At 73.3% G+C, this 47686-nt stretch carries 50 protein-coding genes (1 of these 50 running past the window's edge); 29 read left to right on the top strand and 21 right to left on the bottom strand.

Features of this window, described 5'->3' with window-relative positions:
* The first annotated feature begins 303 nt into the window (after positions 1–303).
* From ACFZBX_RS12455 to ACFZBX_RS12430, 6 genes are all read left to right on the top strand, one after another.
* A complete protein-coding gene (locus ACFZBX_RS12455) occupies positions 304–1893 on the top strand; it encodes an acyl-CoA carboxylase subunit beta (protein WP_391533383.1) in 1590 nt (529 codons plus the stop codon).
* A 35-nt stretch (positions 1894–1928) separates the two neighbouring features.
* Positions 1929–2150, top strand: coding sequence for an acyl-CoA carboxylase epsilon subunit (locus tag ACFZBX_RS12450; protein WP_380755939.1), 222 nt, complete (start codon positions 1929–1931; stop codon positions 2148–2150).
* Positions 2151–2412: 262 nt separating this feature from the next.
* Positions 2413–2538, top strand: a complete 126-nt coding sequence (gene mmpB / locus ACFZBX_RS12445; protein ID WP_380755941.1) for a morphogenic membrane protein MmpB — start codon at positions 2413–2415, stop codon at positions 2536–2538.
* 49 nt (positions 2539–2587) lie between these two features.
* Entirely contained in the window at positions 2588–3187 is a 600-nt protein-coding gene (locus ACFZBX_RS12440; RefSeq protein ID WP_391533381.1) for a nucleoside triphosphate pyrophosphatase, read from the top strand.
* A gap of 150 nt (positions 3188–3337) precedes the next feature.
* A complete protein-coding gene (locus ACFZBX_RS12435) occupies positions 3338–4126 on the top strand; it encodes a hypothetical protein (RefSeq protein ID WP_391533380.1) in 789 nt (262 codons plus the stop codon).
* A gap of 242 nt (positions 4127–4368) precedes the next feature.
* Complete coding sequence (locus tag ACFZBX_RS12430) at positions 4369–6141, top strand: acetyl/propionyl/methylcrotonyl-CoA carboxylase subunit alpha (protein ID WP_391533379.1); 1773 nt, start codon at positions 4369–4371, stop codon at positions 6139–6141.
* Positions 6142–6290: 149 nt separating this feature from the next.
* Here the strand turns inward: ACFZBX_RS12430 and ACFZBX_RS12425 are convergent, their stop codons facing one another.
* Both ACFZBX_RS12425 and ACFZBX_RS12420 read right to left on the bottom strand, forming a co-directional pair.
* Positions 6291–7262 carry a DeoR/GlpR family DNA-binding transcription regulator gene (locus ACFZBX_RS12425; RefSeq protein ID WP_391533399.1) on the bottom strand — a complete coding sequence of 324 codons (972 nt, stop codon included), beginning with the start codon at positions 7260–7262 and terminating at the stop codon, positions 6291–6293.
* Between the two features lie 236 nt (positions 7263–7498).
* Positions 7499–8953 carry an NAD(P)H-quinone dehydrogenase gene (locus ACFZBX_RS12420; protein WP_391533378.1) on the bottom strand — a complete coding sequence of 485 codons (1455 nt, stop codon included), beginning with the start codon at positions 8951–8953 and terminating at the stop codon, positions 7499–7501.
* Positions 8954–9031: 78 nt separating this feature from the next.
* On the opposite strand from ACFZBX_RS12420, the gene ACFZBX_RS12415 reads away from it, so the two are divergent.
* The 3 genes from ACFZBX_RS12415 to ACFZBX_RS12405 all read left to right on the top strand — a co-directional run bounded on the left by ACFZBX_RS12415 (position 9032) and on the right by ACFZBX_RS12405 (position 12465).
* Entirely contained in the window at positions 9032–9469 is a 438-nt protein-coding gene (locus ACFZBX_RS12415) for a gamma-glutamylcyclotransferase (RefSeq protein ID WP_344331090.1), read from the top strand.
* A 142-nt stretch (positions 9470–9611) separates the two neighbouring features.
* Positions 9612–10433, top strand: coding sequence for a purine-nucleoside phosphorylase (locus ACFZBX_RS12410; protein ID WP_391533377.1), 822 nt, complete (start codon positions 9612–9614; stop codon positions 10431–10433).
* Positions 10434–10740: 307 nt separating this feature from the next.
* Complete coding sequence (locus ACFZBX_RS12405; protein WP_391533376.1) at positions 10741–12465, top strand: phospho-sugar mutase; 1725 nt, start codon at positions 10741–10743, stop codon at positions 12463–12465.
* Between the two features lie 292 nt (positions 12466–12757).
* Here ACFZBX_RS12405 and ACFZBX_RS12400 read toward each other — a convergent pair whose 3' ends face one another.
* The gene (locus ACFZBX_RS12400) at positions 12758–12964 is read right to left on the bottom strand and encodes a DUF397 domain-containing protein (protein WP_391533375.1); all 207 of its coding nucleotides are present in this window, start codon (positions 12962–12964) and stop codon (positions 12758–12760) included.
* A 36-nt stretch (positions 12965–13000) separates the two neighbouring features.
* A complete protein-coding gene (locus tag ACFZBX_RS12395) occupies positions 13001–13843 on the bottom strand; it encodes a helix-turn-helix domain-containing protein (RefSeq protein ID WP_391533374.1) in 843 nt (280 codons plus the stop codon).
* 283 nt (positions 13844–14126) lie between these two features.
* Between ACFZBX_RS12395 and ACFZBX_RS12390 the strand changes: the two genes are divergently transcribed.
* The 5 genes from ACFZBX_RS12390 (at position 14127) to ACFZBX_RS12370 (ending at position 18171) form a co-directional block, all read left to right on the top strand.
* Positions 14127–14621 carry an ATP-binding protein gene (locus ACFZBX_RS12390; protein WP_391533372.1) on the top strand — a complete coding sequence of 165 codons (495 nt, stop codon included), beginning with the start codon at positions 14127–14129 and terminating at the stop codon, positions 14619–14621.
* Between the two features lie 138 nt (positions 14622–14759).
* Positions 14760–15521 carry a radical SAM protein gene (locus ACFZBX_RS12385; RefSeq protein ID WP_391533370.1) on the top strand — a complete coding sequence of 254 codons (762 nt, stop codon included), beginning with the start codon at positions 14760–14762 and terminating at the stop codon, positions 15519–15521.
* A gap of 159 nt (positions 15522–15680) precedes the next feature.
* Entirely contained in the window at positions 15681–16487 is an 807-nt protein-coding gene (locus ACFZBX_RS12380; protein WP_391533397.1) for an aminoglycoside phosphotransferase, read from the top strand.
* Positions 16488–16498: 11 nt separating this feature from the next.
* Positions 16499–17416, top strand: coding sequence for an aminoglycoside phosphotransferase family protein (locus ACFZBX_RS12375; RefSeq protein WP_391533369.1), 918 nt, complete (start codon positions 16499–16501; stop codon positions 17414–17416).
* A gap of 194 nt (positions 17417–17610) precedes the next feature.
* Entirely contained in the window at positions 17611–18171 is a 561-nt protein-coding gene (locus tag ACFZBX_RS12370) for a hypothetical protein (protein WP_391533368.1), read from the top strand.
* Here the strand turns inward: ACFZBX_RS12370 and ACFZBX_RS12365 are convergent.
* Complete coding sequence (locus ACFZBX_RS12365; RefSeq protein WP_391533366.1) at positions 18158–18850, bottom strand: PH domain-containing protein; 693 nt, start codon at positions 18848–18850, stop codon at positions 18158–18160. The two genes, ACFZBX_RS12370 and ACFZBX_RS12365, sit on opposite strands and share 14 nt — an antisense overlap.
* A 130-nt stretch (positions 18851–18980) precedes the next feature.
* On the opposite strand from ACFZBX_RS12365, the gene deoC reads away from it, so the two are divergent.
* The 5 genes from deoC (at position 18981) to ACFZBX_RS12340 (ending at position 23709) form a co-directional block, all read left to right on the top strand.
* Positions 18981–19967: a deoxyribose-phosphate aldolase gene (deoC, locus tag ACFZBX_RS12360; RefSeq protein WP_391533365.1), complete on the top strand. Its 987-nt coding sequence runs from the start codon at positions 18981–18983 to the stop codon at positions 19965–19967.
* 5 nt (positions 19968–19972) lie between these two features.
* Entirely contained in the window at positions 19973–21472 is a 1500-nt protein-coding gene (locus ACFZBX_RS12355; RefSeq protein ID WP_391533364.1) for an aldehyde dehydrogenase family protein, read from the top strand.
* On the top strand, positions 21465–22367 hold the full coding sequence (locus tag ACFZBX_RS12350) for an aldehyde dehydrogenase family protein (RefSeq protein ID WP_391533363.1): 903 nt from the start codon (positions 21465–21467) through the stop codon (positions 22365–22367). The genes ACFZBX_RS12355 and ACFZBX_RS12350 overlap by 8 nt, the downstream gene beginning before the upstream one ends.
* Before the next feature lie 245 nt (positions 22368–22612).
* Positions 22613–23023 (top strand): hypothetical protein, encoded by a 411-nt coding sequence (locus ACFZBX_RS12345; protein WP_391533361.1) that lies wholly within the window; start codon positions 22613–22615, stop codon positions 23021–23023.
* Between the two features lie 47 nt (positions 23024–23070).
* Positions 23071–23709 carry an ATP-binding protein gene (locus tag ACFZBX_RS12340; protein WP_391533359.1) on the top strand — a complete coding sequence of 213 codons (639 nt, stop codon included), beginning with the start codon at positions 23071–23073 and terminating at the stop codon, positions 23707–23709.
* Between the two features lie 243 nt (positions 23710–23952).
* Here ACFZBX_RS12340 and ACFZBX_RS12335 read toward each other — a convergent pair whose 3' ends face one another.
* Positions 23953–24915, bottom strand: coding sequence for a SigE family RNA polymerase sigma factor (locus tag ACFZBX_RS12335; protein ID WP_391533358.1), 963 nt, complete (start codon positions 24913–24915; stop codon positions 23953–23955).
* Between the two features lie 284 nt (positions 24916–25199).
* On the opposite strand from ACFZBX_RS12335, the gene ACFZBX_RS12330 reads away from it, so the two are divergent.
* From ACFZBX_RS12330 to ACFZBX_RS12315, 4 genes are all read left to right on the top strand, one after another.
* Positions 25200–25877 (top strand): response regulator transcription factor, encoded by a 678-nt coding sequence (locus ACFZBX_RS12330; RefSeq protein ID WP_030300621.1) that lies wholly within the window; start codon positions 25200–25202, stop codon positions 25875–25877.
* A 114-nt stretch (positions 25878–25991) separates the two neighbouring features.
* A complete protein-coding gene (locus ACFZBX_RS12325; RefSeq protein ID WP_391533356.1) occupies positions 25992–27506 on the top strand; it encodes an ATP-binding protein in 1515 nt (504 codons plus the stop codon).
* On the top strand, positions 27503–27925 hold the full coding sequence (locus ACFZBX_RS12320; RefSeq protein ID WP_391533355.1) for a hypothetical protein: 423 nt from the start codon (positions 27503–27505) through the stop codon (positions 27923–27925). The genes ACFZBX_RS12325 and ACFZBX_RS12320 overlap by 4 nt, the downstream gene beginning before the upstream one ends.
* Before the next feature lie 148 nt (positions 27926–28073).
* Complete coding sequence (locus tag ACFZBX_RS12315; protein ID WP_391533353.1) at positions 28074–28634, top strand: VanZ family protein; 561 nt, start codon at positions 28074–28076, stop codon at positions 28632–28634.
* Positions 28635–28665: 31 nt separating this feature from the next.
* Here the strand turns inward: ACFZBX_RS12315 and ACFZBX_RS12310 are convergent, their stop codons facing one another.
* The 3 genes from ACFZBX_RS12310 to ACFZBX_RS12300 form a co-directional block, all read right to left on the bottom strand.
* Positions 28666–29007: a hypothetical protein gene (locus ACFZBX_RS12310; protein WP_391533351.1), complete on the bottom strand. Its 342-nt coding sequence runs from the start codon at positions 29005–29007 to the stop codon at positions 28666–28668.
* A gap of 6 nt (positions 29008–29013) precedes the next feature.
* A complete protein-coding gene (locus ACFZBX_RS12305) occupies positions 29014–29658 on the bottom strand; it encodes a PhzF family phenazine biosynthesis protein (protein ID WP_391533349.1) in 645 nt (214 codons plus the stop codon).
* Positions 29659–30285: 627 nt separating this feature from the next.
* Positions 30286–31947: a hypothetical protein gene (locus ACFZBX_RS12300; RefSeq protein ID WP_391533347.1), complete on the bottom strand. Its 1662-nt coding sequence runs from the start codon at positions 31945–31947 to the stop codon at positions 30286–30288.
* Positions 31948–32273: 326 nt separating this feature from the next.
* Between ACFZBX_RS12300 and ACFZBX_RS12295 the strand changes: the two genes are divergently transcribed.
* Positions 32274–32690: a hypothetical protein gene (locus tag ACFZBX_RS12295; RefSeq protein WP_391533346.1), complete on the top strand. Its 417-nt coding sequence runs from the start codon at positions 32274–32276 to the stop codon at positions 32688–32690.
* A 77-nt stretch (positions 32691–32767) separates the two neighbouring features.
* On the opposite strand, the gene aspS is transcribed toward ACFZBX_RS12295, so the two are convergent.
* Complete coding sequence (gene aspS / locus ACFZBX_RS12290; protein WP_391533345.1) at positions 32768–34057, bottom strand: aspartate--tRNA(Asn) ligase; 1290 nt, start codon at positions 34055–34057, stop codon at positions 32768–32770.
* A 327-nt stretch (positions 34058–34384) separates the two neighbouring features.
* Here aspS and ACFZBX_RS12285 point away from each other — a divergent pair, with 327 nt between their 5' ends.
* On the top strand, positions 34385–35272 hold the full coding sequence (locus ACFZBX_RS12285; RefSeq protein ID WP_391533344.1) for an FAD-dependent oxidoreductase: 888 nt from the start codon (positions 34385–34387) through the stop codon (positions 35270–35272).
* An 84-nt stretch (positions 35273–35356) separates the two neighbouring features.
* Here ACFZBX_RS12285 and ACFZBX_RS12280 read toward each other — a convergent pair whose 3' ends face one another.
* Positions 35357–35830: an Lrp/AsnC family transcriptional regulator gene (locus tag ACFZBX_RS12280; protein WP_391533343.1), complete on the bottom strand. Its 474-nt coding sequence runs from the start codon at positions 35828–35830 to the stop codon at positions 35357–35359.
* A gap of 122 nt (positions 35831–35952) precedes the next feature.
* On the opposite strand from ACFZBX_RS12280, the gene ACFZBX_RS12275 reads away from it, so the two are divergent.
* Positions 35953–36783, top strand: a complete 831-nt coding sequence (locus ACFZBX_RS12275) for a MerR family transcriptional regulator (RefSeq protein ID WP_391533341.1) — start codon at positions 35953–35955, stop codon at positions 36781–36783.
* A 3-nt stretch (positions 36784–36786) separates the two neighbouring features.
* On the opposite strand, the gene ACFZBX_RS12270 is transcribed toward ACFZBX_RS12275, so the two are convergent.
* Together ACFZBX_RS12270 and ACFZBX_RS12265 are read right to left on the bottom strand one after the other, a co-directional pair.
* Entirely contained in the window at positions 36787–36981 is a 195-nt protein-coding gene (locus ACFZBX_RS12270; protein WP_391533339.1) for a hypothetical protein, read from the bottom strand.
* A complete protein-coding gene (locus ACFZBX_RS12265; protein WP_391533338.1) occupies positions 36954–37469 on the bottom strand; it encodes a hypothetical protein in 516 nt (171 codons plus the stop codon). The genes ACFZBX_RS12270 and ACFZBX_RS12265 overlap by 28 nt, the downstream gene beginning before the upstream one ends.
* 312 nt (positions 37470–37781) lie before the next feature.
* On the opposite strand from ACFZBX_RS12265, the gene ACFZBX_RS12260 reads away from it, so the two are divergent.
* Complete coding sequence (locus ACFZBX_RS12260) at positions 37782–37964, top strand: PspC domain-containing protein (RefSeq protein WP_391533336.1); 183 nt, start codon at positions 37782–37784, stop codon at positions 37962–37964.
* A gap of 94 nt (positions 37965–38058) precedes the next feature.
* Here the strand turns inward: ACFZBX_RS12260 and ACFZBX_RS12255 are convergent, their stop codons facing one another.
* The 3 genes from ACFZBX_RS12255 to ACFZBX_RS12245 all read right to left on the bottom strand — a co-directional run bounded on the left by ACFZBX_RS12255 (position 38059) and on the right by ACFZBX_RS12245 (position 40950).
* Positions 38059–38418 carry an ATP-binding protein gene (locus ACFZBX_RS12255; protein WP_391533334.1) on the bottom strand — a complete coding sequence of 120 codons (360 nt, stop codon included), beginning with the start codon at positions 38416–38418 and terminating at the stop codon, positions 38059–38061.
* A 206-nt stretch (positions 38419–38624) separates the two neighbouring features.
* On the bottom strand, positions 38625–39773 hold the full coding sequence (locus ACFZBX_RS12250; RefSeq protein WP_391533333.1) for an adenosine deaminase: 1149 nt from the start codon (positions 39771–39773) through the stop codon (positions 38625–38627).
* A 223-nt stretch (positions 39774–39996) separates the two neighbouring features.
* The gene (locus ACFZBX_RS12245; protein WP_391533332.1) at positions 39997–40950 is read right to left on the bottom strand and encodes a LysR family transcriptional regulator; all 954 of its coding nucleotides are present in this window, start codon (positions 40948–40950) and stop codon (positions 39997–39999) included.
* Positions 40951–41056: 106 nt separating this feature from the next.
* Here ACFZBX_RS12245 and ACFZBX_RS12240 point away from each other — a divergent pair, with 106 nt between their 5' ends.
* Positions 41057–42355: an MFS transporter gene (locus ACFZBX_RS12240; protein ID WP_391533331.1), complete on the top strand. Its 1299-nt coding sequence runs from the start codon at positions 41057–41059 to the stop codon at positions 42353–42355.
* Between the two features lie 9 nt (positions 42356–42364).
* On the top strand, positions 42365–42514 hold the full coding sequence (locus ACFZBX_RS12235) for a hypothetical protein (RefSeq protein ID WP_391533329.1): 150 nt from the start codon (positions 42365–42367) through the stop codon (positions 42512–42514).
* Between the two features lie 38 nt (positions 42515–42552).
* On the opposite strand, the gene ACFZBX_RS12230 is transcribed toward ACFZBX_RS12235, so the two are convergent.
* The 5 genes from ACFZBX_RS12230 to ACFZBX_RS12210 form a co-directional block, all read right to left on the bottom strand.
* Positions 42553–43830: a thymidine phosphorylase gene (locus tag ACFZBX_RS12230; protein ID WP_391533328.1), complete on the bottom strand. Its 1278-nt coding sequence runs from the start codon at positions 43828–43830 to the stop codon at positions 42553–42555.
* Between the two features lie 105 nt (positions 43831–43935).
* Complete coding sequence (locus ACFZBX_RS12225) at positions 43936–44334, bottom strand: cytidine deaminase (protein WP_391533327.1); 399 nt, start codon at positions 44332–44334, stop codon at positions 43936–43938.
* Positions 44331–45599, bottom strand: coding sequence for an ABC transporter permease (locus ACFZBX_RS12220; RefSeq protein WP_391533325.1), 1269 nt, complete (start codon positions 45597–45599; stop codon positions 44331–44333). The genes ACFZBX_RS12225 and ACFZBX_RS12220 overlap by 4 nt, the downstream gene beginning before the upstream one ends.
* Positions 45596–46777 (bottom strand): ABC transporter permease, encoded by a 1182-nt coding sequence (locus tag ACFZBX_RS12215; protein WP_391533323.1) that lies wholly within the window; start codon positions 46775–46777, stop codon positions 45596–45598. The genes ACFZBX_RS12220 and ACFZBX_RS12215 overlap by 4 nt, the downstream gene beginning before the upstream one ends.
* A 5-nt stretch (positions 46778–46782) precedes the next feature.
* Positions 46783–47686, bottom strand: partial view of an ABC transporter ATP-binding protein gene (locus tag ACFZBX_RS12210; RefSeq protein WP_391533396.1) — the 3' portion only. 623 nt of this gene lie beyond the right edge of the window; only the last 904 of its 1527 coding nucleotides appear in the window; its start codon lies off the right edge, out of view; its stop codon occupies positions 46783–46785.

Raw genomic sequence — 47686 nt, 5'->3', positions numbered from 1 at the left:
CAATGCTCCGCAGTGGCTCCCTCCTCCGCCTTGCGATGCACGCACCCCAACGCCGCGGCCTGATCCGACAAGATCCACAAGACACGCCCTAGCCAGGCCGCCCCATCGTCCCCCACAACCGGCGTCAATCACAGTGTGTCGCTGGCCATAACGGTCGGACATTACGTCCAACCCCCGCGCTGGCTACGCTACCCAACGGTAGTTCGTTGTGCCGCCCTGCATCCCTCGTCCGCGCCGGCCTCCACCCGGCCCGCGCGCCCCCGAAAACAGGTCGCGGCCCAGGATGCAGGGAGAGCCACCGCAATGACCGAGGCGTCGTACGACCCGCACACCACCGCCGGCAAGCTCGCAGACCTCCGGCGCAGGATCGACGAGGCGGTGCACTCCGGCTCCGCCAAGGCGGTGGAGAAGCAGCACGCCAAGGGCAAGCTGACGGCCCGCGAGCGGGTCGCGGAGCTGCTGGACGAGGACTCCTTCGTCGAGTTCGACGAGTTCGCCCGGCACCGCTCGACCAACTTCGGCCAGGAGCGCAACCGGCCGTACGGCGACGGCGTGGTCACCGGCTACGGCACCGTCGACGGCCGTCAGGTCGCCGTGTTCGCCCAGGACTTCACCGTCTTCGGCGGCTCGCTGGGCGAGGTGTTCGGCGAGAAGATCGTCAAGGTGATGGACTTCGCACTGAAGACCGGCTGCCCGGTCATCGGCATCAACGACTCCGGCGGCGCCCGGATCCAGGAGGGCGTGGTCTCGCTCGGCCTGTACGGCGAGATCTTCCGCCGCAACGTGCACGCCTCCGGGGTCGTCCCGCAGATCTCGCTGATCATGGGCCCCTGCGCGGGCGGCGCGGTCTACTCCCCCGCGATCACCGACTTCGTGGTGATGGCCGACCGGACCTCGCACATGTTCATCACCGGCCCCGACGTGATCAAGACCGTCACCGGCGAGGACGTCGGCATGGAGGAGCTGGGCGGCGCGCGCACCCACAACACCAAGTCCGGCAACGCGCACTACCTGGCCACGGACGAGAAGGAGGCGGTCGAGTACGTCAAGAGCCTGCTCTCGTACCTGCCGTCGAACAACCTCTCCGACCCGCCGTCCTTCCCGGAGGAGGCGGACCTGTCCGTCACCGGCGAGGACCTCGAACTCGACACCCTGGTGCCGGACTCGGCGAACCAGCCGTACGACATGCACAAGGTCATCGAGCACGTACTCGACGACGGCGAGTTCCTGGAGACCCAGCCGCTGTACGCGGGCAACATCATCACCGGCTTCGGCCGGGTCGAGGGCCACTCGGTGGGCATCGTCGGCAACCAGCCGATGGACCTGGCGGGCTGCCTGGACATCGCCGCCAGCGAGAAGGCCGCGCGGTTCATCCGCACCTGCGACTCGTTCAACATCCCGGTGATCACCTTCGTCGACGTGCCCGGCTTCCTGCCCGGCACCGAGCAGGAGTGGGACGGCATCATCCGCCGCGGCGCCAAGCTGATCTACGCCTACGCCGAGGCGACCGTGCCGCTGATCACCGTGATCACCCGCAAGGCCTTCGGCGGCGCGTACGACGTCATGGGGTCGAAGCACCTGGGCGCCGACCTCAACCTGGCCTGGCCGACCGCGCAGATCGCCGTGATGGGCGCGCAGGGCGCGGTCAACATCCTGCACCGGCGGGAGATCGCCGAGGCCGAGGCGGCCGGGCACGCCGACGAGCGGCGCGCCGAGCTGATCGCCTCCTACGAGGACACCCTGCTCAACCCGTACCTGGCCGCCGAGCGCGGCTACGTGGACGCCGTGATCGCGCCGAGCGAGACCCGCCGGCACATCGTCCGCGGGCTGCGCGCGCTGCGCGGCAAGCGCGAGGTACTGCCGCCCAAGAAGCACGGGAACATTCCGCTGTAGTCGCTTCGAGCAGGAGCCCCGCGAGAGGATTGAGCATGGCCCCGATCCACGTGCTGCACGGGCAGCCGACCCCCGAGGAGCTGGCCACCGTCCTGGCGGTGGTCCAGGCCCGGGCCGCCGCCGCGCAGGCCGCCGCCGAGGCCGCCCGCCGGGCCGGCGCCGGCCCGGACTCCCCCTGGAACGACCGCGCGCGCCGGCTGCGCGCCGCCCCGCGCCCCGGTGTCAACACCTGGCGCACCTCCGGCTGGGCCGGCTAGCACCACCGGGGTGCTCCCCCGGATGCTCCCGCGGGTGTGCACTTTGCAAAGTCCGGACTTTGCAAAGTGCACACCCCTGGGAGCCGCTCCGCACAAGGGCGGAGCGGCTCCTCGTCAAGGGCCCGGGGGCCCGAGGAAACTTTGCAAAGTCGCCACTTTGCAAAGTTCCGGGGCGGCCGGCGCGCCGAAGAGCCCGGATTGCCCCGAAAGCTGAGTACGGATACTCAGGCGCCCCGGGCGCCCGCCGGAGCACCCTGGAGCGATGCTCTGGTCAGACCCCCGCGACGAGCCCTCCCCGGAAGCCCGCCGGATGCAGAAGAAGCTGCACCGGGCCGGCCATGTGCTCGCCGTCCTCGCCCTGCTGCTCGCCGTCCTCCTGATGATCTGACGATCACCGGACGGCGGGCCGCCCCGGGCCTCCCTCTACCCTGGTGGGCATGACCGACCGCCGCACCCTCGTCCTCGCCTCCGCCTCCCCCGCCCGCCTCGGGCTGCTGCGCCAGGCGGGCCTCGACCCGCGCGTGGTGGTCAGCGGCGTCGACGAGGACGCGCTCACCGCCGCCACCCCCGGCGAACTCGCGCTCGTCCTCGCCCGGGCCAAGGCCGAGGCCGTCGCCGCCGACCTCACCGACGGCGAACTGGTCGTCGGCTGCGACTCGGTGCTGGAGTTGGACGGCCTGGCCCTCGGCAAGCCCGCCGACGAGGCCGAGGCGCTGGCCCGCTGGCGCTCCATGCGCGGCCGGGCCGGCGTGCTGCGCACCGGCCACTGCGTGATCGACACCGCCAACGGCCGGCAGGCCTTCGCGACCGCCTCCACCACCGTGCGCTTCGGCACCCCCGACGACGCCGAGGTCGCCGCCTACATCGCCACCGGCGAGCCGCTGCACGTGGCGGGCGCGTTCACCCTGGACGGCCGCTCGGCGCCGTTCGTCGAGGGCATCGACGGCGACCCGGGCAACGTCATCGGCCTCTCCCTGCCGCTGCTGCGCACGCTGCTCGCCGAACTGGACGTCCGGATCACCGACCTCTGGGCCTGACCCCGGCACCCCCGGGGGTGACCGTCGCCGGTGCGCCAAACACCGGCGCAATTGTCGCCAACCGCCCTGTTGGTAACCTCGGTTGATGCACGCTTGAGGGGCCTCCGGACCGCATCGGCGCTCCGGGGCGACGGGGGAGGTGGCGAGCGGATGACCGACGGTCTGCTCAACGTACTGCTGGGCCTGCTGGCCAGCGCGATCAGCGCCGCACTCGGCTGGCTGGGCCAGAGCCTGCGCCGAAGACGCCGGCTGGAGCGGGCCAGGGCCTTCCTCGGCCTGCCCGCGGGCAGCGAGTGCCTGATCGTGGTCAACCGCAGCATCGGCACCGGCGCCCACCCCCGGACGGTCACCCGGCGCGACGCCTTCGCGCTGATGGAACTGGCCGCCCTGGTCAAGGAGTGCGGCGCGCACGCCGACCTGGTGGCGCACGACGCCGCGCCGCGCGGGCTCGGCGCCAGGACCGAACTCTGCCTGGGCGGCCCCGTCTCCAACGAGCGGATGGCCGCCCACGTGGCCTGGGGCCTGCCCGGGGTGAGCATCTCCAGCGGCCTCGCCAGGCCGGACAACACCATCACCGTCGGCGGCCGGTCCTACGCCGCCGACCCGGAGGCCGGCGAGTACGTGCTGCTGGCCCGGCTGGCCACCCCCGAGGACGGCCGCCCGGTCTTCCTGGTCTCCGGCCAGACCGGCATCGCCAACCACGCCGGGGTCCGCCACCTGGTGAACCACCACCGCCGGCTGGCCGGCCGGTACGGCACGGACGGCACCTTCGCCCTGCTGCTCAGGGTGGTCAGCCCGGCCGCCTACGGGCCCGACGTCGTCGAGGAGGTCGCCGACGTCACCGCCGCGGCCCTGGAGCGCGCGCCCGCCCCGCCGGGCGCCCCCGTACCGGCCGCCGCGCCGCCCGCCCGGACCCCCGCGCCCACCGCCACCGCTTGAGCCCGGCTCGCGGACGCCGGGGGTGTGGCCGGGCCCACCATCGCGCCACGCCGCCCCGTCACCGAGCGCAAGCGCCGGGCCGCCGCCACCGCACCTGCCACCACCTGCGAGGACTCCCGTCGGGCCGCCCACCACCCGTCCGGGCGCATCACCCTCCGTGTGGGATAGTTCACAACCTGGGGCTACTCGCCGGTACCGCCCAGGAATCCATAAACTCGACGAGGTTCAAGAAGGGAGCCACAGTGCGCAAGGTGCTCATCGCCAACCGCGGGGAAATCGCCGTCCGCGTCGCCCGTGCCTGCTCGGACGCCGGTATCGCCAGCGTCGCCGTCTACGCCGAGCCGGACCGGGATGCGCTGCACGTCCGCGCGGCCGACGAGGCTTACGCGCTGGGCGGCGACACCCCCGGCACCAGCTACCTGGACATCGCCAAGGTCCTCCAGGCCGCCGCCGACTCGGGTGCGGACGCCGTCCACCCCGGCTACGGCTTCCTGTCGGAGAACGCCGACTTCGCCCAGGCCGTGATCGACGCGGGCCTCACCTGGATCGGCCCGCCGCCGCAGGCCATCCGCGACCTCGGCGACAAGGTGACCGCCCGGCACGTGGCGCAGCGCGCCGGTGCCCCGCTGGTGGCCGGTACGCCGGACCCGGTCTCGGGTGCCGACGAGGTCGTCGTGTTCGCCCGCGAGCACGGTCTGCCGGTCGCCATCAAGGCGGCGTTCGGCGGCGGCGGCCGCGGCCTGAAGGTCGCCCGCACGCTGGAGGAGATCCCGGAGCTGTACGAGTCCGCGGTGCGCGAGGCGGTCGCCGCCTTCGGGCGCGGCGAGTGCTTCGTCGAGCGGTACCTGGACAACCCGCGGCACGTGGAGACCCAGTGTCTGGCCGACAAGCACGGCAACGTGGTGGTCGTGTCGACCCGTGACTGCTCGCTGCAGCGCCGGCACCAGAAGCTGGTCGAGGAGGCGCCCGCGCCGTTCCTGACCGCGGAGCAGAACGCCGAGCTGTACCGGGCGTCGAAGGCCATCCTCAAGGAGGCCGGCTACGAGGGCGCCGGGACCTGCGAGTTCCTGGTGGCGCTGGACGGCACGATCTCCTTCCTGGAGGTCAACACCCGTCTGCAGGTGGAGCACCCGGTCACCGAGGAGGTCACCGGGATCGACCTGGTCCGCGAGATGTTCCGGATCGCGGACGGCGAGGAGCTCGGCTACGGCGACCCGGAGGTGCGCGGTCACTCGTTCGAGTTCCGCATCAACGGTGAGGACCCGGGCCGCAACTTCCTGCCGGCTCCGGGCACGGTGACGCTGTTCGCGCCGCCGTCCGGCCCGGGCGTGCGCCTGGACTCGGGCGTGGAGACCGGTTCGGTGATCGGCCCGGCCTGGGACTCGCTGCTGGCCAAGCTGATCGTCTCCGGCCGGGACCGCAAGCAGGCGCTGGAGCGGGCGAAGCGCGCGCTGGCGGAGTTCAGGGTCGAGGGCATGGCCACCGCCATCCCGTTCCACCAGGCGGTCGTCACCGACCCGGCGTTCGCGCCGGAGGTGCACGGCGGTGACGGGCCGTTCAAGATCTACACCCGGTGGATCGAGACCGAGTTCGACAACACCATCCCCGCGTTCTCCGGTGCGGCCGGCGAGGGCGAGGAGGCCGAGGGCCGGGAGACCGTGGTCGTCGAGGTCGGCGGCAAGCGGATCGAGGTGTCGCTGCCGTCCTCGCTGGGCGTGTCGAGCGCTCCGGCGGCCGGTGCGGGGGCCGCGAAGGCCAAGCGCCGGGTGGGGGCGAAGAAGGCCGGTTCGGCGGTCAGCGGTGACACGCTGGCGTCGCCGATGCAGGGCACCATCGTCAAGGTCGCGGTCGAGGAGGGCCAGGTCGTCGCGGAGGGCGAGCTGATCGTCGTCCTGGAGGCGATGAAGATGGAGCAGCCGCTGAACGCGCACAAGGCGGGCACCGTCGTCGGCCTCAAGGCCGAGGTGGGGGCGAGCGTCTCCAGCGGTGCGGCGCTCTGCGAGATCAAGGACTGACGCCTCCCGCGTCGTTCCGCCGCCGGTCCGTACACCTTCGGGTGTGCGGACCGGTCGTGTTTCCGGCGGTGGAGCAGGTGGTGACGCAGGTGGTGACGCAGGTGGTGGAGCAAGGGGTCGAGCAGGCGGTGGAGCAGGCCTTGCGGGCGTCAGCGTCCGCGGTGGAGGCCGAGTTCGGCGAGCCGGGCCGGCAACGGTCCGCCCGGACCCCCCGGTCCGCCCGGGCCGTGGATGCCGGGCCGGCGCTGGCCGGGCAGCGGGGCGCCGCCGCCGGGGGGCGGCGCGACGGGTCGGCGGGCCGGCGGGCCCGGCTGGGTCTGGTGGACGGGGCCGCTGCCGGTGCCGTGCACGGGGGCGTCGCCGGACGGCGGGGCGCCGAGCGGCGCGAGGTCGATCTGCACGCCGCAGTCGGCGAGCGCGTCGAGTTCGCGGGCGGTGGTGTCGTCGGCGGTGGCGTGCTCGTCGGTGACGAGACGGGTGATGCTGTCGGTGGGGACGGTCGGGAACATGCTGTCCGCGCCGAGCTTGGTGTGGTCGGCGAGGACGATCACCTCGACGGCCGACTGCACCAGTGCCCGGTCCACGCTCGCGGAGAGCATGTTGGCGGTCGACAGGCCGCGCTCGGCGGTCAGTCCGCTGCCGGAGATGAAGGCCTTGGAGACCCGCAGTCCGTGCAGGGACTGCTCGGCGCCGCTGCCGACCAGGGCGTAGTTGGAGCCGCGCAGGGTGCCGCCGGTCATCACCACCTCCACCCGGTTGGCGTGCGCGAGCGCCTGGGCGACCAGCAGCGAGTTGGTCACCACGGTCAGTCCGGGCACCCGGGCGAGGCGGCGGGCGAGTTCCTGCGTGGTGGTGCCGGCGCCGACCACCACGGCGTCGCCCTCCTCCACCAGGCCGGCGGCGAGATCGGCGATGGCGCTCTTCTCGGCGGCGGACAGGTGGGTCTTCTGCGGGTAGCCGGGTTCGCGGCTGAAGCCGCCGGGGAGCACCGCGCCGCCGTGCCGGCGGTCGAGGAGCCCTTCTGCCTCCAGGGCCCGTACGTCGCGGCGCACGGTCACTTCGGAGGTCTGGACGACGCGGGCCAACTCCCGGAGCGAGACCGCTCCGTTGGCGCGCACCATTTCGAGGATCAACTGGCGACGTTCTGCTGCAAACACAGAACCGACGGTAACCTGCGTGACCGTCTGCTTTCAGGCGTTTGCTGCTAGTAGCGGGAATTGCTCACGCCGGAGCGGCGCGTGACCGTACAATGCGCGCCGTCGGCGATCCGGGACTGCGCCCGCCGTCCGAGTGACGGCCGGGGGCACGCGAAGGGCGGCCGCCGAACGGCGACCGCCCCCAACTGAGCGCCCTGGGCTCAGGATTCGCCCTCGGCGCGCTTGCGGATGTGGAGCTGGCGGGCGGCCTCGGCGGTGGAGCCGGAGACCGACGGGTAGACGGTGAAGGCGCTGGCCACCTGTTCGACCGTCAGATTGGCGTCCACCGCGAGCGAGATCGAGTGGATGAGCTCGCTGGCGCGCGGGGCGACCACCACGCCACCGACCACGATGCCCGTGCCGGGGCGGCAGAACAGCTTCACGAAGCCGTCGCGGATGCCCTGCATCTTGGCCCGCGGGTTGCCGCGCAGCGGGAGCTTGACCTCGACCGCGTCCATCTTGCCGCACTTCACGTCGGCGGCGGTGTAGCCGACGGTGGCGATCTCGGGGTCGGTGAAGACGTTGGAGGCCACGGTCTTGAGGTTCAGCGGCTGCACCGCGTCGCCGAGCGCGTGGTACATGGCGATCCGGCCCTGCATGGCCGCCACCGAGGCGAGCATGAAGACGCCGGTGCAGTCGCCGGCCGCGTAGACGCCGGGGGCGCTGGTGCGGGAGACCCGGTCGACCTGGATCTGGCCCCAGTCGTTGAGCTTGACCCCGGCCTCTTCCAGGCCCATCTCGGCGGTGTTCGGGATGGAGCCGACCGCCATCAGGCAGTGGCTGCCCTCGATCACCGTGCCGTCGGAGAGGGTGACCTCGACGGTGTCGCCGATCCTCTTGGCGCTCTCGGCCCGCGAGCGGCTCATCACGTTCATGCCGCGGCGGCGGAAGACCTCCTCCAGCACCTCGGCGGCGTCCGGGTCCTCGCCCGGCAGCACCCGGTCGCGCGAGGAGACCAGGGTGACCTTGGAGCCCAGCGCCTGGTAGGCGCCGGCGAACTCGGCGCCGGTGACGCCGGAGCCGACCACGATCAGCTCGCTCGGCAGCTCCTCCAGGTCGTAGACCTGGGTCCAGGTGAGGATCCGCTCGCCGTCGGGCTGGGCGTCGGGCAGCTCGCGCGGGTGGGCGCCGGTGGCGATCAGCACGGCGTCGGCGCGCAGCGACTGGACGCTGCCGTCGGGCGCGTCCACCAGCACCTCGCGGGAGCCGTCCACGGCCTGGCCGCCGGTGCCGAGCCGGCCGCGGCCGCGCAGCACGGTGACGCCGGCGCGGGTGACCGACTGGGTGATGTCGTGGGACTGCGCGATGGCCAGGCGCTTCACACGGCGGTTGACCTTGCCGAGGTCGACGCCGACCACCCGGGCGGGGCTGTCGATGTGCGGGGTGTCGTCGGCGACGATGATGCCGAGTTCCTCGTACGAGCTGTCGAAGGTCGTCATCACCTCCGCCGTCGCGATCAGCGTCTTGGACGGCACACAGTCCGTGAGCACCGCCGATCCGCCCAGGCCGTCGCGGTCGACGACGGTCACCTCCGCGCCGAGCTGAGCGGCCACCAGCGCCGCCTCGTAGCCGCCGGGTCCGCCACCGATGATCACGATCCGAGTCACGTCAACCATTGTCCCGCACGCCGGGAGCACTGCCACGCCGGGGTCGGGGCTTCTGTCGGATCGGCCGGTGAACGTAGGCTTCCCCCCATGCCCCTTTACGCCGCGTATGCCACGAACCTCGATGCCCGGCAGATGACCCGCCGCGCCCCGCACTCGCCGCTGCGCGGCACCGGGTGGCTGTCCGGCTGGCGGCTCACCTTCGGCGGCGAGCACCTCGGCTGGGAGGGCTCGCTGGCCACGGTGGTGGAGGACGAGAAGGACCAGGTCTTCGTCTCGCTGTACGACGTGGCGCCGATGGACGAGGAAGGACTGGACCGCTGGGAGGGCGTCCAGCTCGGCATCTACCGCAAGATCAAGCTGCGGGCGCAGACCCTGGACGGCGACGTGCCGGTCTGGACGTACGTGCTGAACGACTACGAGGGCGGCCTGCCCGCGGCCCGCTACCTGGGCCTGATCGCGGACGCGGCGGAGAGCGCGGGCGCCCCCGACGACTACGTCCTGGACCTGCGCCGCCGTCCCTGCTGAGGTCCGGCCCGACGAAGCGGCTCCGGCGACCCGGCCGGAACCGCCGGGCCGAACCGGCCCCGCACGCCATCCGGGTAACGATCCGGCACGTCGTACCAGGAATTTCTACGCGCGTAGCCGTTTCCCGTCTATCCTCGGACACGTGAACGCATCTCCTGAGTCGGTCGTCTCCGCCGACCCCTACGCCGCCGCCCAGGCCGCCGCCGAGCGCCTGCGCGAGCTGACCGGTGCCGAGCGCCACGACGTCGCCCTGGTGATGGGCTCCGGCTGGGTGCCGGCCGCCGACGCCCTCGGCGAGACGGTGGCGGAGTTCCCGGTCACCGACCTGCCGGGCTTCCCCGCCCCCGCCGTGGCCGGCCACGCCGGCAAGATCCGCTCGGTGAAGATCGGCGAGAAGCGCGCCCTGATCTTCCTCGGCCGCAACCACTACTACGAGGGCCACGGCGTCGCCACCGTCGTCCACGGCGTGCGCACCGCCGCCGCGGCCGGCTGCGGGACCATCGTGCTGACCAACGGCTGCGGCGGCCTGCGTCCCACCTGGACGCCCGGCCAGCCGGTCCTGATCAGCGACCACATCAACCTGACCGCCGACTCCCCGATCGTCGGCGCGAACTTCGTCGACCTCACCGACCTCTACTCCAAGCGGCTGCGCGAGCTGTGCCGCGAGGTCGACCCGAGCCTGGACGAGGCCGTCTACGTGCAGTTCCGCGGCCCGCACTACGAGACCCCGGCCGAGGTCAACATGGCCCGGGTGATCGGCGGCGAACTGGTCGGCATGTCCACCACGCTGGAGGCCATCGCGGCCCGCGAGGCCGGCGCCGAGGTGCTGGGCATCTCCCTGGTCACCAACCTGGCCGCCGGCATGACCGGCGAGCCGCTCAACCACGCCGAGGTGCTGGAGGCCGGCAAGGCCTCCGCCGAGCGCATGGGCGCGCTGCTGGCGAAGGTCCTGGAGCGGATCTGACGCCGGAGCGGATGCGGACGGCATGAGCGACGGGGCCCCGGTCGGGTGTGATCCGGTGATCACACCCGACCGCGGGCCCCGTGCGCTTGTGCCGGTCCGACACGCCCCACCCGGCCGGACACCGCGCCGCGCCGCCACCGCGCCGTACGTTTCGTCCCGACCCGACCGACCCGACCCGACCGACCCGACCGCCCCCGCACGCACGCCCGTCTCCGCACGCCCGTCTCCCCCGGCCCGTCCCACCGGGCCAGGGCCGGGGCACCCTCCCCGGCCGACCTCCGACGCACCTCCCGATGGAGCCGCAGCCATGACGCAGGCAACCACCACCGACCTCCTCGCCCGGGCCCGCACCTGGCTCGCCGAGGACCCGGACCCGCAGACCCGCGAGGAACTCGCCGCGCTGCTCGCCGCCGCCGAGGCCCCCGAGGCCGACGCCACCGCCAAGCTCGCCTGGGCCGACCTGGCCGACCGCTTCGCCGGCCGCCTCCAGTTCGGCACCGCCGGCCTGCGCGGCGAACTCGGCGCGGGCCCGATGCGGATGAACCGCGCCGTGGTGATCCGGGCCGCCGCCGGCCTGGTCTCCTACGTCAGGCAGCAGGGCCTCGGCGACCTCGTGGTCATCGGCTACGACGCCCGGCACAAGTCCTACGACTTCGCCCGCGACACCGCCGCCGTGGTGGTCGGCGCCGGCCTGCGCGCCGCGCTGTTCCCGCGCCCGCTGCCCACCCCGGTGCTCGCCTTCGCCGTCCGCCACCTCGGCGCGGCCGCCGGCGTGACCGTCACCGCCAGCCACAACCCGCCGCAGGACAACGGCTACAAGGTCTACCTGGGCGACGGCTCGCAGATCGTGCCGCCGGCCGACGCGGGCATCGCCGCCGAGATCGACGCGATCGGCTCGCTGCACGAGGTCCCGCTCGCCGCGAGCGGCTGGGAGACCGTCGACGAGTCGGTGGTCGAGGCCTACCTGGACCGCGCCGCCTCCATCGTCGACCCGCACAGCGCCCGCGACCTCGCCGTCGTCTACACCCCGATGCACGGCGTCGGCCGCGACACCTTCCTCGCCGCCCTGGACCGGGCCGGCTTCCCCGCGCCAACCGTGGTCGCCGAGCAGGCCGAGCCGGACCCGGACTTCCCGACCGTCGCCTTCCCCAACCCGGAGGAGCCGGGGGCGATGGACCTCGCCTTCCGCACCGCCGCCGCGACCGGCCCGGACATCGTGATCGCCAACGACCCGGACGCCGACCGCTGCGCGGTGGCCGTCCCCGCCGACGGCGACGCCGCCGGCGGCGGGCAGGGCGCGGGCGGCTGGCGGATGCTGCGCGGCGACGAGGTCGGCGCGCTGCTGGGCGCCGCGCTGGTCGCCAAGAAGGCCGCCGGCACCTTCGCCACCACCATCGTCTCCTCCACCCTGCTCGGCCGGATCGCCGAGGCCGCCGGGCTCGGCTACGCGGAGACCCTCACCGGCTTCAAGTGGATCTCCCGCGCCGAGGGCCTGCGCTACGGCTACGAGGAGGCGCTCGGCTACTGCGTCGACCCGCAGGGCGTGCGCGACAAGGACGGCATCACCGCCGCCCTGCTGGTCGCCGAGCTCGCCGCCACCCTCAAGCGCTCCGGCCGCACCCTGGCCGACCTGCTCGACGACCTGGCGCTGGAGCACGGCCTGCACGCCACCGACCAGCTCTCCGTCCGCGTCGAGGACCTCTCCCTCATCGCCGACGCCATGCGCACCCTGCGCGAGCAGCCGCCCACCACGCTGGCCGGCCTCACCGTGACCCGCGCCGACGACCTCACCGCCGGCTCCGCCGACCTGCCGCCCACCGACGGCCTGCGCTACCACCTGGCCGGCGACGCCGTCCGCTCGGCCCGCATCGTGGTCCGCCCCTCCGGCACCGAGCCCAAGCTCAAGTGCTACCTGGAGGTCGTCCTCCCGGTCCCCTCCGCCGCCGACCTCACCACCACCCGCACCCGCGCCACCGACCTCCTCACGGCCGTCAAGCACGACCTCGCCACGGCCGCCGGCATCACCGCCTGACGGCACCCGCCCCTCGCTACCCGACAACGCTCAGCTGCGGTCCGCCCTCCCGGAGTGCTGGAGCGGCGAAGCGGCAGGATCGGGAAGACGATCGATGGTCGGCCTGTTCGACAAGCAGTCGATCAGGCCGATCAGAAGACCGACACGGCAAGGCCCACCCCCACGCGGGTCCCGCTACCCCTCGGCCCCGCCGACCGGTTGGTCGGCGGGGCCGAGTACTGCGAGGAAGCCGGCGCGATGCGACCTCGTGGTGTCCGGGCTAGAAGGACATCATTCCCGAAGGACAGGCGCCTCAGACTTCGAAGATCTTGGCCCACTCGACGAAGGCGGCCCACGACGCGGTCGGCACGGTGAGCGTGGGGCCGCCAGGGTCCTTGGAATCGCGGACCTCCACCTCCTCGCCTGCGGGCAGGCCCGGTGGAGTGCGCCATTGGACGCACTGGCCGCTGTTGCCGGTGTAGGAGCTGCTGGTCCAGTCGACCGGAGCGGAGCGTGGCACGGTTGTCCTTACCTTCCTAGGTGGTGCGTTTGGGACCTATGCCGTGTGGGCGGCGCGTTCAAGGAATGCCTTGGACTGTTTCTCGTCCAGCGCAAGATCACGGATCTGGTCGAAGGCCGCGTTGTAGGTCCGCAGGGAGTCCTCGTCCTCCAGGTAGAAGCTGTTGAGGAGGGCTTCGAGACCGACGAGCTGTCCGCCGTCCGGGAACGTGAAGATCGTGAAAGCGCCGTCGAGTCCGAGGTGAGGTCCGCAGCTGAGCGGCAGGATGCGGAGCTTGATGTCATCACGGTCGCTCTGCTCGCGAAGGTGAGTGATCTGGCGCTTCATCGCTCCCGCGTCACCGATGCGGCCGAGCACCGCCGCCTCGCTGAGGACGATCTCGTGCGGGCGGTTGAGCTTGCGCTGACGTTCCATCCGGACGGCGACTCGGGACTCCAGGTGCTCTCGCGTCGAGTGCACGATGCCCTGACCTGCCGCAAGCAGGAGCCTCGTGTACTCCTCGGTCTGCAGCCGGCCGGGCACGAGGGTTTCCCATGAACGCATCAGCTCCGCGTCGCCCTCAAGACCGAGAAAGTCCTGAAACGTGAGAGTCAGGAAACTGGCGTAGCTGTGCCACCACCCGCGCTCGGAGATGTTGCGGGTCATCTCCTCCAAGGTCTGACGCAGGCCTTGGTCCCTGACGCCGTATTCGTCGAGGAGGACCCGCAGCAACGGGACGTCGATCTTGGTGCGGCCGAGCTCGGCACGGCTGATGCGGTCGATATTGACGCCCACTGCATCGGCGACGGCCTGCTGGGTCAGCTTCTTGGCCTCGCGGAGGCGGCGCAGGGCTGTTCCAAGGCGGCGCCGCCGGAAGGTCGGCGGACTCGTGGGTGCCACGCTGCGCTCTCCCCGGGGTGATGGTGGCTCACAGTCTGCCCGCTTCACCGGGATTCGCCAATCGAAGATTCGCGAATTCGCAGAGGAAGGACTTGACGCTCTGCGAACTTGGGAGGACAGTGAAGCCGTGCTTGCGGAACGTCGCCACTCGATCACCTTCCGCGATCATCACACCAGTGCGCCCACGTGCAGACGAGCCCTCCGTTACGCCCGTCACCAGGGCCTTCCGATAGCCGACGCACACCTCGGGCACAGACCAGCCAGCACGAACGGAGTGTCTGCTGTGAAGAGCACCGTCACCCGCAGAACACCGGCATCGCCCGCTACTCCGATGAACGACCTCGCTCACGAGGGCTCCGCGCCCGACTGCGGGGTCTGGGCCTTCAAGTACGAGGCCGTCACCCCCGAAACCGTCAGGGCAATCCGGCGGGCCGTCACCACATGGTGTCTCTCGGACATCGCCCACCTCCGCCATCAAAAGGGGTGGGAGGCGGTCGACGCGCTCGCCCTGGTCCTGGACGAACTCGTTGCCAACGTCGCACGGCACGCCCCTGGCCCTGCCAGCGTGGTCGTCCTCCCCGAGACCGACCACTGGGCGGTTCTCGTCTTCGACTCCAGTCCTTGTCCACCCGCCGTGGACACGGCCGAGCCGGGCGGCAAGCCGTCCGGACTCGGACTTCACCTCGTCGACACGCTCACCGAGCAGCGATGGGGATGGTTTCGCACCCACGCCGGGAAAGGCGTCTGGGCCCATTGCTCCAAGCCCACAGCTGCCTGACCGACCTTCAGCCGCGTTCCGGCGGTGTCCGACGTTCGACTGCGCCGATGCGGCCGTACCGGGATCCGAGCCACCGACCTCCGCGCACCCGTCCCGCTGCCTGCTCTCTCATCTCGCCCGCTGTTCAAGGGAGTGTCCATGCACGACTTGATCGCTTCTCCGTTCCTGGAGGGCCACGTGGCCGTTCGGCCCGGCCGACGCGAGGGCTTGCGGATCGGCGCAGGCCGGTACCGGGAGCTCCTGGACGCGCCACCGCAGGCCATGGTGCCTGGATGGCTGGCGAAGGCGGCCCGCAACGCCTGGGGCGTGGCCATGGACGGGCGGCGGCTCGACGGGGCGGTCCTGGTCCGGCAGCCCGCCGCGCTCCGCTACGGCCGCGCGTCATGGGAGATCAACAAGGGCTGCGACTACGACTGCGAGCACTGCTACCTGGGCCTGAAAAACTTCGAGGGCCTGGCCTGGGACGACAAGGTCAAGATGCTGAACGTCGTCCGGGACTCCGGCGCCCTGTGGTTCCAGATCACCGGCGGCGAGCCGCTGATCGACCGCGACTTCCCTGCCGCCTACCAGTACGCGAACGAGCTGGGGCTGATGGTCTCGATCGCCAGCAACGGCAGCCAGCTGTCCAAGCCGCGCATCCAGGAGGTCTTCGCCCGCCACCGCCCCTACCTGATCGCGGTCAGCGTCTACGGCGCCACCGCCGCCTCCTACGACGGCATGACCCGCAACCGGGGCGCGTTCGACCGGTTCATCAAAGGTCTGGAAGCCTCTCGAGACGCGAGCCTGCCCCTGAAGCTGAACATCGTGGTCTCGGGGCGCAATGCGGGAGAGATCCCCCAGATGCGGGCGCTGGCCGACCGGTACGGCTTCCCTCACTACGCTCACCGAGCGGCCCCTTGAGGACGAGGAGGTCGTGTTCGTCGGCGACCTGGACGACGTCCTGGAGGTCGTCATGTGCTCCTGCTCGTCGAGTGAATCCCAGCCGTACTAGCCCGTCCGGTGGTGCCCCGGCCAAGGCCGGGGCACCACCGGCCGCCTCTCTGGAGTTCATCAGTGTCGATGACCCGCCTCGCCTGGCACCGTCTTCCGTCCTCAGCCCGCGCGGCGGTGCAGGAGCACACCGGCCCCTTCCTGACCGCCGCCGATGCTTCCACCGGGGCGAACTCCGGCGTCGCCGTGAAAGCTTTGACCGCCTCGGGTGAGGTGTTCATCAAGGGCATCCCGGTCGACCACCGGCAGGCCAAGACGCAACTGCGCGAAGCCGCCGTCAATCCGCACCTGCCGAAGTCATCCCCCCGACTGCTCTGGCACTTGCAGGCCGGGGGCTGGGACCTGCTCGGCTTCGAGGCGATCGAGGGGCACCTCGCCGACTACGCTCCCGGCAGCCCCGACCTGCCCCTGGTCGTCGACGCGCTGACGGAACTCGCCCGCACTCCCTGCCCGGACATCCCACTGCTGAGCTTCACTCAGCGGTTCGCGGGCTACAGCGACACCCCGGAGCTGTTCGCCGGGGACGCGCTCCTGCACACCGACATGGCCCCGCACAACGTCCTGGTCGACCGCACCGCCCACCTCATCGACTGGGCCTGGCCGACCCGGGGCCCGGCCTGGGCCGACCCGGCCGTCTGGGCCGTGCGCCTGATCGACGCCGGGCACATCCCTGAACAGGCCGAGCAGTGGGCGTCCCGGTTGCCGGCGTTCGAAGCCGCGGACCCCCAAGTCCTCCTCGCCTTCACCGAGGCCAACGCCCGCTATTGGCAGGAGGTCCACGCCCAGGCGCCGGCGGCGTCGTGGACACGGTCCATGGCCATCTCCGCGATCGCCTGGCGCGACCACCGACGCGACCGCTCGTCGGCCGGGAAATGACCGTCCCGTCCATGGACCCGGACCTGATCAGCGGCCTCCTGCACGAGATCGCCGACACCGGCCGCGGGACGCCGACCCGGCTTCCCATACGGGTCTGGTCCATGTCAGGGGTCGAACGACTGGCCTTCCCCGACGGCACCACCGCCGTCCTGAAGTACGCATGTGATCCGTTCACCGTCGAGAGCCGGACCCTGCGGGCAGCTGCACGGGCCGGCATCCCGGTGCCCCGCGTGTTGGGCTCGGCCCAGCGCGGTGGCCTGCTGGCGATGGTGCTCGAAGACCTCGGCGACCCACGGCGCGAGGCCACCGACGGCGAAGCCGCGACAGCCGCCGCGTCCCTGCACGCCGCCGTCCCGCCGCCGTCACTGTCAGTGCTGGAGGAGAACGCCCTGGCGGCCCTGCCCGGCAAAGCCCTGGGCCACCTACGACGACTGCGGGCCGCCGACCGATGGACGGAAGGGACCGAAGACCTCGCCGGCATCCTGGACGCCCTCGCGCACGCCGCAGAGAGGAAGGCTGCCGGGGCGATGAGCCCCCCCTTCGGCTGGGTACACTCCGAGTTCCACCCGTCCAGCCTGCACATCGGCCCCCGAGGCTGGCATCTGCTGGACCTCGCCCGTTCCTTCACCGGGCCGGGCCTTCTGGACCTCGCGTCCTGGCAGGGCCTCAGTATCAGGCAGTCCCCTGACCCGGCCCGCCTGCGCGGACTCATCGACGGCTACATCGCCGCGGGAGGGCCTCGCGACGCGCTCACCCGCCGCGGCGGGTTGCCCCCGGAGGCGTGGGCGCTGGGCTGGCACCGGGTCTGGGCGGTCGAGTGGTTCCTCGACCAGGCACACCGATGGATCAACGACCCGGCCAAGGACCTCGGATCCATCAAAGTCGTCCGCCACCACCTGACAGCAGCAGCAGATCTCCTCGAGGTGTGATGCCGACCCGCCTCCTGTCGGCTACTCGGTCCAGGGGCCGGTCGCAGGCAGTGCAGCCACCCGGCCGTTGTTCCGGCCGGTCAACCTCGGCGATCGAGCGCCTCCCGGCCCGTCCGGGAGGCGCTCGACCCTTCTGCGCAGAGGGCCCTGCCCCCCCTTCACCGGCAGTGGCCGCCGGTGAAGGGGGGGCCACGATGATCGGAGCCCGACGGCTCGCGGCCGGTCCGGCGGCGCTGTGCGCGGCGCTCGCCGCGGTGGCGGCCGGCTGGACGGTGGACCGGGGGGCGCGGACGACCGGCCTGCGCGAGACCGACACCGACCGCGCGCAGCGGCCGGCCTCCACCACCGCCGGCACCCCGGCAAGGGCCGGTACCACGTGCCCACGGCGGCCGTCCTGGCCGGGGCCCCGGGTGGCCCACCTGCACTACCGGATCGCCGGCGGAGCGGACGGCAACCTCGACGACTCCATCCGCGTCCACGACCTGCCGGGCCCCGGCGCCCCCGCGCCGCTGCCGCCGGACCTGGCGGCGGCCCTGCCCGGCGAGGAGCCGGCGCAGGGCGCCCCGGTGCCCGAGCCCCCGGGCGGGCGGGAGCGACGGGCCTTCGCCCTGGACGCGGACACCGGGTCCTGCGGCGCCGCCGACGTCTGCGTCCGCGCCGTCGGCCGACCCCGGGCGCCGCCCGGAGACGCGAAAGGGGCCCGCCGACGACCGGCGGGCCCCTTTCGCGTGGTCGGGGGGGTCAGGCTGCGATGACGGCGATCAGTGCCACCAGGCCGGCCAGGGTCGGGGCGATGATCCACCAGCACCAGCGGACCTGGATCGGGCCCGCGGCCTCGGGGCGGGAGGCGTTGCGCTCGGCCATCTCCTGGAGGACGGTGACCACCTGGTCGGACCAGGCCCTGGTGGGGTCCGTCGAGCCCTGCACGCCGGGGCCGGACGGGGCGGCGGCGCCACCCTGGCCGAAGACCATGCCGAGCCGGGAGGTGTGCTGCGGCCGGTCGCCGCGATCCCGGGCGCGGGCCGCGCGCTTGCGCTGGCGCAGCGACACCGGCACCGCCCACACCTGGTACTTCTTCCCCTCGGCGAGCAGCTCCACGGAGTACCCGGCGCGCAGCGCGTCGACGGCGGCCCAGGGGGCGGTGATGGTGCGCAGCGGGTTGCGCACCACCAGGCGCCGGTCGTTGGCGCGGACGGCGGGGCGCAGCGTGTAGGCGATCACGGGGAAGGCGAAGACCGGGACGGCGGCCAGCGACACCCACGGCGTCTTGCCGGTGCCGTTCAGCGCCGCGTCCCCGATCAGCCAGGCAGCGACGGCCAGCAACAGCACCCCGGAGATGATGCCGGGAACGGAGCGGTACACGCGGTCGGCGTACACGGGCTCCCCATCGGAGCCGGCCGGGCCCTGGTGGGGCCGGCCGTCGGAATCGGTCATGCCGACGATTCTGCCCCATGGCCCCCGGGATCCACAGGGGCGGCGATCACACCTCCAGATCTCGGTCCGGCATCGATGCGCCCCGGGCCTAGCGGTTGACTACGCGCGTAGATATGCTGGTGTGGTGACTATGTCCACTCTTGCAGCCAACGCCCAAGGCGTCGCGGGCAGCGGTCTCGAGGACGTCGCGGCGTCCGAGGCCTCGCTCCGCCGCTTCCTGCACGGCCTGCCCGGTGTCGACCAGGTCGGCCTGGAGGCGCGTGCCGCCATGCTCGGTACCCGCTCGATCAAGACCACGGCCAAGGCGAACGCCATCGACCTGGCCATCTCGATGATCGACCTGACCACGCTGGAGGGCGCGGACACGGTCGGCAAGGTGCGCGCGCTGTGCACCAAGGGCAGGAACCCCGATCCGACCGACCCGACCACCCCGCGCGTCGCCGCGATCTGCGTCTACCCGGACATGGTCGCCACCGCGAAGGCCGCGCTGCGGGGCACCGACATCCAGGTCGCCTCCGTCGCCACCGCCTTCCCAGCCGGCCGCGCCGCGCTGCCGGTCAAGCTCGCCGACACCGCCGACGCGGTCGCCGCGGGCGCCGACGAGATCGACATGGTCATCGACCGGGGTGCCTTCCTCTCCGGCCGCTACCTCGACGTCTTCAACGAGATCGTCGCCGTCAAGGAGGCCTGCCGCCGGGCCGACGGCAGCTACGCCCACCTGAAGGTGATCTTCGAGACCGGCGAGCTGCAGACGTACGACAACGTGCGCCGGGTCTCCTGGCTGGCGATGCTGGCGGGCGCCGACTTCATCAAGACCTCCACCGGCAAGGTCGCCGTCAACGCGACCCCGCCGGTCACCCTGCTGATGCTGGAGGCGGTCCGCGACTTCCGCGCGGCCACCGGCGTCCAGGTCGGCGTGAAGCCCGCCGGCGGGATCCGCACCACCAAGGACGCGATGAAGTACCTGGTGATGGTCAACGAGACCCTCGGCGACGACTGGCTGAGCCCGCACTGGTTCCGCTTCGGCGCCTCCAGCCTGCTCAACGACCTGCTGATGCAGCGCCAGAAGCTGACCACCGGACGGTACTCCGGCCCCGACTACGTGACGGTGGACTGATCACCATGGCCAAGAAGAAGAACACCGAGGAGCCCGTGGCCCAGAAGCCGGCGGGCGGCCTCTTCACGTACGCCCCGGCGCCCGAGTCGCCCGCCGCGGCCGGCGACATCGCCAGCTCCTACGGCCACTTCATCGGCGGCGAGTTCGTCGACTCCTCCGGCAGCGAGGCGCTGAAGACGGTCAACCCGGCCACCGAGCAGGTGCTCGCCGAGTTCGCCCAGGGCACCGAGGAGGACGTCGACCGCGCGGTCGCCGCCGCCCGCAAGGCCTTCGCCGACTGGTCGGCGCTGCCCGGCAGCGAGCGCGCCAAGTACCTGTTCCGGATCGCCCGGATCATCCAGGAGCGCAGCCGCGAACTGGCGGTGCTGGAGTCGATCGACAACGGCAAGCCGATCCGCGAGACCCGTGACGTCGACCTGCCGCTGGTCGCCGCGCACTTCTTCTACTACGCGGGCTGGGCCGACAAGCTGGACTACGCCGGCTTCGGTCCGAACCCGCGCCCGCTGGGCGTGGCCGGCCAGGTCATCCCGTGGAACTTCCCGCTGCTGATGCTGGCGTGGAAGATCGCCCCGGCGCTGGCCACCGGCAACACGGTGGTGCTGAAGCCCGCCGAGACCACCCCGCTGACCGCGCTGCGCTTCGCCGAGATCTGCCGCCAGGCCGGTCTGCCGAAGGGCGTCGTCAACATCGTCACCGGCGACGGCCGCACCGGCGCCGCGCTCACCGCGCACCCGGACGTCAACAAGATCGCCTTCACCGGCTCCACCCCGGTCGGCCGGGCGATCGCCAGGCAGGTGGCCGGCACCCGCAAGAAGCTGTCGCTGGAGCTGGGCGGCAAGGCCGCCAACATCGTCTTCGACGACGCGCCGATCGACCAGGCCGTCGAGGGCATCGTCGACGGCATCTTCTTCAACCAGGGCCACGTCTGCTGCGCGGGCTCGCGCCTGCTGGTCCAGGAGTCGGTCCAGGACGAGCTGCTGGCGGCGCTGAAGCGCCGGATGGGCACCCTGCGGGTCGGCGACCCGCTGGACAAGAACACCGACATCGGCGCGATCAACTCCGCCGAGCAGCTGGCCCGGATCACCGCGCTGACCGAGGCCGGCGAGGCCGAGGGCGCCGAGCGCTGGTCGCCCGCCTGCGAGCTGCCGGGCACCGGCTTCTGGTTCCGGCCGACCGTCTTCACCGGCGTCAGCCAGGCCCACCGGATCGCCCAGGAGGAGATCTTCGGCCCGGTGCTGTCGGTGCTGACCTTCCGCACCCCCGCCGAGGCGGTCGAGAAGGCCAACAACACCCCCTTCGGCCTCTCCGCCGGCATCTGGACGGAGAAGGGCTCGCGCATCCTGTGGATGGCGAACCGGCTCAAGGCCGGCGTGGTCTGGGCCAACACCTTCAACAAGTTCGACCCGACCTCGCCGTTCGGCGGCTACAAGGAGTCGGGCTACGGCCGCGAGGGTGGCCGGCACGGTCTGGAGCCCTACCTGAATGTCGAGGCCCGAGATGTCTGATGTCGTGAGCCGTCTTGATGTCCTCAAGACCTACAAGCTGTACGTCGGCGGGAAGTTCCCGCGCTCCGAGAGCGGGCGGGTGTACGAGGTGACGGACGCGAAGGGCGAGTGGCTGGCCAACGCGCCGCTCGGGACCCGCAAGGACGCCCGCGACGCGGTCCTGGCCGCCCGCGCGGCGGTCAAGGGCTGGGCCGGCACCACCGCGTACAACCGCGGCCAGGTGCTGTACCGGGTCGCCGAGATGCTCCAGGGGCGGCGCGGGCAGTTCGCCGCCGAGGTGGCGCTCTCCGAGGGCGTCGGCCCGAAGAAGGCCGCCGCCCTGGTGGACGCGGCGATCGACCGCTGGGTCTGGTACGCGGGCTGGACCGACAAGGTGGCCCAGATCGCCGGCGGCGCCAACCCGGTCGCCGGCCCGTACTTCAACCTCTCCACCCCGGAGCCGACCGGCGTGGTCGGGATCGTCGCCCCGCAGGCCGGGTACGGGCACTCGCTGCTCGGCCTGGTGTCGGTGATCGCCCCGGCGATCGCCACCGGCAACACCGTGGTGGTGGCGGCCGCGGCCGACGCGCCGCTGCCCGCGCTGTCGCTGGGCGAGGTGCTGGCCACCTCGGACGTCCCGGGCGGCGTGGTCAACGTGCTGTCCGGCCGGACCGCCGACATCGCGCCGACCCTGGCCTCGCACCAGGACGTCAACGCCCTGGACCTCACCGGCGCAATCGCCGCCGACGGTCCCGGCGCGGCGGGCGCGCTGGAGGCGCTGGCCGCGGATACCCTGAAGAGGGTGATCCGCCCGGAGCTGGACCCGTTCGCCCAGGACTGGACCAATGCTCCCGGAACGGACCGGCTACTCTCGTTCCTGGAGACCAAGACGGTCTGGCACCCGATGGGTATCTGACCTCCAGGTCCCCGCAGCGGCCACGCTCCGTGACCGCGAGTTGGCAGACAACTCCACAGACTGGCCGTCCCCAGTGCCCTCTCCCCCCCAGGGCCCGGACGGTCACAGGACGGACCCGCGCCTCTCCCCCCCTGGCGCGGGTCCGTCGACTTTCGTCGCCCCGCCGCCCGCCTTTCGGCGCTGCCGCCCGCCCCCGGCACCCGGCCAGACTGGGCCGACACCGCGCACCGAGGGGGACGACGCTCATGGGAGAGCTGGCGGGCGAGCTGATGGCACTGTTCGCGGACGGGTTCTGGCGCACCTTCCGGGTGTCCCGCGCCCGGCGCCGGCTGGCCGCCGGGCGGCCGGTGCGGATCCCCTGCTCGGCGCGCGCCGACGGGCCGGGCCCGCGGGGCGAGTACGCCGACGGGCGGCTGTGGATCGCCCCCGGCGCCCCGTCCGCCGCCTTCACGGCGCGCGGCCGCGCCCGGATCGAGCTGCCCGCGGGCGGCACCTTCCACGCCCCTGAGCCGGACACCTGGCACGACCAGGACTGGGCCGCCACCGCCTACCTGGCACCCGGCGCCGGGCACCCCGTGTACCTCCAGGTCGACAGCCGGTACCTGCCGATGCTGCACGCCGCGCTGACCGACCCCAAGGCGTTGCAGGACGTGTGATCCGACCGGTTTCGGCAACGGGCCCCGATACGTCAGACTGGTGTCCCGTGAGTGACTCCCCGCTGAACCCTGTGCCGATAGCCCGTGCCCGGGTGGTCCTGCTCTCCGGGCCCTCCGGATCGGGGAAGTCATCGCTGGCCGAGCGCAGCGGCCTGCCGGTGCTCCAGCTCGACGACTTCTACAAGGACGGCGACGACCCGAGCCTGCCGCGGCTGCCCGACGGCTCGGTGGACTGGGACTCCCCGCTGTCCTGGCACCGCGAGCAGGCCGTCGCGGCCATCCGCGCCCTGTGCACCACCGGCCGGGCCGAGGTGCCGGTGTACTCGATCCCGGACAACGGCCGGGTCTCCACCCGGGTGCTGGAGCTCGCCGGGGCCGGCGCGTTCGTCGCCGAGGGCATCTTCGCCGCCGAGATCACCGCCGACTGCGCGGCCGGGGACCTGCTCGGCGACGCCCTGTGCCTGCGCAACGGCGCGCTGACGACCGCCTGGTGGCGGCTGCGCCGGGACGTCCACGAGGGCCGCAAGTCGCTGCCGGTGCTGCTGCGGCGCGGCTGGCGGCTGATGCGGGCCGAGCGCGGCATCGTCGCGCGGCAGGTCGCGCTGGGCGCACACCCGTGCCCGGGGCCGGAGGCAGGGCGGCGGATCCGCGCGGCGGCCGCCGCCGGGGAGCTGTCCACCGTCTGACGCGCGCGTGCGGCGCCCAGGGAACGCGGAACGGAAACGCGGAACGGCGGGCCCGGTGCGTCTCCCCTGCACCGGGCCCGCCGCCTTCCCCGGACGTCCGCGGTCCCCTCCCGGTGCCGCCGCTCCCCCGAGCCGGCGCTACCCGTACCGCGTCCGTCCTGTCACCCGTCCCCCGACGGGATCCCCCGTCCGGTCCCACCCCCACGGCGGACCGGAACGTCTTGATGGCGTTGCGCCGTCGTGTTACGCGACCAGCTCGCCGAACGCCCGCAGGGTGTCGCCCGAGGTGTTCAGCTGCTCGTCGTCGCGCAGCCGGCGCAGCGCGCGCCAGATGCTGCTCTTGACCGTGCCGACGCTGATGCCGAGCACGTCGGCGATCTCCGGGTCGGTCTTGCCCTCGTAGTAGCGCAGCACCAGCATGGTGCGCTGGTTCTCCGGCAGCTTGGCCAGCGCCTGCCAGAGCACGGCGCGCAGCTCGGTGCCGCCCATCGCGTCGGTGTCGCCGACCGTCTCCGGCAGTTCCTCGGTCGGGTACTCGTTGACCTTGCGGCGCCGCCAGGCGGAGATGTGCAGGTTGGTCATGGTGCGGCGCAGGTAGCCACCGACCGCGGCCTTGTCGGTGATCCGGCCCCAGGCGCGGTAGGTGCTGAAGAGCGCGCTCTGCAGCAGGTCCTCGGCCTCGTAGCGGTCACCGGTGAGGTGGTAGGCGGTGGCGTACAGCGAGGCGCGGCGCTCGCGGACGTACGCGGTGAACTCGGTGATGTGGTCCTCGGCGACGGCGGGTCGCTCCGGCTCGGCGGTGGGCGCCGCCGCGGGGCTCAGCCGCAGCAGCGTCGCACCGGCGGCCTCGCGGCCGGCCGACTCCCCCGAGTCGGCCTTCCGCAGGCCGGTCCCCCCGATGCCCCGGTTCCCCCCCAGGGCGTCCTTGCCCTCGACGCGGACGGGGAGGATCCCCCGCAGCGTCAAGGTGCCGGCGGAGTCGGCCGCGTTCCCCCGGCGGCCGATCCCGTACAGCTCCCCCGTCCTGCCGCCGCCGCTCACCCGGCGGGCGACAGTGTTTCCACCGGTGCTGTGCGCGCACCCCCGTACGGTCACGGCACCGGAGCCCTCGTCGGTCCCGGCCGCCGGCCGGGCCTTGAACGCGGTGGCCGATGAACGCGCGGTGCGGACAGCCGGGTTGGTCCGGGTCTGAAGCGTGGCGTTCATCGTGCGCCCCCTTGGTCGGTTCGAGCGGTTGCGTGTGCCGCCGCCCCGGCCGGCCGATTGGCCCGCTGTCCTGCGGCGACATCGAAAATCCTGCCCGCCGGTTGTGATGGCGCTGTCCGTCGACTGTCACAGGGCTGTCACAGGCCCGGGTCCTTGGTCCCCGTGCGCCTCCCGCCGTTGACGGACGCCGGTCACGGGCGTCGCGGTTCCCCCGCGGGCGGTGACCGGACCCGGGCGGGCGGTGGGGGGGTGATTACCCGCTCCGGGTGAGCCAGAATGAGGCCGTGCCTTTCCTCCTTCTGATCGAGGACGACGACGCCATCCGCACCGGCCTCGAACTCGCCCTCACCCGCCAGGGCCACCGCGTGGCCACCGCCGCCTCCGGCGAGGACGGTCTGAGGCTCTTCAAGGAGCAGCGTCCCGACCTCATCGTGCTGGACGTCATGCTGCCCGGCATCGACGGCTTCGAGGTGTGCCGCCGGATCCGCCGCACCGACCAGCTGCCGATCATCCTGCTGACGGCCCGCTCCGACGACATCGACGTGGTGGTGGGCCTGGAGTCGGGCGCGGACGACTACGTGGTCAAGCCGGTGCAGCCGCGCGTGCTGGACGCCCGGATCAGGGCGGTGCTGCGGCGCGGCGAGCGGGAGAACTCGGACTCCTCGGTCTACGGCAGCGTGGTGATCGACCGGGCGGCGATGACCGTCACCAAGGACGGCGCGGACCTCCAGCTGACCCCGACCGAGCTGCGGCTGCTGCTGGAGCTCAGCCGCCGGCCCGGGCAGGCGCTGTCGCGCCAGCAGCTGCTGCGGCTGGTCTGGGAGCACGACTACCTGGGCGACTCCCGGCTGGTGGACGCCTGCGTCCAGCGGCTGCGGGCCAAGGTCGAGGACGTGCCCTCGGCCCCGACGCTGATCCGCACGGTGCGCGGCGTCGGCTACCGGCTGGACCCTCCGGCGTGACCGCCGCGCCCACCGGCCCGGCCGTCCCCGCCGCCCCGGCCGCCTCGGCCGCCCCTCGTCCGGCGCCGGCGATATCCCGCCGCGCGCGCTGACCTCCCGCAACGACAGGTTCCCGTGACCAACCATCAGACGACGGCCCGGTTCTCCTCCGGCCCGTGGCGACGGCTGCGCTCGCTGCGCGTGCGGCTGATCGCGGTGTTCGCCGCGGTCGCGCTGCTCACCGCCGTCTCGGCCTCCGGCATCGCGTACTGGCTGAACCGCGACGCGGTGCTCAAGCGCGCCCAGGACACCGCGCTCAACGACTTCCGGGTCTCGCTCAGCCGCAATGTGTCGGGCCTGCCGCTGAGCGCGACCTGCGAGGACCTGAACGCGCTGGCGGGCACCGTCGCCAGCTCCGGGCTCAGCTACGACGTGGTGGTGGCGGACCCGGCGCTGCCGGACTGCATCGCCTCCTCCAGCCCCACCCAGTACACGCTCGCCAATGTGCCGGCCCCGCTGCAGACCGCGGTCAACAGGCCGCGCGAGATCACCGAGTCCAATCCGTACACCTACCACCTGTACTGGCAGCGGCAGAACCTCGACGGCCGGCCGTTCGTGATCGGCGGCACCAAGGTGGTGCCGACCGGCCCGACCGCGTACATGTTCAAGTCGCTGGAGAACGAGCGGGCCGACCTGAACACGCTCGGCTGGTCGCTGGCGATCGCCACGCTGCTGGCGCTGATCGGCTCGGCGCTGCTCGCGCAGGCGGCCTCGGCGACGGTGCTGCGCCCGGTGCGGCGGCTCGGGGACGCGGCGCGCCGGCTCGGCGAGGGGCATCTGGACACCCGCCTCGAGGTCGAGGGCTCGGACGAACTCGCCGACCTGGCACGGACCTTCAACCGGACCGCGGAGTCGCTGCACGAGCAGGTCGAGGAGCTGAGCGCGCGCGAGGCGCAGAGCCGGCGGTTCGTCGCCGACATGTCGCACGAGCTGCGCACGCCGCTGACCGCGATGACCGCCGTGACGGACATCCTGGAGGACGAGGCGGAGTCGCTGGACCCGATGATCGAGCCGGCGGTGCGGCTGGTGGTCAGCGAGACCCGCCGGCTGTCCGACCTGGTGGAGAACCTGATGGAGGTGACCCGCTTCGACGCCGGCACGGCCAAGCTGGTCGCCGACGAGGTGGACATCGCGGACCTGATCATGTCCTGCATCGATGGCCGGGCCTGGTACGACGCGGTGGAGGTGGACGCGCCGCGCGGGGTGCGGGCGGTGGTCGACCCGCGCCGGCTGGACGTCGTCTTCGCCAACCTCATCGGCAACGCGCTCAAGCACGGCGGCTCGCCGGTGCGGGTGCGGGTGCACGAGGAGGGGGACAGCGTGGTCGTCGAGGTGTCGGACAGCGGCCCCGGCATCCCGGAGGACGTGCTGCCGCACGTCTTCGACCGGTTCTACAAGGCCGACAAGGGGCGGGCCCGCTCGGAGGGCAGCGGCCTGGGCCTGTCCATCGCGATGGCCAACGCGCAGATCCACGGGGGGACCATCACCGCCGCGAACGGCGAGACCGGTGCGGTGTTCACGCTGACCCTGCCGCGGACGCCACCGCCTCCGCCGCCGGCCGACACCGCCTCCGAGGAGCGTGCCCAGTGAGCCGTGTTCGCCTGAACCGTAGGGGCGGCCGGCGCCCGCTGGCCGCCGCCGCGCTGCTGGGGCTGGCCGCGCTGGCCGCCGGCTGCGGCATCCGCCCGACCGCCGTCCCGGTGGACGCGGGCGCGCCGGCCAGCCGGACCGCCTGCCCGACGGTGGCGCGGATACCCACCGCGCCGAGCATGCCGTCCCCGGGCGCCGGGGCGGGCGCGGGCGCGAGCCCGCAGGCCCCGGCGCACGCCGCGGCGGCGGCGCGGCCCGGGTCGGCGGCGGGTTCGCCGACCGGTTCGCCGTCCGGGGCCGCGTCGGTGTCGCCGTCGGCATCGCCGTCGCCCGTCGTGGTGTCGCCGACGCCGCCGGCGGACAACGTGTTCGGCGCGCTGCCGTCGCCCACCGCGTCCACCACGGCGCCCTGCCGGTAGGAGCACCGTCGGCGGGGGCCACGGCCCCCGCCCGGCACCCGGCGCGCGGCGCCGGGTTCACACCGGGCATGGAACCGTCACGCCGCCGGTGCACGTCCTACCCCCCGTGCAGCGAGATGGCACCAGGCCACGCGAGGAGCGGGCCGGCGTGCGGACCGAGACCGGACGGGCGACGGCCGTCCAGCGTTCCCAACGTCCACTACGGGTGGTGGGCCTGCTCGGCCTCACCGTCCACCTGGTGCTGGTGTGCTGGATGGTGCTGAGACCACTGCCGGTGGCCTGGGTCTACGACGCCAACCTGACGCCGCTGGCCTCGCTCCGCTCCTCCAGCGCGGGCCAACTGCTCAGCGAACTGCTGCTGCTCACCCCGCTCGGTGTCTTCCTCCCGCTCGCCGGAGGCCGCCTGACCACCCGGTGGCTCCCGTCCTTCCTCCGCACCACCGGCGCCTCGGCGCTGCTGGCCACGGCGCTGGAGTTCCTCTCCTCCTGGGCCCCGGGCCATGTGCTCAACGTGGACCACATCCTGCTCGCCGTCGCCGGCGTCGCGGCCGTCCATCTCGCCCTGGTCCCCGCCGGCCGCACCTTCCTCCTCCACCGCGCCACCACCCCCCGGACACCGGCACCCGCGCCCGCGGCGGCTCCGGCGGCTCCGGCCGCCGCGCCCAAGTCCGCCGTCTTCGCCGAACCGGTCTCCTCGCACGGGCGTTGAGCGCACCCCTCGCGACCGCCCGGGCGCCGGTCTACGGGTACCACACCATGGACGGCGGCCGGTCGCTGCTCGCCGGGCAGTAGGGCCAGCGGGCTGCGGCGCACGGTCCGGCGTCGATCAACTCGCCCTCCTCGGGGGCGGGCCGGCCGCATTCGAGGCACGACAGCGCGACCTCGGCCCCGGCCTCGCGCAGCCGCTCCGTCCTGCGGCGGAGGTCGGACAGGTAGTGCTCGTCGACGCGGACCGGGGCCTGGTCCAACAGGCACTTGACCTGCCAGAGGCTCAACTCTCCCCTCGCGCGGAGCACCTGGTAGACGGCGAGCCTGCGCTCTCCGACCCGGGTCACGACGGCCTCGAACTGCGGTTCCTCCACGGCCCCTCAGCCCTCTCGGCGGACCCTGCCGCCGACCTCGATCCTTCCCTCGGCCGCGATCCCCGTGACCAACTGCGAGCCCAGTCCCTGGGTGATCGTCAGGCCGCGGCCCAGTTCGGCGGTCAGCAGGATCGCCGCCGCGCCGGTGGCCTCGTCCTCGTCGATGCCGTCGTCCCGGCCGGGGAAGGCCCGGGCGCGGACGGTGCCCGCCGCCTCGTCCTGCCAGGCCCAGGCGTAGATCCACTCCCCCGGCGGCGGCACCGCCAGGGCGTCCACCTCGGCGGGCGTCGCGTGCCGGCGCAGCGTGCGCGGCGGGGCCCAGGCGGCGGGCGCCGCGATCCGGGTGAACGCCCCCTCGCGCCGGACGCCGACCACGCCGGCCGCCGTGACCAGCCGGTCCACCCCGAGCAGCCAGGCGGCGCCGACGCACGGGTGCCCGGCGAACGGCAGGCGCAGGCCGGGCGTGTAGATGTCGATGACGCCGCCCTCCGGGTCGTCGACGAACACCGTCTCGCTGAAGCCGAGTTCCCGCGCGATCGCCTGCCGGCCACGCCGGCCGGGCACGGCGGCACCGTCCCGGACAACGCCCAGCGCGTTCCCGTGCCCACCGTCCGGGCCGCAGAACACGCGCAGCACCTCGTGACCGGTCACCCGTCACTCACCCCCCGCCCGTCGGACCCACCACCGAACCACAAGAAGGCATGCGGCACCAGGTGACCGCTCGGGCCTCCTGTCACCGGGACGCCCCGGCCGCGAGAGATACGCAGCAGCACGCGCTCGGCCGGGCCGGACGGGCCTCGCGCCGCTGAGACACTCCGGCCACGGAAGTCACGCAACGCCACGTGGCCGCTCACAACCGCCCGGCAACCCGGCCATCGCCCGCCACCGGCCGCAGCACGGGTCCGCCGCCGGGCGTCGTGCCGAGGACACGCGGCACCACGCGCCCGCTCACCGCCGCCCCCGGCCCAGGGCCTCCGGCCGGGCGGGGAGCCCGGGTGGCCAGGACCGGACGGGCCTTCTGCCGACGGCGGGCCACCACCAACGTCCCCATACCCATCGCAATCGAGGCGGCACCGGGCCTCGCGCCGAGAACACCCAGCACCACGCGCCCGCTCACCGCCGCCCCCGGCCCAGGGCCTCCGGCCGGGCGGGGAGCCCGGGTCGCCAGGACCGGACGGGCCTTCTGCCGACGATGGGCCACCACCAACGTCCCCATACCCATCGCAATCGAGGCGGCGCCGGGCCTCGTGCCGAGAACACGCGGCACCACGCGACCGCTCACCCCCGACCGGCAGCCCCGCCAGGGCCTGCCACCGGGCCCCGAACGGGCCTCGGGCCCGGGCTCGCCACCGGACCCGCCACCGCCCCCGGCCCAGGGCCTCCGGCCGGGCGGGGAGCCCGGGTGGCCAGGACCGGGCGGGCCTTCTGCCGACGGTGGGCCACCACCAGCGTGCCGATACCCATCGCGATCGAGGTGGCACCGGTGATCGCCATCGGGGTGTTGGTCGACGAGCCGCCGGTGGAGGCGAGGTCGACGGGGGGCGCCGGGGCCGCCACGGTCACGGTGACGGCCGGTGCCGGGGCTGCGGCGGGCTCGCCGGTCGGCGTCGGCGTGGTCTGCGCCGCCGGGACGGCCGCGACCGTGCCCGCCGCGTCCGGCGTCGGGGTGACGGCCGCGAGGCCGACCGCCGGGCCGCCGCCGTTGCCGGACGCGCTCGGTGCGGTGGCCGGCGGCTCGGCGGGGGCGGTCGGGGCGCCGCCGTCCGTGGCGGAGGTGGTGGGCTCGGTGCTCGGCGTGGCGGGCGCGGCGGCCGCCACGGTGACGTCGACCGACGAACTGTTCGCCGGCACCCCGGCGCCGCCGCCGAGGCCGCCCCCGGCGAGCGGCAGGCTGCTTCCGGCGAACTGCACCGACACGACGCCCGCCGGGACGTCCGGCCCGAACGCCAGCCGCACGTTGAGCGTCCGGGACTCGCCGTCCCGCAGCCGGACCACGGAGGCGTCCCGGTCCGGCGCGCGGAGCACCAGCGTGACCGTCCCCGGCGCGCTGCGGCCGTCGTCGGCGGTGGCCGTCAGCCACTGGCCGTCGGAGGTCTGGAAGTCCAGCCCGGCCGCCCCGGCGGCGGGCAGGGCCGCGCCGCGCAGGGTGAGTTCGGGCAGGAAGGCGACGTCCTTGCCGCTGCGGTTGGTGAGCGTCAGCCGGAACGGCCTGGCCTCGCCGCCGGCCGTGAAGGAGCCGGGCACCGCGTCCAGGCCGAGGTACGGCACGCCGGGCGCGGAGGCGGTCGTCGGCGCGGCGGTGGGGCCGGCCGCGACGGTGGTGAACTCCTGGTGCGGGGTGTTCGCCTCGGACGTCCGGTGCTCCGGCGGCAGGGTCGGGTCGGAGACCACCGCCCGGAACCCGCCGGTGGCCCGGCCGGCGGGCGCGTCGGCGGTGGCGGCGAGCCGCAGCCGGTACGTCACGGAGGCACCGGCGGGCAGGCTCAGCCGGGTGGCGAAGGTGTCGAGGTTCCAGGCGGCACCGGTGCCGGCGCCCGGGCTGAGCGCGGCGGGCTTCCAGGCGCCGCCGCCGGGGGCCTGGTAGTCCAGCTTGAGCTGGGTCTCGCGGACGCCGGAGTCGAGGTTGGCGACGGTGAAGCCGGTGGTGACGTCGACCGCGTGGTCGGCGGTGTTGCGCAGGGTGGCGGTGAACTCGGCGGCCGGACCGCCGGCGGTCAGCGCGGCGGGGAAGCCCACGAGGACGGCCGTCACCGGGCCGTGCTGCTCCTGCGGGCCACCGGGCGCCGGCGTGCCCTGGCCCGCGGCCTGCCGCACCGTCCCGGTGGCGCCGCCGGAACGCGGCAGCGCGGCAGCGCCCGGGGCGGCCGCGGTCAGGGCCACGCCCGAGACCAGGGTGGCGGCGGCGGCGAGGGCGAGGGATCTGCGGTGCTGAGTACGCAAGGGAGACCTCACGGAAGGAAGGCGGGCGAACCCGACGAACCGGCAGCAGGCGGTTCGCCGAGGTGGAGGGCCGCTCCGGGACTTTCATCCGGGTCGCTGCTTCGCCCCCCAACCACCAGCGACGGGCGCATCATATCCGAACGCACGGACGCTTCCTGAGCGGTTTTCAAGGGGTGGAAGGGAGGTTCGCCGGACGGATTCGGCGATGACACCGTGACGAAATGGTGAGGACGACTGTCGGCGGGCTCCAGTACTGTGCGCACTCGTCCCCGGCGGGTCCGCCCCGGCGCACCCGCCCGTCCCCCCTGGAACAACAGGAACACCTCGTGAATCTCGACTTCGACGTCGACCCGCTCTTCTCCTGGTACGTCGTGCTGCTCGCGATCAGCGGCATCGCGCTGCTGGTCATCGGCGCCGTCAACCTCGGCGGCCTGAAGATCGGCTGGCGCATCCTCAACGTGCTGGTCGGCCTGGGCTTCACCGGCTACGCGTACTACCTGGCGTTCGTCTTCGAGAGCGGCAAGTACACGCTGTTCTTCAAGGCGTTCATCCTCCCGGTGGCGCTGATAGCCAACGCGGTGAAGGCCCTGCTCACGCGCTCCGAGACACCGGCCGTCCCGTCGGCCCCGGCGCCCTCGCCGTACCAGCCCAACGCCCCGTACCCGCAGGCGTCGCCGTACCAGCCGCAGGCGGCTCAGGCTCCGCAGGGCCCCCAGGCCCCCCAGGCGCCGTACCAGGGCTGAGCCCTGCTGCCCGCCTCCGGGGGCGATCGGACCGGTTGGGTCGCCGGTCGCCCCCGGAGGCGCCTCCGTGCCTCACCTCACGGCGTCAGCCGGTGCACGTCGCGCGGGAAGAGCGCGGTGCGGCGGACGTTGTCCTCCCCCGTCAGCCGCGCCGTCCACCGTTCCAGGCCGAGCGCGAACCCGCCGTGCGGCGGCATGCCGTGGGCGAAGGCGCGCAGGTACCCCTCGTACGGCCCGGCCGGCTCGCCGCGGGCGGCGAGGGCCGCGAGGTAGTCCTCGTACCGGTGCAGCCGCTGGCCGCCGGTGACCAGCTCCAGCCCGCGGAAGAGCAGGTCGAAGCTGTTCGAGTACTCCGGCCGGCCCGGCTCGGGGTGGGTGTAGAACGGCCGCTTGCGCATCGGGTAGCCGGTCACGAACAGGAACGGGCTGCCGTGCTCGCGCCGCGCCCACGCGCCGAGCCACCGCTCGTGCGCGGGCGCGAGGTCCGGTTCGTCGGCGCCCAGCATCCGCATCGCCTCGGCGAAGTGCAGCTGCGGGATCTCGGCCGGGACGGCGGGCGGCTCGACGCCGAGGGTCGCGAGCGCGTCCCCGGCCCGTTCGGCGACCGCCGCGACCATCCCGGCGAGGACGGCGCGCACGACGGCCATCACGTCCCGGTGGTCGGTGACGAAGCCGAGCTCGGCGTCCAGGCTGGTGTACTGGGCCAGGTGGCGGGCGGTGTCGTGGGGCTCGGCCCGGAACACCGGCCCGGTCTCGTAGACCCGCTCGAAAACCCCGACCATCGCCTGCTTGAAGAACTGCGGGGACTGCGCCAGGTACGCCTCCCGTCCGAACCAGTCCAGCGCGAAGACGTTCGCGCCGGACTCGGTCGCCGAGGAGACCACCTTCGGCGTGTGGATCTCGGTGAAGCCGAGTCCGTCGAGCGCCGCCCGGAAGCCGTGCACGGAGGCCGCCGACACGCGGTGCAGCGCCGCCAGCCGGGGGTGGCGCAGGGTGACGGGCGCGCCGTCGAGGATCACCGGCAGCGAGGCGGGGACGGCGGGGCGGAAGAGGTCGAACGGCGGGGCGGCGGCGGGGCGGGAGAGCACCTCGACCTCCGGCCCGGTCAGCTCGACGCCGTTCGGCGCCTGGGGGTTGGCCGTGACGGTGCCGCGAACGCGCAGCACCGTCTCCTCGGGCAGGGCGGCCGTCCCGGCGGGGGCCACCACCTGGGCGAGGCCCGAGCGGTCGCGCAGGACGAGGAAGGTCACCGACTTCAGGGCGCGGCGGCGGTGCAGCCAGCCGGCGAGTTCGACGGTTCCGCCGACGTGGCCCGGCAGTTCGGCGGCCAGGACACGGGCGGTGTGAGTGGTGCTGGAGTGGATCATCGCGGCCCTCCGGGGGCGTCGTGGTGATCCCTTGGGAGTGCGGGCGAGAAGGGGACTCGCGGTGCCACCGCACTTTCGCCGCCGTCGCCGTGGCGGGCGGCGGCCTCGTTCGGCCCGGTGACGGGGGCCGGCCGGCGGGGCATTTCCTCCCCGCACTCGGGAGTGTCTTCCCTCCCGGACGCGAGGCCGCCTTCACAGCAGCCGGCGGCTCTCTCGGCTCGCGGGGCCCGGAGGTACTCGTCTCCGTCGACGTGTTGCGGCGAGGCTAGGACGCCACCGGCCCTCCCGGCAACCGGAATTCCGCCCGGCGGCCACTACCCTGCTGTGGTGACCCGACCGTCCAGCACGCCCTACGACCTGGTGATCATCGGCGGCGGCCCGGCCGGCTGCGCGGCGGCGGTGATGGCGGCGAGCGTCGGACTGCGCTCGGCGCTCGTCGAGCGGCGCGAACCGGGCGCCACCCTGCGGCGCGTCCCGGCGGTGACCAACGTCCTCGGCTTCACCACCGGCACCGCCTTCGCCGACGCCGTCGCGGCCGACGTGCGGCGGGTCGCCGACTCCTGCGACCTCCTGCTCGGCACCTTGGCGACGGAACTGCGCGCCGACGACGAGGGCGTCACCGTCCGCCTCGCTACGGGAGCCGCCGTCCGAGGCCGCTACGCGATCGCCGCCACCGGCGTCCGGGCGGCCCTCCCGCACGAGGCCGGCTGGCTCACCTCCACCGTGGACGCCCCGCCGCCGATCTGGGAGGCCGACCCCGCCTGCCTGACCGGCCGCCGCACCCTCGTCCTCGGCGCCGACCGCCCTCTCGGCACCCTGCTGCGCGCCCACCCCGGCACCCCGCTCGACCTGGTCGTCCCCCACCCGCCCGCCGACGCCTACAAGGCCGACGAGGTGCGGTCCGACCCGCGCGCCACCCTCCTGGAACTCGACACGCTCTCCCTCCGCCCCACCCCCGAAGGCCACATCGCCGCAGGCCGGTTGGGCACCTTCACCCCCAACGCCGTCTTCGTCAACCTCGGCGTCCGCCCGGCCACCCTCCCGGGCGACCTCACCCCGGCCCTCGACGGCTATTGCCCACCCGACCGCCAGCACCCCCGCATCCTCCCCGCCGGCGACCTCCGCTCCCCCCGCGCCCAACGCATCATGACCGCCACCGGCTCCGGCGCCGAGGCCGCCCTCCACGCCTACTACGCCCTCCGCCTGGGTCGTTGACGGCGGGAGTGGAAAGTCGGCCGGACCGACTCCCCACTCCCGCCGGCGCGCTGCCACCTGGACGGGCGGAGGCCGCGGACACCGCTACTGCTCGGGCGCCCCTACGCGGGGCACTGCCGGGCCCCGGGGCGGGAGCGGGCGGCTCAGCACCAGGTTCGTCGTCGTGGTGCCGTACTGGGCCAGCTCGTCGACGATCTCCTCCAGGTGCCCCATCGACGTCGTCGCGACCCTCAGCACATAGCCGTCGTCCCCGATCATCCGCAGGCACTCCAGGATCTCCGACCGCTCCTCCAGCAACCGCCGCAGCGGCTCGTGCCGCGCCGCCGGCCCCGGGTACGTCAACCGGACCACCGCCGCCACCGGGTATCCCGTGCGCTCCAGGTCCACCTCGGCGCGGTAGCCGGTGATCACGCCCGCCGCCTCCAGCCGCCGCACCCGCTCCGTCGTCGCAGACGCGCTCAGGTTCACCCGGCGCGCCAACTCCGTGAACGCGATTCGCCCGTCCTCCTGGAGCTCGGCCAGGATCGCCCAGTCCGTCGCATCAAGAATCTCGGTCATGAGCCCAGATTGCCGCTGATTCCACGGCTGAACAACCCCCTGACCGGTAGATGTCACATCCGGCAATCCGCCCGACACCGGCGCTTGCCCCTGCCCCAGGGGCAGGGCGCACAGTGGGCTCCGTGCACGAGGACTTGATCACCGTCGGAGAGCTCGCCACCCTCACCAGGCTCAGCCCCAAGGCGCTGCGCCTCTACGGGGAGCGCGGGCTGCTGACGCCCGCCCATGTCGACCCGCACACCGGGATCCGCCGCTACGGCCTCGCCCAGGTGGAACGGGCGCGCCGGATCGCGCTGCTGCGCGCCGTCGGCATGCCGCTGGCGCGGATCGCGGCCGTGCTCGACGCCGGTGGAAACGAGTCCGCACGCCTGCTCGACGCCTATTGGGACGAGCAGGAGGCCGCGCACCGGGCCCGCCGACAGGCGGTGGGCTACGCCCGGACAGTAGTCATCGGAGGGAAATCGACCATGTACCGGATCGCCGAACGCGACGTCCCCGAACAGAAGGTGCTCTGCATCCAGCGGACCGTCAACGGCGCCGCTCTCGTCCGCTTCCTCAACGAGGCGGGCGAGCAGCTCGTCGTCCACCTGGAGTCGAGTGGCGCCCGCCTCTCCGGGCCGATCTTCAGCATCTTCCACGGGTACGTGAGCGAGGAGTCGGACGGCCTCGTCGAGGTGTGCGCCCCGACGGTGGACGCCGTCGAGCCGACCGGCCGGATCGCCGTACGGATCCACCCCGCCCACCGCGAGGCATACACCGAACTCACGAAGGAGCACAAGGACTTCGGGACGGTGGCGGCCATCCACCACGCCGTCGGCGCATGGGTCGAGGAGCAGGGGTACGAGCGCAGTGGCGGCAACCGGGAGGTGTACTACCCGAACTTCGAAACCGCCGAGCCGCACGAGCACACCTCGGACGTCACCGTCCCGTTCCGTCCCCGCACGGACGCGTAGCGCCTACGCCTCCACCTGGCGCAGCCGCCCCGGCAGGGCCATCAACTGCCGCTGCTCGTCGGGATTGAGCGGCGCCGGCAGCTCCGCGTTGGCGGGCTCCGCCGGCTCCGCGCAGCGGGCGAGCACGGCGACGCCCGGGTCGCCGACCTCGGCGAGGTGGTCCTGGTGCCCTAACCCCTGGGCGGTTCCTGGAGGCACGGGGTGATGACGACGAAGGCCAGCGCGTCGCCGCCTTCCCCGCTCTTCACGGACACCCGGTGGCGGCTCTCGGGGTGGCGGGCGTCGACCAGCGCGTGCGGCGTCCCGTCGGTCGTCACACGGAAGTCGGTGACCTCGAACCCGTCGCCCAGCAACCGATCGCGGGCCCTGCGCACCACCTCGGCGTGCCGGGCGTTCGGGGTGTCCGACCTCACGCCGTAGATCAACTCGTAGCGGTCTTCGAAGAAGGGCTCACCCTTCTTCCCCAAGCACCGGCTGAAGTTGGTGCCGGCCGGTTTGTCGTTCAGCCGGACCTCAAGGACCAGCGCCAGTTGCTCCACCACGTCACGCGCCCACGCCACCGCGTCCGCACGGGACTTGACGGGCAGCGGGACGTCCTTGCCGCCGCCGGGTCCCGAGGACGTGCACGCTCCGAGGGTCGCGGCCAGCAGTGCGGCGCCCAGCAGTCGGTGCCGATGGTCCGCCATTGCGGTCTCCCCCCAGAGACGACGGGCGCGCGTCCGCGCTCAGAATAGAACCGCCCGGAGCCCATGGGAATCCCGGGCAATCGAACGGCCGTGCGCGGGAAGTCGGGCGGGCCGACTTCCCGCTCCACGCGCCCGGCAATCTCCGGGCCGACCCTGAGGGGAACCCTGAGAGGGGGTCGTGCGCGGTCAGTACGCAGGTCGGGGGTGGGATCGGCTTGCGGGGGGACGTTCCCGGCGGGGCGGCGGCGGAGTATGGAAGTACGCCAGCCGGAGAGCCCGGAAGACGGCATCACCAGAGCAACGGAGTTCGCCATGAGCCGCCTCGCCCGCCCCCGCCACAACCGCGTCATCGCCGGCGTCTGCGCCGGGCTCGCCGAGCGTTTCGGGCTCACGCCGTGGACGATGCGCGCGATCTTCCTGGCCTCCTGCCTGCTGCCCGGCCCGCAGTTCCTGATCTACCTGGCGCTCTGGCTGCTGCTCCCGCAGGAGCCGTGACGCCGGGCACCGACGACGCGGGGGGCCGCCCACTCCCCCCGACGGGAGCGGGCGACCCCCCGGCCGTGCCGTGCGGTGGCGCGGGCGGGCCGGGTCAGCCGGTGAGGCCCGGCAGCGGAAGGGTCTGGGCGAGCGAGCCGAGCGGGGTCTTGTCGAGGCCCGGCACGGTCGGCAGGGCGGACCGGTTGCCGGTGGCGCCGGCCGGGGCGCCGGTGGCCTGGCCCACGCTCGGGGCGAGGCTGCCGAGGGCGCTGCTGACCTTGTCGGCGATCGGCAGCTTGCCGGCGGCGTCGGTGAGGGCGCCGGTGGCGGCCGGGTTGGTCAGCAGGTTGGTCGGGAGCCCGAGACCACCGGTGGCGGTGGCCGGGGCGGCGGACGCGCCGCCGGCGCCGACCGCGGCGATCGCGATGCCGAGCGCGGCGGTGCCGGCGGCCTTGAGAGTGGCCTGCTTCATGTGGTTCCCCTTGGGTCCTCGTCCGGTGGCCGACACGCGCGGCCGGCGCGACGGGGCCCGCCGCCACCGCCTGTCAGCAATGACGCGCACACCGTAGTGAGGCGATCGCGCGGGGTTCAACGCGATTCACCCGCCCGAGCGAGAAGTCGGATGAACGCCAACCCCCTTGGTGGGCAGTGGCGTTCATCCGACCACAGCGACCCCGCTCAGCTTCCGGCGCTGAACAGCCACTCGGCCTTGAGCTCGGCGTAACCCGGCTTGATCACGTCGTTGATCATCGCGAGCCGCTCGTCGAACGGCAGGAAGGCCGACTTCATCGCGTTCACGGTGAACCACTCCAGGTCCCCCAGCGTGTAGCCGAAGGCCTCGACCAGGTGCGCGAACTCGCGGCTCATGCTGGTGCCGCTCATCAGCCGGTTGTCGGTGTTCACGGTGACCCGGAACTTCAGCCGGCTGAGCAGCCCGATCGGGTGCTCGGCGTACGAAGTGGCCGCGCCGGTCTGCAGGTTGGAGGTCGGGCACATCTCCAGCGGGATGCGCTTGTCGCGCACGTACGCGGCGAGCCGGCCCAGCTTGACGGTGCCGTCCTCCTCGACCGTGATGTCGTCGACGATCCGCACGCCGTGGCCGAGGCGGTCGGCGCCGCAGCACTGCAGGGCCTCCCAGATCGACGGCAGGCCGAAGGCCTCGCCCGCGTGGATGGTGAAGTGGTTGTTCTCGCCCTTGAGGTAGTCGAAGGCGGCCTGGTGGCGGGTGGGCGGGAAGCCCGCCTCGGCGCCGGCGATGTCGAAGCCGACCACGCCGGCGTCGCGGTGGCGGTTGGCCAGTTCGGCGATCTCCGACGAGCGCGCGGCGTGCCGCATCGCGGTGATCAGGGTGCCGATCCGGATGCGGTGGCCGGCGGCGCGGGCGTTGGCCTCGCCGAGCCGGAAGCCCTCCTGGACGGCCTCGACGACCTCGTCCAGGGTCAGGCCGCGCTCCAGGTGCTGCTCGGGGGCGTAGCGGACCTCGGCGTAGACGACGCCGTCGGCGGCGAGGTCCTCGGCGCAGTCGGCGGCGACCTTGATCAGGGCCTCGCGGGTCTGCATGACGGCGCAGGTGTGGGCGAAGGTCTCCAGGTAGCGGACCAGCGAGCCGGAGTCGGCGGCCTCGCGGAACCAGGTGCCGAGGTCCTTGGGGTCGGTGGCCGGGAGGCCCTCGTAGCCGACGGCGGCGGCCAGCTCGACCACGGTCTCGGGGCGCAGGCCGCCGTCGAGGTGGTCGTGCAGGAGCACCTTCGGCGCGCGGGCGATCTGGTCGGGGGTGGGAATCCGGGGGCCGGTGCCCGCGGTGGTGACGGGGATCTGCTTCTCCATTGCGGGAGTGTAGCTCCTACGCGCGTAGACAGGCCACCGTCCAGGGGCCCGAATCACCCAATGTCCACCGGGAATTCCACCAAAGGGACGATCCGGGCAACCTACCCGCCGGTCCGCGCCCCGGAACGCCGCCGCGAGCCCGGTCGCGCGCCTCCGTCACGCGCCCCTCGGCGGCACACCCTCGACGGCGCGCGCGCAAGGGCGCGCCCGCAACGGCGCGCCCTCAGTCGTGCGCCAGCAACCGCCCCCGCCGCGACAGCACGAAGTCCCGGAACGCCGCCGCCGGCGGCGTCAGCGGCCGCCCCGCCGCCCACGCCAGCCCGATCGCCCGCCGGGTGCGCGGCGCCGTCACCTCCAGTTCCACCACCCCCGGCCGCGGCACCAGCGCGGGCGGCAGCAGCGCCACTCCCAGCCCGGCCGCCACCAGCCCGCGCAGCGTCTCCGCCTCCTCCCCCTCGAACGCGATCCGCGGCGCGAACCCGGCCTCCGCGCAGAAGCCGTCCGTGATCGCCCGCAGCCCGTAGCCCGGCTCCAGCCCGACGAACGGCTCCTCGGCCACCTCCGCCAGCCGGATCCGGCGGCGCCCGGCCAGCCGGTGGTCCGCCGGGACCACCAGGTGCAGCCGCTGCTCGTCCAGTCGGCGGGCGGCCAGCGCCGGGTCGTCGTCCGGGACCGGCGCGACCAGGCACAGGTCCAGCTCCCCCGCGCGCAGCCGCTCCAGCATCGCGCCCACGTAGTCCTGCACCAGCTGGAACCGCACCAGCGGGTACGCCGCCCGGAAGTCCCGCAGCAGGGCGGGCACCGCGTCCGTCCCCATGGTGTGCAGGAAGCCGAACGCCACCCGGCCGGTCGCCGGATCGGCCTCCGCCCGCGCCGCCTCGGCGCCGCGCTCGACCTCGGCCAGCGCCCGCTCCACCGAGGCCAGCAGCAGCCGGCCCGCCCGGGTCAGCCGGACCGTCCGGCCCTGCCGGGCCAGCAGGTCGACGCCCAACTCCGCCTCCAGCCGGGCCACCGCCCGGGACAGCGTCGGCTGCGGCATCGCCAGCAGCGCCGCCGCCTGCGTCACGTGCTCCAGCCGGGCGACCGCCGCGAACTGGGCGAGCAGCGGGGCGAATTGCACCGCGGGCAGCTCCGGTCCCAGCTCCGCGAGCCGGGTCGGCTCCGCACCAGTGGCCATCATGCCCTCCTGTCGTCACCACATGCTCTGCTGATACGCCTGCGCATGGATTATGGACGTTTCATGCATTGGACGCATCAACCTGGCCGGTTCTAACGTCGACGTCATGCAGCCCTCCAGTACCGGGGCGTCCGCGGCCACGCCGGACGCCCTCACCCTGCCGATGCCCCGCGCCGACGAACGCCACCGTCCCGGCCAGCGCTCCTTCCGCCGCGCCAACCTCGCCCTGTTCGCGGCCGGTATCGCGACCTTCGTCCTCCTCTACTCCACCCAGGGCCTGCTGCCGGTCCTCTCGGACGACCTCGCCCTCACCCCCGGCCAGGCCAGCTGGACGGCCTCCGCCGCCACCCTCGGCCTGGCCCTCGCCCTGCTCCCCGCGAGCGCGCTCTCCGACCGGTACGGCCGCACCACCGTGATGACGGCCTCCACCCTCGCCGCCTCCACCCTCGCGCTCGCCCTGCCGTTCGCGCCGGACCTCACCACACTCGTCGTGCTCCGGGTGCTCCAGGGCGCCGCGCTCGCCGGACTGCCCGCCACCGCGATGGCCTACCTCGCCGAGGAGGTCCACCCCTCCGCGCTGGCCTCCGCGATGGGCCTGTACGTGGCGGGCAACAGCATCGGCGGCATGGGCGGACGGCTGCTCTCCGGCTGGGTCGCGGCCGGCTTCGGCTGGCGCTGGGGGCTCGCCGCCTCCGCCGCCCTCGCCCTGCTCGCCGCCCTGGCGTTCCGGCTGCTCATCCCCGCCGCCCGGCACTTCACCCCGGCCCCGGTGGACGCCCGCGCCCTCGCCCGCACCGTCGGCCGGCACCTGCGCAACCCGCTGCTGCTGCGGCTGTACGCGCTGGGGCTGCTGTTCATGGCCGTGTTCGGCGCGGTCTACAACACCGTCGGCTACCGGCTGATCGGCGCGCCCTTCCACCTGCCGGAGTCGATCGCCGCCTCGATCTTCGTGGTGTACCTGGTCGGCACCGGCACCTCCGCCGCCGCGGGCCGCCTGGCCGCCCGGCTCGGCCGCCGCGGCGCGCTGTACGTCGCGATCGGCACCACCGCCCTCGGGCTACTGCTCTCCCTCGCCGACTCCCTGGTCCTCACCCTGCTCGGCCTGGTGCTGATCACCGCCGGCTTCTTCGCCGGCCACGCCACCGCCTCCGCGGCCGTCGGCCGCACCGCCACCGAGGGCCGCGCCCAGGCCTCCGCGCTCTACCTGATCGCCTACTACCTGGGCAACAGCCTCGGCGGCACCATCGGCGCCGACGCCTACCACGCCACCGGCTGGCCCGGCGCCGCCGCCATCGGCCTCACCGCCATGACCCTCGCCGCCGCCATCACCCTCTACGCCACCCACCAGGCCCACACCGCCACCCGCAGGGGCGAAGGACTGCCGGGTGGACTCCCCGCCCGGTAGCGCCGCTGCGTGGAAGACCAGAGGCACCGCCGTCAGCCCCGCTCGCCGAGCACGCCGGACCAGGACCAGGAATGGTTCTGGAGTCCGGCCTGGCAGGGCAAGGAAGCCGAGGCCGACCAGGCCCTTGGCCCACCCGGCGGTCTGCTCACGTACGCCTGATCCGGCGCACCCGAGCAGACCGCCGGCCGGACGTCACGTCAGGCGATGCGGTCCAGGACGATCGGGGTCGGGGTGAACGGGGTGCCGGCGGGGGCGACGTCGATGCCGCCGGTGAGAGCCTCAAGGGCGTAGTCGAAGCGCTCGGGGGTGTCGGTGTGCAGGGTCAGCAGGGGCTGGCCGGCCACCACGGTGTCGCCGGGCTTGGCGTGCATCTCGACGCCGGCGCCGGCCTGCACCGGGTCCTCCTTGCGGGCGCGGCCGGCGCCGAGGCGCCAGGCGCAGACGCCCACCGCGTAGGCGTCCAGCCGGGTGAGCACGCCGGACGCCGGGGCCGGGACGACGTGCCGCTCGCGGGCGACCGGCAGCGGGGCGTCGACGTCGCCGCCCTGGGCGGCGATCATGCGGCGCCAGTGGTCCATCGCCGAGCCGTCGCGCAGCGCGTCGGCCGGGTCCTTGCCGTGCACGCCCGCGGCGGCGAGCATCTCGCGGGCCAGCGCCAGGGTGAGCTCGACGACGTCGGCCGGGCCGCCGCCGGCCAGCACCTCGACCGACTCGCGGACCTCCAGCGCGTTGCCGGCGGTGAGGCCGAGCGGGGTGGACATGTCGGTGAGCAGGGCGACGGTGTTGACGCCGGCCGAGGTGCCGAGGCCGACCATGGTGCGGGCCAGTTCGCGGGCGTCGTCGATGTTCTTCATGAAGGCGCCGGAGCCGACCTTCACGTCGAGGACCAGCGCGCCGGTGCCCTCGGCGATCTTCTTGGACATGATCGAGGAGGCGATCAGCGGGATCGCCTCGACGGTGCCGGTGACGTCGCGCAGCGCGTACAGCTTCTTGTCGGCCGGGGCGAGGCCGTCGCCGGCGGCGCAGATGACCGCGCCGGTGTCCCGCAGGACCGCCAGCATCTCCTCGTTGGACAGCAGGGCGCGCCAGCCGGGGATGGACTCCAGCTTGTCGAGGGTGCCTCCGGTGTGGCCGAGGCCGCGGCCGGACAGCTGCGGGACGGCGGCGCCGCAGGCGGCGACCAGCGGGGCGAGCGGCAGGGTGATCTTGTCGCCGACGCCGCCGGTGGAGTGCTTGTCGCTGGTGGGCTGCGCCAGCGAGGAGAAGTCCATCCGGACGCCGGAGCGGATCATCGCGTCCGTCCAGCGGCTGATCTCGCCCGGGTTCATGCCGTTCAGCAGGATGGCCATGGCCAGGGCGGACATCTGCTCGTCGGCGACCTCGCCGCGGGTGTAGGCGTCGATGACCCAGTCGATCTGAGCGTCGCTCAGCTCTCCGCGGTCGCGCTTGGTCCTGATGACGGAGATGGCGTCCATGGTTGCTCCATTGCTCCCGGATGGGGTTCGGAAAAGCGAAGAGTGTCGCGAAACAGGGCGGAAATCCCCGCTCGCGACACTCTACGCGCGTAACAAACGCTGGTGCTAGAGCCGCTCCGGCCCGAACGCGTCGGGCAGGACGTCACTCATCGGCCGCACGCCGGACGGCAGCTCGATCAGCAGGTCCGGCCCGCCGTGCTCGTACAGCAGCTGACGGCAGCGGCCGCACGGCATCAGCAGCGCCCCGGCCCCGTCCACACAGGTGAACGCGGTCAGCCGGCCGCCGCCGCCGGCGTGCAGCGCGGAGACCAGGCCGCACTCGGCACACAGGCCGAGCCCGTACGAGGCGTTCTCCACGTTGCAGCCGGTGACCACCCGGCCGTCGTCCACCAGGGCGGCGGCGCCGACCGGGAACCTGCTGTAGGGCGCGTACGCGTGGCTCATCGCCTCGCGCGCCGCCGCCCGCAGCGCGGCCCAGTCCACCGCCTCGGCGGCGGGCGTCACTTGCCCTCTCCCTTGCGGTAGATCTGGCCGTCGGCCTTCGGCGGCCGCAGTCGCTGCGAGGCCAGCGAGAGCACCACCAGGGTGATCACGTACGGCGTGGCGACGATCAGCGGACGCTGCACCTCCTCGGTGGTGAAGTACCAGACGAACAGGCCGCCGGAGACCACCGCGGTGATCAGCGCCGAGGTGTACTTGCGGCGGTACAGGTGCCAGGCCGCCAGCAGCACCATCGCGATGGCGACCACCAGGATCAGCACGTGGACCGACTCCGGGTCGCGCAGCTGGAGGCTGTCGGTGAAGCCGAACAGGCCGGCGCCGACGGCGAGGCCGCCCGGCATCCAGTTGCCGAAGATCATCGCGGCGAGGCCGATGAAGCCGCGGCCCAGGGTCTGGCCGTCCTTGTAGAAGTGCGCGGCGACCAGCGAGAGGTACGCGCCGCCGAGGCCCGCGAAGGCGCCCGAGGCGATGACCGCCAGGTACTTGTACTTGTAGACGTTGACGCCCAGCGACTCGGCGGCGGTCGGGTTCTCACCGCAGGAGCGCAGCCGCAGGCCGAAGACGGTCCGCCAGAGGGCGAAGTAGCTGGCGACGATCAGCGCGCCGGCCAGGACCACGACCACCGACAGGTTGGTGACCAGGCCGCCCAGCACGCCGGCGACGTCGGAGACCAGGAACCAGTGGTGGGCCTCGATGTCCTTCAGGCCGGAGGACAGGCCGGGGACGGTGATGTACGGCAGCGGATCGGCCGGCGGCGACTGGTTCGCACCGGCGCCGAAGGCGATGTAGTCCTTGTAGTAGATCCGGTTGACGTACGCGCAGATGCCGGGGATCAGCAGGTTGATGCCGACGCCGGAGACGATGTGGTCGACGCCGAAGGTCACCGTGATGACGGCGTGCAGCAGGCCGCCGAGCGCACCGCCGAGCATGCCGGCCACCAGGCCGAACCAGGGGTTGACCAGGTAGCCGCCCCAGGCGCCGGCGAAGGTGCCGGCGACCATCATGCCTTCGAGGCCGATGTTGACGACGCCGGCCCGCTCGGACCAGAGGCCGCCGAGACCGGCCATGCCGATCGGGACCGCCGCGCCGAGCGCCGCGGTGATCTGGCCGGAGGAGGTCAGCGCGTGGTTGTCGGTGATCATGCCGACGGCCGAGAAGAGGACGAGGGCGCCCGCGATCAGCAGCAGCACCACCGGCCAGGACAGCTTGCGCTTCTTGGCGGGCGCGCCGCCGGGCGTCTTGGCGCGAACAGCGGTTGCGGTACTCATGCCGACACCTCCTTCTTCTGGGCGGCCGCGGCGGCAGCCTGTGCGGCGAGCTCGGCGCCGACCTTCTGCTGCTGGCGCTTCAGGCCGTAGCGGCGGACCAGCTCGTAGGCGACGACGACGCAGATGACGATGGTGCCCTTCATGACGTCGACGATCTCGAACGGGAACTCACCGTTCTGCGGCAGCGGCAGCTGGGAGCCGGTGGCGTCGAGGAAGGCGAAGAGCAGGGCGGCGAACACCATGCCGATCGGGCTGTTGCGCCCGAGCAGGGCGACCGAGATGCCCAGGAAGCCGAGGCCCGCCTGGAAGCTCTGGCCGAAGTAGTAGGAGTTCTGCATCAGCTCCGGCAGGCCGATCAGGCCGGCCAGCGCGCCGGAGACCACCATCGAGGTGACGACCATGCGCTTGACGTTGACGCCCGAGGCGGTGGCCGCGGTCTCCGAGCGGCCGGTGGCGCGCAGGTCGAAGCCGAAGCGGGTGCGGTTCAGGGTGAACTGGAAGGCCACGCCGACCACGACCGCGATGACGACGAAGCCCCAGAGCGGGCCGCCGTCGGTGTTGATCGAGAAGAACCGGCTGGACTCCGAGATCGGGGTGGTCTGGATCGCGTTGCTGGTGGTGCCCTTCTCCGGCGCGAAGATGCCGGGGACGAGCAGCAGGCCGACCACCGCGGTGGCGATCGAGTTCAGCATGATGGTCGAGATGACCTCGCTGACGCCGCGGTAGACCTTCAGCAGGCCGGCGACGGCCGCCCACATGCCGCCGACCAGCATCGCGGTCACCAGCAGCAGCGGGACCTGGATGACCGCCGGGAGGTCGACCTGGCTGCCGACGAAGGCGGCGAACAGCGCGGCGAGCTTGTACTGGCCCTCGACGCCGATGTTGAAGAGGTTCATGCGGAAGCCGAAGGCGGCGGCCGCGGCGGCGAGGTAGTACGTGGTGGACCGGTTGATGATGGCCACCTGGCCGTCCGACTTGGTGCCGTACGTGATCATCACGTTCCAGGCGTCGAACGGGTTCTTGCCGGAGGTCGCCAGCAGCAGCGAGCAGATGACGACGGACAGCACGACGGCGAGCACCGGCGCCGCGAGGGCGAGCACGATCTTCTCGCCGCTGAACCGCTGCGCCAGGCCGCCCTTGGCGGGGGCCGCGGCGGGAGCGGGCTTGGGACTGGTCATGTGGGCTACTCCCCCGCCTGCTGGTCGTCGGCGGTGTCGGTGGGGGCGTCGGACGGCGCGGCCTCGGTGCCCTCGGCCGCGAGGGCCTGCGCCTCGGCGAGCGCCTCCGGCTCGGACTCGATGTGGCCGCTGGCGGCGCCGGTCATCGCGGTGCCGAGGTCCTCGGCGGTCACGGTCCCCGGGTCGGCGTCGGCGACCAGCCGGCCGCGGTAGATCACCCGGATGGTGTCGGAGAGGCCGATCAGCTCGTCGAGGTCGGCGGAGATCAGCAGCACGGCGAGGCCGGCCCGCTGGGCGACCCGGATGTGCTCCCAGATCTGTGCCTGGGCGCCGACGTCCACGCCGCGGGTGGGGTGGGCGGCGATCAGCAGCTTGGGCTCGTGGCTCATCTCGCGGCCGATGATCAGCTTCTGCTGGTTGCCGCCGGAGAGGGAGGCCGCGGTGACCTCGATGCCGGGGGTGCGGACGTCGTACTCCTCGACGATCCGCTGGGTGTCCTTGCGGGCGGCGGCCGGGTCGAGCAGCACGCCCCTGGAGTTGGGGCGCTCGCTGACGTGGCCGAGGATCCGGTTCTCCCAGAGCGGGGCCTCCAGCAGCAGGCCGTGCCGGTGGCGGTCCTCGGGGATGTAGCCGATGCCGGCCTCGCGGCGGGCCCGGGTGAGGGTGCCGGAGAGGTCCTTGCCGTCCAGGGTGACGGAGCCGGCGTCCAGCGGGAGCATGCCCATGATGGCCTCGACCAGTTCGGCCTGGCCGTTGCCCTCGACACCGGCGATGCCGAGGATCTCGCCCTTGTGGATGCGCAGCGAGATGTCGTCCAGGACGACGCGCTCGATGCCCTCGGCGTCGGTCTTGGCGATCCGCAGGCCGTCGACGCGCAGCATCTCGTCGGTGGTGACGGTCGACTCGCGG

It is taken from the genome of Kitasatospora sp. NPDC008115 (assembly GCF_042957205.1).
Taxonomy (GTDB): Bacteria; Actinomycetota; Actinomycetes; order Streptomycetales; family Streptomycetaceae; genus Kitasatospora.
The sequence above is the reverse complement of the archived record's forward strand: the minus strand, read 5'-3'. Positions and strand labels throughout refer to the sequence as shown.

What these genes read in the sequence shown, in the direction of transcription:
- ACFZBX_RS12265 (WP_391533338.1), bottom strand. Translation starts at nt 37,469, where the DNA reads ATGGCGGACCATCGGCACCGACTGCTGGGCGCCGCACTGCTGGCCGCG.
- ACFZBX_RS12455 (WP_391533383.1), top strand. Translation starts at nt 304, where the DNA reads ATGACCGAGGCGTCGTACGACCCGCACACCACCGCCGGCAAGCTCGCA.
- mmpB (WP_380755941.1), top strand. Translation starts at nt 2,413, where the DNA reads ATGCTCTGGTCAGACCCCCGCGACGAGCCCTCCCCGGAAGCCCGCCGG.
- ACFZBX_RS12335 (WP_391533358.1), bottom strand. Translation starts at nt 24,915, where the DNA reads ATGAACGCCACGCTTCAGACCCGGACCAACCCGGCTGTCCGCACCGCG.
- ACFZBX_RS12220 (WP_391533325.1), bottom strand. Translation starts at nt 45,599, where the DNA reads ATGAGTACCGCAACCGCTGTTCGCGCCAAGACGCCCGGCGGCGCGCCC.
- ACFZBX_RS12230 (WP_391533328.1), bottom strand. Translation starts at nt 43,830, where the DNA reads ATGGACGCCATCTCCGTCATCAGGACCAAGCGCGACCGCGGAGAGCTG.
- ACFZBX_RS12425 (WP_391533399.1), bottom strand. Translation starts at nt 7,262, where the DNA reads ATGGTGCGCGCCAACGGAGCGGTCTCGCTCCGGGAGTTGGCCCGCGTC.
- ACFZBX_RS12245 (WP_391533332.1), bottom strand. Translation starts at nt 40,950, where the DNA reads ATGGCCACTGGTGCGGAGCCGACCCGGCTCGCGGAGCTGGGACCGGAG.
- ACFZBX_RS12280 (WP_391533343.1), bottom strand. Translation starts at nt 35,830, where the DNA reads ATGACCGAGATTCTTGATGCGACGGACTGGGCGATCCTGGCCGAGCTC.
- ACFZBX_RS12415 (WP_344331090.1), top strand. Translation starts at nt 9,032, where the DNA reads ATGCCCCTTTACGCCGCGTATGCCACGAACCTCGATGCCCGGCAGATG.
- ACFZBX_RS12365 (WP_391533366.1), bottom strand. Translation starts at nt 18,850, where the DNA reads ATGACCGATTCCGACGGCCGGCCCCACCAGGGCCCGGCCGGCTCCGAT.
- ACFZBX_RS12355 (WP_391533364.1), top strand. Translation starts at nt 19,973, where the DNA reads ATGGCCAAGAAGAAGAACACCGAGGAGCCCGTGGCCCAGAAGCCGGCG.
- ACFZBX_RS12450 (WP_380755939.1), top strand. Translation starts at nt 1,929, where the DNA reads ATGGCCCCGATCCACGTGCTGCACGGGCAGCCGACCCCCGAGGAGCTG.
- deoC (WP_391533365.1), top strand. Translation starts at nt 18,981, where the DNA reads ATGTCCACTCTTGCAGCCAACGCCCAAGGCGTCGCGGGCAGCGGTCTC.
- ACFZBX_RS12215 (WP_391533323.1), bottom strand. Translation starts at nt 46,777, where the DNA reads ATGACCAGTCCCAAGCCCGCTCCCGCCGCGGCCCCCGCCAAGGGCGGC.
- ACFZBX_RS12435 (WP_391533380.1), top strand. Translation starts at nt 3,338, where the DNA reads ATGACCGACGGTCTGCTCAACGTACTGCTGGGCCTGCTGGCCAGCGCG.
- ACFZBX_RS12380 (WP_391533397.1), top strand. Translation starts at nt 15,681, where the DNA reads ATGACCCGCCTCGCCTGGCACCGTCTTCCGTCCTCAGCCCGCGCGGCG.
- ACFZBX_RS12420 (WP_391533378.1), bottom strand. Translation starts at nt 8,953, where the DNA reads ATGGTTGACGTGACTCGGATCGTGATCATCGGTGGCGGACCCGGCGGC.
- ACFZBX_RS12345 (WP_391533361.1), top strand. Translation starts at nt 22,613, where the DNA reads ATGGGAGAGCTGGCGGGCGAGCTGATGGCACTGTTCGCGGACGGGTTC.
- ACFZBX_RS12405 (WP_391533376.1), top strand. Translation starts at nt 10,741, where the DNA reads ATGACGCAGGCAACCACCACCGACCTCCTCGCCCGGGCCCGCACCTGG.
- ACFZBX_RS12375 (WP_391533369.1), top strand. Translation starts at nt 16,499, where the DNA reads ATGGACCCGGACCTGATCAGCGGCCTCCTGCACGAGATCGCCGACACC.
- ACFZBX_RS12250 (WP_391533333.1), bottom strand. Translation starts at nt 39,773, where the DNA reads ATGGAGAAGCAGATCCCCGTCACCACCGCGGGCACCGGCCCCCGGATT.
- aspS (WP_391533345.1), bottom strand. Translation starts at nt 34,057, where the DNA reads ATGATCCACTCCAGCACCACTCACACCGCCCGTGTCCTGGCCGCCGAA.
- ACFZBX_RS12260 (WP_391533336.1), top strand. Translation starts at nt 37,782, where the DNA reads ATGAGCCGCCTCGCCCGCCCCCGCCACAACCGCGTCATCGCCGGCGTC.
- ACFZBX_RS12440 (WP_391533381.1), top strand. Translation starts at nt 2,588, where the DNA reads ATGACCGACCGCCGCACCCTCGTCCTCGCCTCCGCCTCCCCCGCCCGC.
- ACFZBX_RS12240 (WP_391533331.1), top strand. Translation starts at nt 41,057, where the DNA reads ATGCAGCCCTCCAGTACCGGGGCGTCCGCGGCCACGCCGGACGCCCTC.
- ACFZBX_RS12255 (WP_391533334.1), bottom strand. Translation starts at nt 38,418, where the DNA reads ATGAAGCAGGCCACTCTCAAGGCCGCCGGCACCGCCGCGCTCGGCATC.
- ACFZBX_RS12350 (WP_391533363.1), top strand. Translation starts at nt 21,465, where the DNA reads ATGTCTGATGTCGTGAGCCGTCTTGATGTCCTCAAGACCTACAAGCTG.
- ACFZBX_RS12370 (WP_391533368.1), top strand. Translation starts at nt 17,611, where the DNA reads ATGATCGGAGCCCGACGGCTCGCGGCCGGTCCGGCGGCGCTGTGCGCG.
- ACFZBX_RS12385 (WP_391533370.1), top strand. Translation starts at nt 14,760, where the DNA reads ATGCACGACTTGATCGCTTCTCCGTTCCTGGAGGGCCACGTGGCCGTT.